Annotated in this window: 37 protein-coding genes (1 of these 37 only partly in view); 22 read left to right on the forward strand and 15 right to left on the reverse strand. The window is 69.6% G+C overall.

The features are described 5' to 3' along the window. Window positions 1–12: 12 nt before the first annotated feature. Entirely contained in the window at window positions 13–1,347 is a 1,335-nt protein-coding gene (locus tag HUA75_RS06900; protein ID WP_141642369.1) for a ferritin-like domain-containing protein, read from the forward strand. Window positions 1,348–1,456: 109 nt separating this feature from the next. Here HUA75_RS06900 and HUA75_RS06905 read toward each other — a convergent pair whose 3' ends face one another. From HUA75_RS06905 to HUA75_RS06920, 4 genes are all read right to left on the reverse strand, one after another. Beyond that, on the reverse strand, window positions 1,457–2,728 hold the full coding sequence (locus HUA75_RS06905) for an RNA polymerase sigma factor (protein ID WP_174485856.1): 1,272 nt from the start codon (window positions 2,726–2,728) through the stop codon (window positions 1,457–1,459). 51 nt (window positions 2,729–2,779) lie between these two features. Further along, window positions 2,780–3,142 (reverse strand): YciI family protein, encoded by a 363-nt coding sequence (locus tag HUA75_RS06910; protein WP_141642367.1) that lies wholly within the window; start codon window positions 3,140–3,142, stop codon window positions 2,780–2,782. A 102-nt stretch (window positions 3,143–3,244) separates the two neighbouring features. Next, window positions 3,245–4,069, reverse strand: a complete 825-nt coding sequence (thiD, locus tag HUA75_RS06915) for a bifunctional hydroxymethylpyrimidine kinase/phosphomethylpyrimidine kinase (protein WP_174485857.1) — start codon at window positions 4,067–4,069, stop codon at window positions 3,245–3,247. Window positions 4,070–4,156: 87 nt separating this feature from the next. Further along, window positions 4,157–8,596 (reverse strand): hypothetical protein, encoded by a 4,440-nt coding sequence (locus HUA75_RS06920; protein WP_174485858.1) that lies wholly within the window; start codon window positions 8,594–8,596, stop codon window positions 4,157–4,159. 108 nt (window positions 8,597–8,704) lie between these two features. On the opposite strand from HUA75_RS06920, the gene HUA75_RS06925 reads away from it, so the two are divergent. The 11 genes from HUA75_RS06925 to HUA75_RS06975 all read left to right on the forward strand — a co-directional run bounded on the left by HUA75_RS06925 (window position 8,705) and on the right by HUA75_RS06975 (window position 19,374). Beyond that, window positions 8,705–10,033 carry a glycoside hydrolase family 2 TIM barrel-domain containing protein gene (locus HUA75_RS06925; RefSeq protein WP_174485859.1) on the forward strand — a complete coding sequence of 443 codons (1,329 nt, stop codon included), beginning with the start codon at window positions 8,705–8,707 and terminating at the stop codon, window positions 10,031–10,033. A 135-nt stretch (window positions 10,034–10,168) separates the two neighbouring features. After that, the gene (locus HUA75_RS06930; protein ID WP_174485860.1) at window positions 10,169–11,386 is read left to right on the forward strand and encodes a hypothetical protein; all 1,218 of its coding nucleotides are present in this window, start codon (window positions 10,169–10,171) and stop codon (window positions 11,384–11,386) included. A 7-nt stretch (window positions 11,387–11,393) separates the two neighbouring features. Continuing rightward, a complete protein-coding gene (locus tag HUA75_RS06935) occupies window positions 11,394–12,392 on the forward strand; it encodes a HEAT repeat domain-containing protein (protein ID WP_174458829.1) in 999 nt (332 codons plus the stop codon). 47 nt (window positions 12,393–12,439) lie between these two features. After that, complete coding sequence (locus HUA75_RS06940) at window positions 12,440–12,958, forward strand: hypothetical protein (RefSeq protein ID WP_141642361.1); 519 nt, start codon at window positions 12,440–12,442, stop codon at window positions 12,956–12,958. Window positions 12,959–13,118: 160 nt separating this feature from the next. Continuing rightward, window positions 13,119–14,501 (forward strand): ATP-binding protein, encoded by a 1,383-nt coding sequence (locus HUA75_RS06945; protein ID WP_174465666.1) that lies wholly within the window; start codon window positions 13,119–13,121, stop codon window positions 14,499–14,501. Next, window positions 14,488–15,039: a response regulator transcription factor gene (locus HUA75_RS06950; protein WP_141642359.1), complete on the forward strand. Its 552-nt coding sequence runs from the start codon at window positions 14,488–14,490 to the stop codon at window positions 15,037–15,039. Before HUA75_RS06945 ends, HUA75_RS06950 begins: the two co-directional genes overlap by 14 nt. Before the next feature lie 170 nt (window positions 15,040–15,209). Continuing rightward, window positions 15,210–15,680, forward strand: a complete 471-nt coding sequence (locus HUA75_RS06955; protein WP_174485931.1) for a hypothetical protein — start codon at window positions 15,210–15,212, stop codon at window positions 15,678–15,680. 11 nt (window positions 15,681–15,691) lie between these two features. Beyond that, entirely contained in the window at window positions 15,692–15,886 is a 195-nt protein-coding gene (locus HUA75_RS06960) for a hypothetical protein (protein WP_174458827.1), read from the forward strand. A 98-nt stretch (window positions 15,887–15,984) separates the two neighbouring features. Beyond that, window positions 15,985–16,638: an Isoquinoline 1-oxidoreductase subunit gene (locus HUA75_RS06965; protein WP_141642357.1), complete on the forward strand. Its 654-nt coding sequence runs from the start codon at window positions 15,985–15,987 to the stop codon at window positions 16,636–16,638. Next, window positions 16,635–17,099, forward strand: a complete 465-nt coding sequence (locus tag HUA75_RS06970) for a (2Fe-2S)-binding protein (protein ID WP_141642356.1) — start codon at window positions 16,635–16,637, stop codon at window positions 17,097–17,099. Before HUA75_RS06965 ends, HUA75_RS06970 begins: the two co-directional genes overlap by 4 nt. Window positions 17,100–17,109: 10 nt before the next feature. Continuing rightward, the gene (locus HUA75_RS06975; RefSeq protein WP_174485861.1) at window positions 17,110–19,374 is read left to right on the forward strand and encodes a molybdopterin cofactor-binding domain-containing protein; all 2,265 of its coding nucleotides are present in this window, start codon (window positions 17,110–17,112) and stop codon (window positions 19,372–19,374) included. Window positions 19,375–19,434: 60 nt separating this feature from the next. Here the strand turns inward: HUA75_RS06975 and HUA75_RS06980 are convergent, their stop codons facing one another. The 4 genes from HUA75_RS06980 to HUA75_RS06995 all read right to left on the reverse strand — a co-directional run bounded on the left by HUA75_RS06980 (window position 19,435) and on the right by HUA75_RS06995 (window position 25,321). Further along, the gene (locus HUA75_RS06980; RefSeq protein WP_174485862.1) at window positions 19,435–20,145 is read right to left on the reverse strand and encodes a double-CXXCG motif protein; all 711 of its coding nucleotides are present in this window, start codon (window positions 20,143–20,145) and stop codon (window positions 19,435–19,437) included. A gap of 13 nt (window positions 20,146–20,158) precedes the next feature. Further along, on the reverse strand, window positions 20,159–20,830 hold the full coding sequence (locus HUA75_RS06985; protein ID WP_174485863.1) for a TIGR02269 family lipoprotein: 672 nt from the start codon (window positions 20,828–20,830) through the stop codon (window positions 20,159–20,161). A 75-nt stretch (window positions 20,831–20,905) separates the two neighbouring features. Further along, window positions 20,906–24,220 (reverse strand): PAS domain-containing protein, encoded by a 3,315-nt coding sequence (locus HUA75_RS06990; RefSeq protein ID WP_174485864.1) that lies wholly within the window; start codon window positions 24,218–24,220, stop codon window positions 20,906–20,908. A 105-nt stretch (window positions 24,221–24,325) separates the two neighbouring features. Continuing rightward, complete coding sequence (locus HUA75_RS06995; protein WP_174463774.1) at window positions 24,326–25,321, reverse strand: hypothetical protein; 996 nt, start codon at window positions 25,319–25,321, stop codon at window positions 24,326–24,328. Window positions 25,322–25,527: 206 nt separating this feature from the next. Here HUA75_RS06995 and HUA75_RS07000 point away from each other — a divergent pair, with 206 nt between their 5' ends. Beyond that, complete coding sequence (locus HUA75_RS07000) at window positions 25,528–27,066, forward strand: M28 family peptidase (RefSeq protein WP_254627375.1); 1,539 nt, start codon at window positions 25,528–25,530, stop codon at window positions 27,064–27,066. 15 nt (window positions 27,067–27,081) lie between these two features. Here the strand turns inward: HUA75_RS07000 and HUA75_RS47690 are convergent, their stop codons facing one another. Beyond that, window positions 27,082–30,087: a tetratricopeptide repeat protein gene (locus HUA75_RS47690; protein WP_174485866.1), complete on the reverse strand. Its 3,006-nt coding sequence runs from the start codon at window positions 30,085–30,087 to the stop codon at window positions 27,082–27,084. 405 nt (window positions 30,088–30,492) lie between these two features. Between HUA75_RS47690 and HUA75_RS07010 the strand changes: the two genes are divergently transcribed. After that, window positions 30,493–31,443, forward strand: coding sequence for a D-2-hydroxyacid dehydrogenase family protein (locus tag HUA75_RS07010; RefSeq protein WP_174485867.1), 951 nt, complete (start codon window positions 30,493–30,495; stop codon window positions 31,441–31,443). A 1-nt stretch (window position 31,444) separates the two neighbouring features. On the opposite strand, the gene HUA75_RS07015 is transcribed toward HUA75_RS07010, so the two are convergent. From HUA75_RS07015 to HUA75_RS07025, 3 genes are read right to left on the reverse strand one after another with little or no spacing between them, the layout of a single operon-like run. Continuing rightward, window positions 31,445–33,748: an AAA family ATPase gene (locus HUA75_RS07015; RefSeq protein ID WP_174485868.1), complete on the reverse strand. Its 2,304-nt coding sequence runs from the start codon at window positions 33,746–33,748 to the stop codon at window positions 31,445–31,447. A gap of 1 nt (window position 33,749) precedes the next feature. Then, on the reverse strand, window positions 33,750–37,139 hold the full coding sequence (locus tag HUA75_RS07020; protein WP_174485869.1) for an AAA family ATPase: 3,390 nt from the start codon (window positions 37,137–37,139) through the stop codon (window positions 33,750–33,752). Between the two features lie 2 nt (window positions 37,140–37,141). Continuing rightward, window positions 37,142–40,555, reverse strand: coding sequence for an AAA family ATPase (locus HUA75_RS07025; protein ID WP_174485870.1), 3,414 nt, complete (start codon window positions 40,553–40,555; stop codon window positions 37,142–37,144). A gap of 208 nt (window positions 40,556–40,763) precedes the next feature. On the opposite strand from HUA75_RS07025, the gene HUA75_RS07030 reads away from it, so the two are divergent. Next, window positions 40,764–42,461 (forward strand): aminotransferase class V-fold PLP-dependent enzyme, encoded by a 1,698-nt coding sequence (locus HUA75_RS07030; protein ID WP_371746066.1) that lies wholly within the window; start codon window positions 40,764–40,766, stop codon window positions 42,459–42,461. 6 nt (window positions 42,462–42,467) lie between these two features. Here the strand turns inward: HUA75_RS07030 and HUA75_RS07035 are convergent, their stop codons facing one another. Further along, window positions 42,468–45,059 carry a LamG domain-containing protein gene (locus HUA75_RS07035; RefSeq protein ID WP_174485872.1) on the reverse strand — a complete coding sequence of 864 codons (2,592 nt, stop codon included), beginning with the start codon at window positions 45,057–45,059 and terminating at the stop codon, window positions 42,468–42,470. A gap of 388 nt (window positions 45,060–45,447) precedes the next feature. Between HUA75_RS07035 and HUA75_RS07040 the strand changes: the two genes are divergently transcribed. From HUA75_RS07040 to HUA75_RS07060, 5 genes are read left to right on the forward strand one after another with little or no spacing between them, the layout of a single operon-like run. Beyond that, window positions 45,448–46,779: an OprO/OprP family phosphate-selective porin gene (locus tag HUA75_RS07040; RefSeq protein ID WP_174485873.1), complete on the forward strand. Its 1,332-nt coding sequence runs from the start codon at window positions 45,448–45,450 to the stop codon at window positions 46,777–46,779. 11 nt (window positions 46,780–46,790) lie between these two features. Then, window positions 46,791–47,819 (forward strand): sulfate ABC transporter substrate-binding protein, encoded by a 1,029-nt coding sequence (locus HUA75_RS07045; protein WP_174458813.1) that lies wholly within the window; start codon window positions 46,791–46,793, stop codon window positions 47,817–47,819. A 3-nt stretch (window positions 47,820–47,822) separates the two neighbouring features. Next, window positions 47,823–48,665, forward strand: coding sequence for a sulfate ABC transporter permease subunit CysT (cysT, locus tag HUA75_RS07050; RefSeq protein WP_174458812.1), 843 nt, complete (start codon window positions 47,823–47,825; stop codon window positions 48,663–48,665). Window positions 48,666–48,670: 5 nt separating this feature from the next. Next, complete coding sequence (gene cysW, locus HUA75_RS07055; protein WP_174485874.1) at window positions 48,671–49,522, forward strand: sulfate ABC transporter permease subunit CysW; 852 nt, start codon at window positions 48,671–48,673, stop codon at window positions 49,520–49,522. Beyond that, entirely contained in the window at window positions 49,519–50,592 is a 1,074-nt protein-coding gene (locus HUA75_RS07060; RefSeq protein ID WP_141646107.1) for a sulfate/molybdate ABC transporter ATP-binding protein, read from the forward strand. Before cysW ends, HUA75_RS07060 begins: the two co-directional genes overlap by 4 nt. A gap of 11 nt (window positions 50,593–50,603) precedes the next feature. On the opposite strand, the gene HUA75_RS07065 is transcribed toward HUA75_RS07060, so the two are convergent. Further along, window positions 50,604–51,392 (reverse strand): hypothetical protein, encoded by a 789-nt coding sequence (locus HUA75_RS07065; RefSeq protein WP_174478921.1) that lies wholly within the window; start codon window positions 51,390–51,392, stop codon window positions 50,604–50,606. Between the two features lie 189 nt (window positions 51,393–51,581). Between HUA75_RS07065 and HUA75_RS07070 the strand changes: the two genes are divergently transcribed. After that, on the forward strand, window positions 51,582–52,928 hold the full coding sequence (locus tag HUA75_RS07070; RefSeq protein WP_174485875.1) for a family 16 glycosylhydrolase: 1,347 nt from the start codon (window positions 51,582–51,584) through the stop codon (window positions 52,926–52,928). A 49-nt stretch (window positions 52,929–52,977) separates the two neighbouring features. Here HUA75_RS07070 and HUA75_RS07075 read toward each other — a convergent pair whose 3' ends face one another. Then, complete coding sequence (locus HUA75_RS07075) at window positions 52,978–54,576, reverse strand: hypothetical protein (protein WP_174485876.1); 1,599 nt, start codon at window positions 54,574–54,576, stop codon at window positions 52,978–52,980. A gap of 327 nt (window positions 54,577–54,903) precedes the next feature. Here HUA75_RS07075 and HUA75_RS07080 point away from each other — a divergent pair, with 327 nt between their 5' ends. Beyond that, window positions 54,904–57,671 carry the 5' portion of an RCC1 repeat-containing protein gene (locus tag HUA75_RS07080; protein WP_174485877.1) on the forward strand. The gene runs 544 nt beyond the window's last position, so the window shows 2,768 of its 3,312 coding nt (coding positions 1–2,768); it begins with the start codon at window positions 54,904–54,906; the stop codon falls past the right edge of the window.

Raw genomic sequence — 57,671 nt, forward strand, 5'->3', positions numbered from 1 at the left:
GAATAATGCTCCATGAATTCGAATCGATTGCGCGAAATCTTCACGCGGGCGCTGCGTGCCTCGCTGGCCTCGCCCCTGGTGCTGGCGGGCTGCGGCGGCCTGGACCTTGATGGGTATTCACCACCCGATTGCATTAGAACCAATCTCGTGTTCAGAGGCCTTTCACCCGTGGTGCCGACGGACTTCGTCGAGCTGCGCCGTGTCCGCGGGGTCAGGATGGAGCCGCCCTTCACCGAGTCCGTCCTCTCGTCCTCGGGCGTTCGCTGCGCGACGGCCACGGATCAACCGACCTGTCGCTCCAGGCTCGAGGCCCTGACTTCCACGACGGGTTTCCGCACGAGCTGTGGCGAGCTCTTCCCGGAATGCGCGGCGCACTATCTCGCGACCACGCAGGGGGACGTGGTGACAGCGCACAACTCGGTGGAGGCGCTCCTGACCTTCCTGGGCACCATCGACACGCCGCAGGAAGCGGTGCTGCGCGTCTTCGCTGAGAACGACCGTTCCTATCATGTGAGTTGCTCCAAGCTGGAGCACGGGGCCGTGAAGGCGAACGCCGACGGGACCTTCAACGTGGTTGCCACCACGGGTACCGGCTGCGGGGGAGGCGGGCGGTTGACGCAGCATGTGCTGTTGGTTTCGCCCGAGGGCGAGGTGCGCGAGACGCGCAGCGAGCGTCTGGAGACAGGCCCCAGCAACTGCGACGGACGCAGGCCCGCGGGGCTTCGCTCCAATGGCGTGGTCGACTGCTCGGATGCCCTGGGACACCACTTCGCCATCATCGCCCACATGGAGGCGGCCTCCATCCAGGCGTTCCTGCGGCTGCGCGAGGAGCTGGCGTTGCACGGCGCGGGCGTCGAACTCCAGGACGCGGCGCTGCGCAGCGCGATGGAGGAGGTGGCGCACGCGGAGGTCTGCGGACGGCTTGCCCGGAAGCACGGCGCGACGCCGAGCCCCGCCGTGGTGGCAGCGCTTCCTCCGAGGCCGCTCGCGGAGGTGGTGCTCGACAATGCGGTGGAGGGGTGCGTGCGCGAGACGTACGGCGCCCTCGTGGCCTACCACCAGGCCCTGCATGCGGAGGACGCCGAGGTGCGCGAGGCCATGGCGCGCATCGCCGAGGATGAGACGCGGCACGCCGACCTGTCGTGGGCCATTGACCGCTGGGCGAGCACGCGTCTCCCCGAAAGCGAGCGGACGGCCGTGCGCGAGGCTCAGGTGCGCGCCGTGGAGGCCCTGCGCGCGCAGGTGGCCGAGCCGAGCGATGCCGCGCTCATTCGCGAGCTCGGCCTGCCCTCGCCGGAGGTCGCCGTGGCGCTGGTGGACACGCTCGCGCGCGAGCTCTGGAACTGAGGCACGACGCTCGATGACGACAGGCCGACAAGGGGCTCCGCGCGGGCCCTTGTCGTGCGAGGGGCTCGCGCGGGCGAACCCCGACGCTCTCGCAAAGGCCCGCTTCACGTCAGGCGGATGACGGGGGGCTCGCGAGCACCTCTCGCAAGCGCTCCTCCAGGAAGCGCCGCTCGGGCTCGGTGCGCACCAGCGCGAGCGCCCGTCGGTAGGCAGCCTCGGCTTCCCGCCAGCGGCCCAGTCGGCGCAGCAGTTCCGCGCGGGCCGCCGGCAGCAGGTGGTACGCGGTGAGCCTGCCAGAGGACTCCAGGTCATCGACCAGCGCGAGCCCTTGCTCCGGACCGCGCGCCATCGCCACCGCCGCCGCGCGATTGAGCTCCACCACCGGGCCGGGGGTCAGTTCGGTGAGCCGTCCATAGAGGGCGGCGATCTGCTCCCAGTCGGTCTCTTCCGGACGCTTCGCCCGAGCATGGAGCGCCGCGATGGCCGCCTGGACGGTGTAGGGCCCGTGCGCGCCCAACGCCATCGCCGCATCGAGCTGCTTCAACCCCTCTCCAATCTCCTCGGCCTCCCACAAACTCCGGTCCTGCCGGTCCAACAGCACCAGCCCTCCATCCTCGGCCACGCGCGCGCGGCGACGCGAGTGATGAAGCAGCATCAACGCCAGCAGCGAGGCCACCTCGGGATGGAGCGGAAGCAGCGAGCGCGCCAGCCTCGCCAGCCGCAGTGCCTCCGCGCACAGGTCCGTGCGCAATAGCTCCGTGCCCTCCGTCGCGGCATGTCCCTCCGAGAAGAGCAGGTAGATGGCGTGCAACACGCCTCGGGTGCGCTCGGCCAGCGCATCCGCCTCCGGAATGACGTAGGGGATGCGCGCATCGCGAATCTTGCGCTGCGCCCGCACCAGTCGCTGCGCCATCGTCGCCGCGGGCACCAGGAACGCGCGGGCCACTTCCTCCGTTGTCAGGCCGCACAGCGTGCGCAGCGCCAGGGCCACCTGGATGTCCTCCGCCAGCGCGGGGTGGCAGCAGGTGAACAGCAGCCGGAGCGAGTCATCTGGATGGTCCTGCCAGTCCCTCCCATCCAGCGGCGAGGCGAGCTCCTGCTCCAGTCGCGCGATGACCTCCAGCGCGTCCACGCGCGCGCCGAGCCGGGCCCCCCTGCGCACCCGGTCCACCGCCTTGTTCTTCGCCGCGCGCAGGAGCCACGCCCGAGGCTCCTTCGGCACACCCTCGCGCGGCCACTGGAGGAGCGCCGCCTCGAAGGCCTCCTGCACCACCTCCTCGGCCGAGCCGAAGTCTCCGCCCATGACCCGGATGACCGTGGCCACGATGCGGCCATAGTCGGCGCGCCAGGTCTGTTCGAGCAGCGACGGCAGGTCCGTCATGAAGACTCCACCCAGGCCCCGAGGCACCGCCCGGGGCCCGAGCAGCGGGCCTCAGCCCGCGGACTCGGAGAGTTCCCACACCGGGCGGATCTCGATGCAGCCCAGCCGCGCACTGGGAATGCGCGAGGCGAGGGCGATGGCCTCGTCGAGGTCCTTGGCCTCCACCAGATAGAAGCCTCCGAGCTGCTCCCGCGTCTCCGCGAAAGGCCCGTCCGTCGTCAGCCGCTTGCCGTCGCGCACGCGCACCGTCGTCGCTGTCTGTGTCGGTTGCAGCGCCTCGCCCGCGATGAGGTTGCCGCTCTTCTGGACCGAGTCCGTGTAGGCGAAGTACTCACCCAGGAATTGCTCGGACTCCTCCTTGGACTTCGACTCCCAGGCCTTCTCGTTCTCGTAAATCATCAGCAGGTACTTCATGGGTCGGTCCTCACGGTGTTGGGGGAGCAGACGCTCCCGCCCAGGAATCGAACGGGAGGGAGGCGAATCGACAGCCTATTTCCGGAGGATTTCCGGACCGCGTCAGGAGGGTGTCCCCAAAGGGGAGAAGTGACTGAAGGGGCCATGGCCCCGCCCCAGGGCGAGGGGGTGCTCCAGGGCGGCGGTGACGTGGGCCTTCGCGCGCCGGGTGGCCTCACGGGCGTCCTGCCCCAGCGCGAGCCAGGCGGCGATGGCGGCGGACAGCGTGCAGCCGGTGCCGTGGGTGTTGTGCGTCTTCACCGCGCGCAGGAACAGCGTCTCCATCCGCTCGCCGTCGAACCAGACGTCCAGGCCGCGCAGCTCCCCGGACATGCCTCCGCCCTTGATGAGCACCGCGCGCGGCCCGAGCCCGTGGATTCGCCGCGCGGCCTCCTTCATGTCGTCCAGCGTGTTCAGCGCCATCCCCGCGAGCAGCTCCGCCTCATGGCGATTGGGGGTGACGACGTCGGCGAGGGGAAGCAGGTGCTCCTTCAAGGCGCCGACGGCCGAGTCGTCGATGAGGCGCGCTCCGGCGCGGGACACCATGACGGGGTCCACCACGAGCGGGCCGGGCTTCAGGGCCTTCAGTCGCCAGGCGACGACGGAGATGATTTCGGCGTTGACGAGCATGCCCGTCTTCACCGCGCCCACGCCCAGGTCGTCGACGACGGCGTCCATCTGCGCGGCCACGGCGGCGGCGGGCAGGACGTCCACGCGGGTGACGCCCCGGGTGTTCTGCGCGGTGATGGCCGTGAGCGCGGTGGTGCCGTGGACACGGTGGAATGAGAAGGTGTTCAGGTCCGCCTGGATGCCGGCGCCACCACCGCTGTCGGAGCCGGCGATGGTGAGAGCCGTCGGCACGGGCTTGGGAGTCTCCATGGGCCGCATGCTGCGGCACCCGGAGCGTGGGAGCCACCCCAAACTCCGGGCACGGGCCCGCCTGGTCGCGAGCCCGCACCCGGAGTCATCCCGGCATCAGATGACGCTGCCCAGCGTCAGGAAGACGACCTCCGCCGCGCGCACCTCACCCAGGTTGGTGAAGCTCGTCGTGTCGATGAGCAGGGTCCACTCACCCAGGAGGCTCCGGTCATAGAAGGAGTTGGTGGCCGGGGTGGAGCCGCCCAGGGCGATGCTGCACGAGTCCGTGAACGAGGCCGACTGGAAGGGCGTGGTGCACGTCGCGTTGGCGAGGTCGCACGCCGGCGGGCCGGAAGCGCAGGCGGAGAAGGGCACGTAGTGAAGCACCTGCCGGTTGCCTCCGGAGGTGTAGTCGTCCTTGCTCAGCAGCTCGAACTCGGCGAAGTGGTTGCCGAGCTTGAAGCCATCCATCGTGTCGCGCACCAGCACGGCCGACACGTTGGCCGTCGCGCCGCTGGTGGTCACCACGTTGACGCGCACGTTGCGCACGCGGTGGCCCTTGCGCAGCGCCAGGTCCGGCGAGGCCGCCAGGTCCGTCGCCGTCACCTGGAAGCGCGCGCCCCGGTACGTCGTGGTCCCGTTGACCAGCTCGCCCAGGGGCTTGAGCCGCTCCAACTCGTTGCCCGACAGCGCGTGGAAGGCGCCGGCGGGCAGGCGCCGGTAGTACTGCGCCGGACTCTGCACGGTGTGCGAGGCCAGGCTGTCCAGGCCCTCCACCAGCCGCGTCTTCATGTCCGGGTAGTTGCCCAGGTGGAAGTCGATGTTGTCGCGGAAGGAGACGGGAATGGCGCTGCCGCCGGTGCTCGGGTCGAAGGGCAGGTACTGGTACTCCGCCACGCGGATGAGCTCCCAGTAGCGCATCGTGAGCTGGTCCAACGTCCGCAGTGCCCGCGCGTACACCTGCTGGCCGATGAGCAACTGGTCGAACTTCCGCAGCTCCGTGCCGCTGCCGAAGTGGAGGATGTCGTTGAGCGCGTCGCGCGCCGCCACCGCGTTGCGCTGGCGCAGGAGCGTCGTGTCGCGCTCCATCAGCGCCAGCTTGTAGTCCGCCTGGGCCTTGATGAGCTGGGCCTGCAGGTCCAGCAGGTCCAGGGTTATCTCCACCTGGGACTGGGCCAGGATTTCCTTCTTCACCTCGTCCGAGATGACGCTGCGCGCCGGGTTCTTCTGGTTGCCGTTGATGATGTCCCAGAGCTGCGTGCCGCCCGTCTTCAGCGTGTCCTTGAAGGGCTTGCTCTTGGCCGCCTCGGCGCCGCTGGTCTTCAGGGCCTCCCACACCTGGGAGTGGAAGGACGTGCTCGCGCTGCTCGTCGACCCCGCGCCGGGCACGGGCGTGGCGCTGGCCTCCGACTTGAAGCTCTTCTTCATCTCACTCCACATGCTCTCCGCGCCATTCCCAACCAGGTCGGCGGCGAATTGTCCCCCGTACGAGGCGGCCACCTTGCCGATGACATCCAGGACGAAGTCCGCGAAGTCCTTGTTGTTGGCGTTGTAGTGGTTGGTGATGCGGGTGTCCGTCGCCTGGATGCTCTCGGTGAGCTGGGTGATGGCGGCCTTGCGGTTGTTCATGGACGTCTGCAGGGCGGTCAGCGCCGCGTTCGCCGCGGTGATGCGCTGGCTGTCCGCGGCCTCCTGGGCCTCCAGCGCGATGACTTCGGCGTTCATCGCGACCTGGTTCTGCGTCATCCAGGCGGACAACTGCATGCCATTGGAGAGCGCGAGCCACTGGTTCACGGAGCTGTCCAGCACGTCGTAGAGCGAGTCGAACTCCGCGCGGAGTTGCTCGTAGCGCAGGTGCGAGTTGAAGGGGGTCTCCCTGGCCAGACCGTAGAAGTTGCGCTGGCCCTGGAGGTAGCTCAGGCGGGTGACGTCGTGGGCCATCAGCGGGCACAGCGCGCCGTACAGGTACGCGGATGAGAAGGGCGCCTGCGCGTCGAGCGGCTCGTCACACACGAGGCCCGCCTGCGCGAGGATGCCCCCCATCTCCATGATGTTCTGCGTGTAGACGAAGGCGGCCCGCTCCAGCTCGCCGCGCTTGAAGAGGGTGTTGCCGTTCGCCTGGTTCACCCGCCACGCCTGGGGAGCGAGCAGCACGCGGAGCATGTCCACGTCCCGGCGCGCCGAGCGGAGGATGCGCTGCGTCCCGGCGATGCCCGCGGTGCCCGCGACGCCCGCGGTGGACTTGGTGCCCAGGAAGCAGGTGCGCTGCTCTTCCCGGGGAATGCACAGGTAGGTCTCCCAGTGCTCACAGGTTCCCGGAGGGGACTCGAGCACCGTCACCGACACCGTCTTGAAGGGGCGGTTGCCTCCCAGGCCCTTCTTGCCGCCGCCGGGCGCCACGGTGACGAGCTCCGCGCGCGTGTCCACGTAGCGCCCGTTGTAGGACTCCGACAGGGACACGTCGTGGAAGGTCTGCACCTTGTTCTTGCACGCCAGGTCGCCGATGAAGGGGCTGTTGCGGCAGGTTTCGTCGGCGCAATCCTTGAACCCGTCGTTGTCGTTGTCCAGCCCGTCCGTGCACTGCGCATAGGTGTTCTCCTGCGCGCCGCAGACGCTTCCCGTCAGGGGGCTGTTGCTGCACTGGAAGTCATAGCAGTCCGTCCAGTTGTCCCCGTCGTTGTCCACGCCGTCGGCGCACGTGGCCGCGGTGGCCTCCTGGAGGAAGGGGTAGTCGTCCGGCTCGCACACCTTCGCGTACGGATTGCTCGCGCAGTTCGAGTCCTGGCAGTCCGTCTTGCCGTCGCCGTCGTTGTCCAGTCCGTCCGAGCAGGCCTGCGGGGTGCGCTCGGTGCCGCAGGCGGAGAGCACGCGCGGGTTGAAGCGGCACTCGTAGTCAGCGCAGTCCTTGTGGCCGTCCAAATCGTTGTCGAGGCCGTCCGAGCACGCCGCGTCGCTCGCTTCTTCCAGGCCGCTGGTGAGGACCAGCGCGGGGCCCAGGCCGCAGTAGGGATTGCCGAGGCAGCCCGGATCCGAGCAGTCACCCAGCCCGTCGCCGTCATTGTCGAGCAGGTCGCGGCACTCCTCGTCGCCGCCCTCGCCCTGCGCTCCACACGTCGTCGAGTGGTTCAGACACGAGTAGTCCGCGCAGTCGACGTACCCGTCGCCGTCGTTGTCCAGCGTGTCGCCGCAGGCGTCTTCGGAGAACTCGCTGTTGGACGGACGCGACTGCTGACAGAAGCCGCGCAGGCGGCACTTGGTGTCCGCGCAGTCCACGGCGCCATCTCCGTCGTTGTCCTTGGCGTCGCTGCAGGCCTCGGCGGAGGACTCCTTCTGGATGGGACCCCAGGACGCGTCAGCGCACACCGTGACGTGGGGGTTCTTGGAGCAGGCGTAGTCCTGGCAGTCCGCGAAGCCGTTGTGGTCATTGTCGATGCCGTCGGCGCACTGGGCGTTGTCCGCCTCGGTCAGCAAATCACACAGGGCGATGGCGGGGTTCCACCGACAGCGCAGGCTCTGGCAGTGCAGCGCCTCGTCCATGAAGCACTGCTCGGGCGTCACCGGGGAGGCCTTGTTCGGCTCGTTGACCAGGCCGGGGCCGCGCAGGGACGTGTAGCGGATGACGACGTCGCCGGAGCGTCCGCCGTTGCCGCCGTTGCTGCCGTTCTGCGGCGGCTTGACGATGGTGCCGGTGCAGTTGAGCTTGGGGTCGGGACCGTTGTTGCCGGTGATGGTGTGGGAGATGGCGATCGGCGGGCCATCCGCGCCCAGCCAGCCGTCCTCGCCCCGCTCGCCCGTGGTGTTGACGCGCACGCCGTCGAGGACGTTGGTGTAGAGCACGAAGCTGCCGCTGTTCTGCCCGTTGCGTCCGGGGGGGACAATCGCGTCGGTCGGGTCCGGGTCGGCCTGCGCGGTGCGCACCACGGGAAGGGTCCGCAGAGGGAAGCCTCGGGACGTGTAGGCGCCAGAGGCGATGACGAGCGTCGCGCCGCCCGTGTCCACCGGACCCGCCAGCTCGACGACGGGGGCCACCACGACGACGGCCGCGTACTTGCGCTGGGTCGGGTCCTGCTCGGAGACCTCGAACAGGTTGGCGCACGCGTGACTGAATGAACAGGCGTTGCCGGGCAATGTCTGCCAGTTGACGACAGGGTTCTGCAGGGCGACGACACCGTCCGCGTGAGGCAGCAGGGCCTGATTGCCCTTGAGGAACACGGGATAGTCGCGGGCATAGGACGTCAGCACGCGCACCTTGTCGGTGGGCACGTGGCGCCCGGAGAGCACGCCGCGCAGGTCGTCGAAGCGGGGGCTGGGGAGCACCGCGAGCAGCTCGCCCACCGTGGTGTCCATCGTCGCGGGCGCCGCGGGAAGGCCGCGCAGCTCCGAGAACTCCATGGGCGAGGAGAAGGCCAGCGGCTGCGCGGTGGTGCCCGTCTCCAGCTCCGAGGATGTCCCATCGTCTCCTGGCGGCGTGCTGTCTCCACAGGCGCCCAGCACCAGCGCGCAGGCCATTCCCCAGACTCGCCGCCGGCTCCGGCGGATGCTTCCCAAGAAGTTCATCGTGGTTGCTCCTTTGCTGGCGAGCTGAACGGGGTCCCTGGGATTCCTTCTCCGAGAATTCGTGGCACGCCGGAAATGGGAGCTGAAAGGAGTTACCATCCACGCCCCATGGCCCCTCGCTTCCGCCCCACTCGCGGCGTCCTGCTGTTGTTGTGTGCGTTCGTGCTGTGTCCGGCCCTGGCCGCCGAGGCCCGGACCGCCCTGCTTCGAGTGGACGGGCAATGGCAGCTCCAGGTGGATGGGCGCCCCTATGTCGCCAAGGGCGTCACCTTCAGCGGCAGTGGCAGCTCCGCCGCGTATGAGCAGGACTGCGCGAAGCTGGCGGCCCTGGGCGTCAACACGCTGCGCACCTGGGGCGTGGGCGCGGAGACGCCGCTGCTCCTGGACGCCGCGCACAAACACGGCCTCAAGGTCCTCGTCGGGCTGTGGATGCGGCACGGCCAGCCCGGCGCGGAGGATGACGACTCCTTCGACTACCTCACCGACACGGCGGGCATGAAGAAGCAGCGCGCGGACACGCTGGAGAGCGTGCGGCGCTTCAAGGACCACCCGGCGGTGCTGGCCTGGGGCGTGGGCAACGAGGTCATCCTCAACAGCCCCAGCGACGCGGCGAAGGAGGCCTACGCGCGCTTCCTGGAGGGCGTGGTCCAGGACATCAAGAAGTCGGACGCGAACCACCCGGTCATCTCCGTGGACGCGTGGGTGCTCGCGGTGAAGTGGTGGGAGAAGTTCGTCCCGTCGCTCGACGCGTATGGGCTCAACGTCTACGGCCGGGGCATCCATGCGCTTCCGGACGCGCTGAAGAAGGAGGGCGGTACCAAACCCTGGCTCATCACCGAGTTCGGCGCGCAGGGCGAGTGGGAGGCTCCCAAGGACGTCCACGGCATTGCCCGCGAGCCGGACGACCAGGAGAAGTACGCCGTCATCGTCGATGCGTGGAACAACGCGCTGGCGCCTCACGTGAAGGCGGGCAACTGCCTGGGCCTGTTCGTCTTCAACTTCAGCTCGACGTTCGACCACACCAGCCTCTGGCTCGGCATGTTGTCGGGCAAGTCGACTCGGCCCGCATGGCACGCGGTGCGCGAGGCGTACTCCGGTCAGAAGCCGGCGACGCCCCTGCCCGAAATCAAGGGCCTCACCGTGGAGGGCGTGAAGAAGGAGCCCACGGGGACCTGGGCGGACGTGCGCCTCGAGGCGAAGCCGGCCGACGACAAGCCGCTGGAGATCTCCTTCGCCTACAACTTCCGGGGCGCGGCCACCCGGTTCGAGCGCGGCGAAGTCATCCGCCTGCGCTCCACGCCCGGCGCCACACCGGGCTCGTGGCGCGTGAAGGTCCCCTCGGTGAAGGGCCCCATCAAGCTGTACGCGCTCGCCAGGGACGCCTCCGGCAACCTGCTGATGGCGACCAGCTCCCTGGTGCCACCCTCGGCCCCGTGAGCCGGCTCACCTGTCTCAAACACACACTCCGGGCGTTGGCGACAGGACTGCCCGTTTGTTGGATTGGGACGGATTTTTCCGATTTTTAAGAAATTAAAAGGAAGGCGAGGAGTCCGGTAGTAGGGTCGGCGGGGCATGAGTCCCGAATCGTCTTCGCGTCCCACACCCCCGGACGGGCCTTCGCGTTTCACTCGTCGCCGAGCCATCGCCTTGCTGGGCGGTGGGCTCCTGTTGTTGGCCGTGGGGCTCGTGGCCCGACGTGGCGGCGACGGCGTCGTCCCGGTCGAGTCGGCGGAGCCAGGCTCCGCCTCCGGTGTCGCCCCTTCACGCCGTGGGCCGGTCAAGCCGGGCGCTGCTCCAGGCGCTGGAGCAGGGGAGGAGGCCGTCGCGGGAGCGCCCCGGTACGACGCCACCACCTGCTGGAAGGACCTGGAGCGCTTCAACGAGGGCGTGAGTCTCGACACGTTCCGCGAGTGGGCCGCGCCGCTGCTCTCCTCCAGGGACCCGCTGGTCCGCATGTACTTGAAGGAGCGCCTGACGGAGCTCATCGGCAACGACGCGGGTCGGGCGAATGAGGTGCTGGGGTGGACGCGTGAGGCCGGGCCGAAGGAGTTCAAGGTCTTCGCGATGGCGCTGAAGGACTCGGAGGCCGTCCATCTGCCGGAGGTCTCCCGGAAGATTGTCGAGCTGGGGCTGGACGCGACGCTGGAGCCGGAGCGGCGCGCCGGGGTGCTGTCCTCGCTGGACACGCAGAAGCAGCTGTCACCCGAGGTGCTCACGCGACTGACGGACTTCGCCAAGGACCCGGCGTCGGGCGAGGCGGGCTGGGCGGCGGCGCGGACCATCGCCCGGGTGATGAAGAACGACCATGAGCGGACCGCGAACGCGGCGCCATACCTGGACAAGCTGTTGAACATCGGCACGCAGTCGCTCGACGAGCACGTCCGGTACATGGCGCTGTCGACGCCCATGGAGACCGCGCCGGTGCTGGACGCGAGCGCCACCGACGGCTACGCGAAGGTCCTCACCACCGAGGGCAGTCCCGACGGACGCGGCGCGGCCGCGCACAACCTGTCGCTGTCCGAGGACCGGGCGAAGGTGTTGGAGACCTTCGCGAGCGCCTTCGAGCCGGAGAAGGACGTGTGCGTGCGCTGGGCGCTGTTCCGCTTCTCCGCGCGCGCCGCCGGAAAGGACGCGCTGCCCGTCATGGCGAACATGGCGCTCGTCGACCCGCGCTTCCAGGCGACGTACCAGGACTTCGAGCGCATCTACGCCAGTGGCGTCGTCGACTTCGAGCGCGTGTGGCTCGCGCTCGCGGACCAGGACCCCTACGGCTGCCTCCACCGCGACTGAGCTCTCCATGACGCGCACCTTCCTGCTGGCCCGGGCGCTCTGCCTGCTGACGTCGTTGTCCCTCCTGGCTCCCTCCCCGTCCCTCGCCCAGGCGACGGGGACTCCGCTCCCTCCACCCGCGCTCCAGCCGGAGACATGCTCCGTCGAGGGCTTGATGGACTCCATCCGGCGCGGGCTCCAGTCGAAGTCTCCGGCATACCGACGCTATCTGCGCGAGCTGCTGAAGGAGTCCGCCGTCACGCTGCCAGAGGAGCAGCTTCGCGCGGCCTTCGAGCGCGAGACGGAGCCCCTCATGGTGGAACACCTGGCGGCGGCGCTGGCCGCGAAGACGGACCGGGGCGAGAGCGTGGCCACCCTCCAGCTCGTGGGGAAGCGGGCCTCGCAAGACGCGGACCCCGCCGTGCGCGCCGCCGCCACGCGGGCCCTGCGCCGCACGAGCGCGGAAGAGCACACCGGGGATTTGTACTCGCGGCTGGTGCGCGATGCCTCGCCGGAGGTGCGGATGGAGGCCGCGACGAATCTCATCGAGGACAACCAGTTCGTCTACGCGGGGTTCCACGGGCCGGCATCGGACACGGCGGTGGCGGCGGCTGCGGCTTCGAGCGATTCGAAGGTGACGGCGCGAATCCTGGGCAACATCTCCACGGCGGCCATCAGCAAGGAGTCGGCCGAGCAGCTCCACACGCTCTTGCGCGGCGATGACGCGGAGGTGCGCGCGGCGGCGGCGAAGGCGCTGGGAGGCGTGCCCGCGCCGGAGATGTCCCGCGCGCGCCAGACGCTGGTGGCGCTGTACCGCGATGAGTCGGACGTGGGCGTGCGCACGTCCATCCTCCAGAGCCTCGCCCGGCTGGGCTTCGCCAGCGCGGTGCCGGAGCTGCGGGGCTTGCGCAACGTCGACCCGCGCCTCGTGCCGGAGGTCGACGCGTGGATTCGAGCATTGAGTACGGGTCTTCAGGAGTGGAGCCTGATCCTGAGGGAGAAGCAGCGGTTGCAGCAGGCTCGATGAGCAGCAGTCCTTCTGGGGGCCGCATGGGCGGCCCGAAAGGAACAACGATGCGTAGCCCCAAGTCGCGCCTCGCGGCGCTGACGGCCCTGGTAGCCCTCCCCACCGCCGCACTCGCCTACACCGCCGTCGCGCCGTACCCCAGCACGGTGACGGCCACCACGTACTACTCCAGCGGCACGTACCACGGTGCCGTGGACGTCGCGAACTCGCGCTGCAACTACTGGGGCGCCGAGACGGGCGTCTCCGCCACCGTCTATTGGAACGTGACGGTCCGCACCTCCGGCGTCGTCTGCAATGGCAATGGCAGCGGCAACCAGAACGAGGCGCTGCTCAACCTCGGCAGTGGTTGGTCCTTCCGCCAGTGGCATTGGATCAAGACCAGCGACTCCTATGACCGCACCTGCAACCGCTGCCAGGTCGGCAACCTGGGCGGCACCGGCAACGCCACCGGTGCGCACTCGCACTTCCAGAAGGACCAGTACGGCACGAAGAACACGTCCTGGTACTCGTCCTACACCTCGAAGGGCGAGGCCTTGGACCGTGGTGAGCTGATGGGCTACATCTGACAGCCCGTGGTTGTCTGACGACGCTCCACTGAGCGTCGTTGGACCCGCACCGGCCAGGGAAGCAGGGGCCCCGTGTCCCGCCTCCCTGGTCCGGTGTACGCGCGGCCCTGCGTCAACTTGACGCGCTCGCGAGGAGGGGACTCCCGGGGTAAGAAGAGGCGTGTTCCGCCCGCCCACCGACTCGCAGGCGGCCCCGCGCGGCCCCTTGTGGTCGAGACATCCGTCGCCGCGCTCCGCCTTTCATCGCTCCGCCCAGGACGTGGTGGACCTCCTGTCGTCCAGCGCGATTGCCCTGGGCTGGTTGGTGCGCCTGCGCTGGCACGCCGTCGGGGGCACCGCGCTGACGGTGTTCGTGGCCGTGCGAGTGCTGGGGCTGGACCTCCCCGTGGTGCCGTTGCTCGCGGTGGTGGCGACGACAGGCGTATCCAACCTGCTCCTCGCGCTGTGGCTTCGCCGCGCGCCGGTGGTGAAGTCCCATCACCTGGGAGGAGTGCTCGCGTTCGACATCATGCTGCTGACGGCGCTGCTCGCGCTGTCCGGTGGCCCCGACAACCCGTTCGCCATGCTGTACCTGGTGCACGTGGCCCTTGCGGCGCTGGTGCTGGGGCCTCGCTGGACCTTCGGCCTGTCGCTCCTGTCCATCCTGGGGCCCGCGCTCCTGGTCAACTTCCATGTCCCGCTGCGGGAGCTGGCGCACGTCTCCGGTTCGATGCCGGCGAACTCGCGACATGTGTTGGGGATGTGGGTCGCCTTCACGCTGACGGTGATGCTCATCGCGCTGATGGTGGCGCGGGTGTCCGCCGCGCTGCGAGACAGGCAGGAGGCCCTGGTCCGCGCCCAACTGCTCACGGTGCGCGCGGAGAAGCTGGCATCCCTGAGCACGTTGGCCGCGGGCGCGGCGCACGAGCTGGGGACGCCGCTGGGGACCATCGCCATCGCGGCCAACGAGCTGGAGGCCCTCATCCTGGAGGAGCCGCACGAGGCGCTCGAGGACGCGCGCCTCATCCGGGACCAGGTGGAGCGGTGTCGCGACATCCTGGAGCGGATGAGCGCGCGGGCGGGGCAGACCTATGGCGAGGTGCCGGAGCCGACGACGACCAGCGTGGTGCTGGAGCGCCTTCGCGAGCAGCTATCGGCGGGGGAGCTTGCGCGCCTGCGCTTCGCGGAGGGCCCGGACCTGTCGCTGTGTTTTCCCATGCGCGGACTGGTCCAGGTGCTGGCCAACCTCGTGCGCAATGGCCTGCACGCGAGCGACGCCTCCCAGTCACCTGTCACGGTGAGCGTGCGCGGCGACGCGGGGCGGACGACCTTCGTGGTGGAGGACCAGGGCACGGGCATTCCGCGTGACGTGCTGGCGCGCCTGGGCGAGCCGTTCTTCACCACCAAGCCCGCGGGGCAGGGCATGGGGTTGGGTTTGTTCCTGGGGCAGACCTTCGCGGAGCTGTGCGGCGGACGGTTGGAGCTGTCGTCGGAAGAGGGCAAGGGAACGCGCGCCACGCTCGACCTGCCGTGCCGGAGGGAGCCTGTCCATGCCGCGGCCTGAGGTGTCCCCCGTGGTGCTCGTCATCGACGACGACGAGCCCTATCGCGAGCGATTGGTGAAGGCCTTCGGTCGAAAGGGCTTCGCGGCGCATGGCGCGGGCAGCGCGAAGGAGGCGCTCGAGTGTGCGCCCGTGCTGCGCCCCGGCTACGCCGTCATCGACCTGCGTCTGCCGGACGGCTCCGGGTTGGACCTGGTCCGTGAGCTGAAGGCGCTGGATGCGCGCACGACGATGGTGGTCCTCACCGGCTACGGGAGCATCGCCACCGCGGTGGAGGCCGTGCGGCGGGGCGCCACGCACTACCTCTCCAAGCCCGTGGACGTGGACGACATCCTGCTCGCCTTCGCGGGGGCCACGCTGCCGGCGGGCGAGGCCGTGGCGTTGGAACATCAGGTGCCGTCCCTGGCGCGCGCGGAGTGGGAGCACATCCAGCGCGTGCTCGCGGATTGCGGTGGCAACATCTCCCAGGCGGCTCGGCTGCTGCGCATCCAACGCAGGAGCCTTCAGCGAAAGCTGTCCAAGCACCCCGTGCGGCAGTGATTGACGCGGGGTGCGTCACCAAGACGCACGAGGCGGCGCGCGCGGTCCGGTAGGGTGACAGGCGTCGGAGGCTCGATGTCCCTGCCGCGCGCCGTCTCGCTCCCGCGCTTCTTCATTCGGCGACGAGGCCACGAGCGCCGGTCCTCGTCGGAGGCGGAGCGGTGAGTGCGATGGCGTACCCGGTGGTGCTCTTCATCCATTCGTGGCTGCGCTGGGCGGTGGTGCTGCTCGTCCTGCTCGCGCTGGGCAAGGCCCTGCGGGGCTGGTTCGGCGGCGGGGCCTGGACTCCCGCGGACCGGCGGCTCCAGGTGCTCGCGGTCGCCGCCTTCGATACCCAGATGTTGCTGGGGATGATTCTCTACTTCGGCCTGAGTCCCTTCACGCCCCCCGCGCTGGAGGGCGGGCTGCGCGCGAGCCTGTCCGTTCCCTCGCTCCGGTTCTTCAGTGTCGAGCATCCGACGTTGATGCTGCTGGCGCTCGCCACCGTGCACGTGGCGTCCGCGCTGAGTCAGCGCGCGGAAGCCCCCGTGTCGCGTCACCGCCTGTGGGCCCTGGGCCTCCTGCTCGCGATGCTCCTGGTCGCATTCGCGATTCCCTGGGCTGGACTGTCCCACGGCCGTCCCCTGTTCCGAGGCTTCTGAGGTCCGCGTCCATGTATGACTTCCTCTGGCTGCTGATGATGGCTCCTCTCGCGCCGAGCAAGCCTCGCGTGGGGAGGACTCCCGTGTCCTATCTGTCCGAGGTGCCTCGGCAGAGCCCTCGCATCGCTCCGCCCGCGCCGCCCGTGCGTCGCTCCCGCCGCACGCGGGCGAACTCGCGGCGTCCGCGAGACCCGGCCTCGCGGTGAGGCGCGAAACAGGGGCGTGACTCCCACCTTCGTTGAGTGGAGCGCGCGCCGGAACATTCGGCTTGTGGTGACGGGCGACATGCCGGAACCTTGTCGCGATGATGCGTGCTCTTCCGGTCATGGCCTCGGTGGTCTTCCTCGCGAGTGCCGGAGGATGTCGGCGTCAGCCCGACTCCGAGGCGGCGCGATGGGAGTCGTTACCTCCGGTGGACGCGCGCGAGCTGCGTTCGCTGGACATGTTCCAGCGCATCGAGGACCCGGCGCAGCGCTCACGCGCGCTGTTCCTGGAGACCAGTCGTGTCTACCTCCATCCGCGCTGCTCGAACTGTCACCCCGACGGCGACAGCCCCTATCAAGACTCCGGTGAGATGCTCCACAACCCTCCGGTGACGCGAGGCCCCGAGGACAAGGGGGTCGTGGGCATGGAGTGCACGGGGTGTCACCAGGAGCGGAACCTGGAGCTCGCGAGGGTGCCGGGGGCGCCGAACTGGCACCTGGCTCCGCGCTCCATGTCCTGGGTGGGCAAGAGCCCCCGCCAGCTGTGTGAGCAGCTCAAGGACCCCGCGCGGAACGGAGGCAAGACGTTGGAGCAACTGGTCGAGCACAACGCTCATGACAAGCTGGTGGCGTGGGGATGGGCTCCGGGCTCGGGCAGGCAGCCCGCGCCGGGGACCCAGGCGAGGTTCGGGGAGCTGGTCGCGGCCTGGGTGGCCACGGGCGCGCAGTGCCCCAGCGAGGAGGTACGGCCATGAGCATCCGGGTGCGAGTCAACGGAGTCGAGCAGGAGCTGGACGTCGACCCGGAGATGCCGTTGCTGTGGGCCCTGCGCGACGTGCTCGGCCTCACCGGGACGAAGTACGGCTGCGGTCAGGCGTTGTGTGGCGCGTGCAGCGTGCACCTGGATGGACAGGTGGTGCGCGCGTGCGTGACGCCCATCCGTCGCGCGGACGGGCGCGAGGTCACCACCATCGAGGGGTTGTCTCCCGATGGGGGCCATCCGCTCCAGCGCGCGTGGGTGGAGCTGGGCGTGCCGCAGTGTGGGTTCTGCCAGTCCGGGCAGCTCATGTGCGCGGCGGCGCTGCTGGCGAAGAAGCCACAGCCCACGGACGCGGACATCGACCAGTCGCTCGCGGGCAACCTCTGCCGCTGTGGGACGTACACGCGCATCCGCGCGGCCGTGAAGAAGGCCGCGGGCGTGCCTGACTCGAAGTAGCGAGGATGCGATGAGCCAGCAGCCCGTGGAGTTCACCCGGCGTTCCTTTCTCGAAGGACTCAACCTCTCCGTCGGCGGGCTGGCCCTGGGCCTGGTGCCCACGGTGTCGGCCGAGGCGGCCGCTCCGGGCGTGGGCGCGAAGTCGGCGCCGGAGTTGCGGCCCAACGTCTTCGTGCACGTCGCGGCGGATGGTCTCGTCACCATCGTCTGTCACCGCTCGGAGATGGGGCAGGGCATCCGCAGCTCGATGCCGGTGGTCATCGCGGACGAGCTGGGCGCGGACATGGCCCGGGTGAAGGTCGTCCAGGCGGTGGGAGACGCCGTCTACGGGGACCAGAACACCGACGGCTCCAGCAGCATCCGTGGCGTCTTCCAGGCGCTGCGCCGCACGGGCGCCACGGCGCGCACCATGCTGGTGGCCGCGGCGGCGAAGCGTTGGAAGGTGAAGCCGGAGCAGTGCGAGGCGCGTGACCACGCCGTGTACCTTCGGGGGTCGGAACGCTCGCTGGGCTTTGGTGAGCTGGTGGCGGACGCGGTGAAGCTGCCCGTCCCCAAGCCGGAGGCCGTCCAGCTCCGGCCGCTCTCGGAGCTGCGCCGGGTGGGCACGGAGCTGCCGCTGCTCGACGGGCCCGCGTACGTCACGGGCAAGGCCGTGTTTGGCGCGGACGTGAAGTTGCCGGGGATGCTCATCGCGGTGGTGGCCCGTCCGCCCGTGGTGGGCGGAAAGGTGACCCGCTTCGACGCGACGCGGGCGCTCGCGATTCCAGGGGTGAAGCAGGTGCTGGAGCTGCCCACGCCTCAGCGTCCCTATCTGTTCCAGGGCTGGGGCGGCGTGGCGGTGCTGGCGGAGAACACCTGGGCGGCGATGCGCGGTCGCGAGGCGCTGGACATCACGTGGGAGAACGGTCCCAACGTGTCCTACGACTCGGAGAAGTACCGCGAGGCGCTGTTGGAGTCGGTCCGAGCGCCGGGCAAGCCGGCCCGGTCCGTGGGCGACGTGGACAAGGCGCTGGCCAGTGCGGCGCGTGTGGTGGAGGCCGAGTACTACGCGCCTCACCTGTCCCATGCGCCCATGGAGCCGCCGGTGGCGCTGGCGCGTGTGGAAGGGGGCGTGTGCGAGGTGTGGGCGCCCACGCAGCACCCGCAGGCGGCGCGCTCCGAGGCGGCGAAGATGGCGGGGCTGCCGGAGGACAAGGTGACGGTGAACGTCACGCTCCTCGGTGGTGGCTTCGGGCGCAAGTCGAAGGCGGACTTCGTCGCGGAGGCGGTGTTCCTCGCGAAGGCGGCCGGGGTGCCGGTGCGCGTGCAGTGGACGCGCGAGGACGACATCCGTCACGACTACTACCATTCGGCCAGTGCGCAGCGGTTGAGCGCCGGATTGGATGCGAAGGGCAAGCCGACGGCGTGGCTGCATCGCACGGCCTTTCCGGCCATCCGCTCGACGTTCTCCGAGGACGTGACGGGGCCGGTGGCCAGGGACTTGAACCAGGGTGTGTTGGACCTGGCGCTCGACATTCCCAATGTCCGGGCGGAGATGGGCGAGGCGCTGGCGAAGGTGCGCATTGGCTGGCTGCGGTCCGTGAACAACATCTTCCACGGGTTCGCGGTGGGCTCGTTCATGGACGAGCTGGCGCATGCGCGGGGCGTGGATCCGCGTGACAACCTGCTGGAAGTGATTGGTCCCGCGCGTCACGTGTCGGTGGCGGAGCTGGGCGTCACGGCGCTGCCGAACTACGGCGCGCCGGTGGAGAACCATCCAGTCGACGCGGGGCGTCTGCGAGGGGTCATCGAGCGCGTCACGGAGCTGTCGGGCTGGAGCGAGCGCGCGAAGAACGGGCGCACGCTGGGGCTCGCCGCGCACCGCAGCTTCCTGAGCTATGTGGGCGTGGTGGTGTCGGTGAAGAAGGACGCGGTGGGCAAGGCGCGGGTGGACGAGGCCTGGGTGGTGGTGGACGCGGGGCTCGTCGTCAATCCGGACCGGGTCCGCTCGCAGATGGAGGGCTCGGTCATCTTCGGGATGAGTCTGGCGATGTACGGCTCCATCACCATGAAGGACGGAGCGACGGAGCAGTCGAACTTCCGGGACTACCGGCTGGTGCGCATCGTCGATGCGCCTCGGGCCATCCACGTCGACATCGTGCGCAGCGAAGCGGCGCCCGGTGGAGTGGGGGAGCCCGGCGTGCCGCCCGTGGCTCCCGCCATCGTCAATGCCATCTTCGCGCTCACGGGGACTCGTGTCCGTGAGCTGCCCATCATCCGGACGGTGCCTGTGTAGAATTGGGGTGGCGCTGGCCGTGCTGTGTGAGCTGGATGGCTTCAGTCGCCCCCCACAGGATTAGCGCACAGGCAGTTCGTGGAAGGTCATTCCTTCCAGGCCCAGGCGGTGTACGGCTTCCATGAACCGCTCGGTACCCACAATCACCGTGGAGTAGTCGCCCACCCTGAATAGGTCCAATTCGGGAGGCAGGGATGCCGAATCCAGGATGGGTTCATCCGGCAGTCGGAAATACACCCAGCCGCAGGTTTCGCACGGTGGGGGCAGGTCCGGCGGAAGGCAGTCCCGGTGCAGTCGGCCATGCGGTTCAATCTGGAGCTCCAGCAGTTCCGGCGGATCCTTCTGACGGAATCGCAGCTCCGTTCGGCAGCCCAACAGTCCTCGCACACCCTCCGCCTGGAGTCGTTCCAGCGAGTCCCGGCGAATCACCCAGAGCACATCACCGAGGGACGTGAAGGGGCCGAATCTCCCGGAGGCAGGGCCCACCAAGGGACCGAACTGAGTGCCAGGTGGTAGCGCCGCATTGGCCGGCATCAGGGGGCGCACGAGCTCTCGCAGGCGCGCGAATTCAGGGAATGGCTCGGGTCGGGCCTTCTCGAATTCGCTGTGCTCCGGCAGCTGAGACAGGTCCACAGCGGGATACTGATTCCCCGCACTCGCCCATGTGGCGCCGCAGGTGTGGCACCGCACGCCGGGCAAACGCCATGCATGGGTGGCGTCGAAACTGGCTGTTACCTTCTTGTCCTCGTGCAACCAGTAGAACCGGCTCATCTGTCGGACGACCTCACGCTCCAGGGCGGGCATAGTAGGGCTGAATCGGGCCGCCAACGAGGTCGAAGCGGTGAATCAGCTCCCCCGCGAACTTGTAGATCTCCGCGGGTGGGGCGTTCTGGTTCTTCGCCTTGAACTCGCGCCATGCATCATTCCAGACGCCCCCACGTCCGTTGCCATTGTGAATTCGTCTGTGAACGTGAAGCGGGATGGGCATGGTGTAGTCATGGATTTTGACGCCCCGTGCCTCGAACCACTCTGCCAGGTCCTGCGACTGCGGGAAGATGTGGTGCTTCTCCCAACGTCCAGGCGTGAGCTGACGTGAGGGCGGGATGACCTTCGACGGAGCGCCGTTCCAGTTGGGGAACGTCATGAGGGAGCCAGGAGGGAGCTTCTGTGCTCCGCCCCAATTCCGCCGAGGGCCACTGCCCGGTGCCGCAGCAGCCACGGGCGGGCGCCCGGGCGGGAAGCGCGCCAACTCAACGTCCCCGGGTATGTCCTCGCATCGATAGAAGCCGCACTCGGCTGCCAGGCAGAGAAGGGCGACGCACTGGTCTTCCTGGGATGCGTCGCACTCTATCTCCGCCGCAGCCCATGCCTCTTGCACGGTGTGCGTGGTCCCGGTGGCGCAGCCCAGCCAGGACATGGCTAACAATGAAAGCCAGATGAAATGAAGCGTTCGCATAGGCCGCAAAGCCTATCACCATGGCCTCTCGCGATAGGGCGTGCGGATACCCTCTCGGCGCCGGAGCGCCACCCATCAATGAATGGACGGCGGCGAGGACGGCTCCGGCCCCGTGAGCGGCAATTCGACGACGAACGTGGCGCCATGCCCGCGCTGGCTCTCCGCGCGGATGGTGCCCTGGTGGGCCTCGACGATGCGACGACTGATGAAGAGCCCCAGTCCCAGCCCGCCATAGTTTCGCGCCGACACGGCGCGTCCGAATTTCTCGAAGATGCGGCTCAGGTCCTCGGGAGCGATGCCGATGCCTTCGTCCCCCACGGTGAGTCGCCCGCGTCCCTCGCGCTCCTCCACCCGGATTCGCACGGGCCTGCCGGACCCATACTTGATGGCATTGGACACGAGCCCCCGCACCACCTGCTCCAGCCTGCGCGCGTCCCACCGGCCCATCACCGGCACGGGCGCCTGGACGTCGAGCGCGCAGTCCGCCTGTGCCGCCTGCGCCCGAAGCTGCTCCGCCACTTCTCGAGCGACGGCCGACAGGTCCACGCGGCCCAGCTCCAGGGGCAGCGGCGCGCCCGTGAGCTGGGTGACGTCCAGCAAGTCGTTGATGAGCGCGGCGAGCTTGCGCACCTGGAGCGAGGTGCTCTCCGAGGCCCGCAGCACGCTCTCTCGTAGGTGCTCCTCGGACGTGGACGTCGCGGCCTCGCGCGCGAGCCCCTGGAGCTTGATTTGAAGCGGCGTGAGCGGCGTCTTGAGCTCGTGGGAGGCCACGGTGAGGAACTCGTCGCGCAGCCGCACCGCTTCTTGGAGTCGCACCTCGATATCCTTCAGCTGCGTCACGTCCTGGAGCGCCAGGACAATCGTCGCCGGATGCCCGTACATGGAGGGCAACTGCTCTGAATCCACCAGGAACTCCCGCGGAATCCCCGGGCCCAGCTGCCACGTCAGCGGTGTCCGTCGCAGGGTCTCCCCCCGCGCGGCCCGCGCACCCGGAGTCTGTTCATTGGGGATGACCCCGCCCTTGGGGTCGAGGACGCGGTAGACGGTGTCGTAGCGCTGCACGGGGACACCCAACGGGAACTGGCCTCCGGTGAGGTTGCGGGCCGCCTGATTGGCGAAGAGCACCTTGCCGGTGTGGGGCTCCATCAACAGCAGGGCGATGGGGCTGAGGTCCAGCACCGACTCCATCCACTTCTGCTGACTGTCCAGGTGCGCGGCCAGCTCCTCGGCCTGATGCCGGGCACGGACCTGCTCCGTCACGTCCAGCGCGAAGGACATCACCGAGTCCACCTGCCCGCTCGTGTCCCGCAGGGGCTGGTAGGTGATGTTGAAGTAGCGCTGCTCCAGGCCCGTGCCGCGGAAGTTCAGCAGCAGCGGCGTCTCCGTGAGCCGCAACTGCAGGCCTGTCTCGTAGACCTTCTCCAGCGTCTGGGAATACTCCCGGCCCTTCTCGCTCCTCTCCGCGAGCTCACGCAGCGACTGCCCCACCAGCTCCGCGTCATTCGACATCCCCTTGAAGATGGGATTGACGAGGGTGAAGACCTGCTCGTGTCCGGAGATGATGGCGATGGAGGCCGGCGCGCTCATCAGGATGTCGTAGAGCCGCGCGCGCTGGTTCTCCACCTCGGCCTCCGTGCGCTTGCGGTCGGTGATGTCGTTGACCAGGACGACACATCCCTGGATGCGACCCTGGGCGTCCGCGCTCGGCACATAGGTCGACTGGACGTGGAGTGTCCGGCCGTCGCGCAGCGCGAGCGCCGTCTCGTACGTGACATGCTCGCCCGCCAGGGCCTTGCGCACCCAGTCCTTGAAGAGGGGATAGAGCGTCTCTCCTCCCACCTCTCGAATCGTCCGTCCCACCACGTCACTGGGGCGCAGGCCGAACCAGGTCTCGAAGGCGCGGTTGCAGAAGAGGTAGCGCTCGCCCTGGTCCAGGTAGGCCACCAGGGCGGGGAGCGCGTCGGTGATGGTGCGCAGTTGGTGCTCCCGTTGCCTCGCCTGCTCCCGGCTCTGCTCCAGCGCCTCCTTCGCCAGGGCCTGCTCCGTCATGTCCCGCTGCGTCCCCCACACCCGCACGAGCCATCCGTCCACGACGACGCCGAAGAGATTGGCCAGGCGCACCCGCATGACGCCGTCCCGGTCCGGCAGCCGCGTCTCCAGGTCCTGCACGCGGAAGCCGCCGCGGACGAAGCCGCGGATGGAGGCACCCTGGGTGTCCCCGACGCGGGTGACGAGCTGACGCAGGGTGCAGCCCACCATGGCGCGAGCCGATTCGAAGCCGCTCATGCGCGCCATGACCTCGTTGGTCTCCGCGATGCGCCCCGTGCTGGCCATGGCCTCGACGAGCGCGTCCTCCGTCATGCGCGTGTCGAGCGGCGGCTCCATCTCCAGGCGCCAGATGCCCTCCGTGCTCTGGGCGACGAAGGTCCGGTAGCGCTCGTCGCTCGCCGCGAGCGCCAGGGTTGTCTGGCGCAGCTCCTGCTCCGCCTGCTTTCGCTCGCTGACGTCCTCCGCGGTGGACATCCACTCGCGCACCAGGCCGTCCTCGTCGAACACCGGCACGCCCCGGACGATGACGTCGCGCCAGGTGCCGTCGTGGAACTGAAGCCGCAGCTCACCCCGGTAGGGCTCCCGGGTCTCCAGCGCGCGGACCCACTCCTTCATGAAGCGGCCACGGTCCCCGGGGTGGATGGCGTCGAGCCAGCCGAGTCCCAGGTGCGCGCCCAGGGCCTGGCCGGTGAAGGCCATCCAACGGGGCGCGGGCTCGTTCAGCGCGCCCCGGCCATCGGTGGTCCAGACCGTCTGCGCGGTGGCCTCCACGAGCGAGCGATAGCGCTGCTCGTTCATCCGGATGGCCTGATTCGCCCGCTTCTGCTCGGTCGTCTCCACCACGGTGATGCCCACGCCTTGCAGCGCGCCGCCCGCGTCCCGCACCGGGAAGTAGTTGATGACGAAGTTGCGGGGGACTCCGGCCTCCTTGGCCGTGCTCCCGACAATCTCCAGATTTCGCACCGGCAGCCCGTGCTCGATGACCTGCCGGTAGTGTGGCTCGATGGTGGGCCACAGGTCGGGGACGACGTCGCGAACCTTGCGGCCCAGATGGGCCTCGCGTGGCAGGCCGTTCATCTCCGCCAGCGCGTCGTTGATGTGGATGAAGCGCAGCTCCAGGTCCACGAAGGCCAGGCCCACGGGGGCGCCGGCGACCATCGTCTCGAGGAAGAAGCGCGACTGCTCCGGGGAGACGCCCTCGATGCTCTCCTTCTCCGTCTCGCTGGCGCCTGGTCCCCGCACGGTGCCCCCGGCCGTTTCACCCTGGACGAGCTGGCAGGGTGACGGTGCCTGCTCGCTGTCCCGGGAGCACGACACCTCCACCGGAAGCTGTGCATCCACGGCGGCTCGGGGGAGCTACAAGCTCACCAGGAAGCGAGCTGGCCGCCGCCTGGAGACGCGCGGGAGGCGGAGGGCTGGCGCTCGACGGGCCGCCAGCCCGGGCCCTCAGATTTCGTGGGCCGTCTGCTCGTACACGAGGACCTTGTACGACTGGGGGAAGAGGATGACGTAGAGGCTGCGCCAGTTGTCCCCGTTGGGGCCCGTGGAGAACGTGCGGTAGTAGCGCTTCACCTGCACCGTCTCCACGCCGTTGCCGTACGTCTCCAGCATGACGGGCAGCAACGGCCGGAACTGCGAGTACATGGCGTCGTTCAACTCCGGCAGGCTCAGCACGAGCGGCGCCGGGTCGCTCCGATAGCCGATGTAGCGGCCCTGGGCGAGCACGGCCGCGGCGGCCTGCGTGAGCGTGGCCTCGCCCGAGTACGGCCACTGGTAGTCGAGCCGACGCAGGTACGACGTCGCGTCCTCGCGCACCTGATTGGCGGTGTCGAGCGTGTACTGGAGGCGCTCGGTGAGCGGATTCTCCACGTACGTGAGCACGGCTCCCGCGGGCGCCGGCTGCGGGTTGGGCAGGCACGTGCCGCCCACACACGCCGCCTGGAGGCGGAACTGCTTGTCCACTCCGTTCACGAAGCCCACCACCACCAGGTACTCGCCCGTCTTCGGCACCGTCACCAGCCCCACCTTGCTCAACGTGCCGTAGCCGGAGTCGTCATCCTGCGCGTGCAGCGTGGCGCCATGGCTGCCGCTCGCGTCCTTGGGGCCATAGAGGAACAGGCCGGTGTCCAGGTACATGGAGCTGCCCAGGTGTGTCACCTCCAACGCGAGCTGCGCGCCCGCGTTCGCCTGGAGCGTGTAGCCGAAGTACCCCGGCAAGGTGCTCGGGTAGCCCGCCACCGCGCCGCCGATGGACAGGGGACCCTTGAGGGTGGTGCTGTCCGCGATGTTTCCGCTGGCGGGAAGCGTCGGCGCGGAGATGAGCGCCTGCGTTCCTTCCTCCAGCGTCCCGTCTTCCAGCGCGGCCTCGGGCGCGCCACCACAGGCGCCCAGGAAGGCCACCGGCAACATCCACAGCCAGGCTTGCTTCAGGTTTCCACGCATCGTCTCGGCCCCGTGTCAGTGAGGACGGAGGCGCGGGTTTCGCTCTCCGGCGACCGCCCTGGGTGTTCGGGCCCGTCTGCCATTCCTCAACCTGAAACTCAAGCAACCGAATTGAAACTTCATCTGCGCTTGTAGTCCGATGTGCCGAGAAGACCTTGGCACCTCGCGCCTTGAATGAAACCCATGAGGCTGGGAATGCTGGCGCCATGTTCCCATCCCGCATGTCCTGGCGCTGGAGCGCCGCGCTGTTGTCGCTGGTCCTCGTTTCATCCGCGCGAGGGGAGGCCCAGGAGGCCGCCGCGCCCGGGGGGCGGGAGCGCGAGGTGATGTTGCTGACGGGGGCCCTCTTGGGCCCGACGCCGATGGTGGAGGACCTGCGCTCGCTGGTGGACGAGGTAGGGGGGCGGGCCACGGGCTCGGAGTCCAACCGTCGCTCGGTGGCGTGGGCGCTGGAGCGCTTCCGCGCGGCGGGCGTCCCCGCGACGAGTGAGCCCTTCCGCATGCCGGCGCTGTGGCTGGAGCAGTCGGCGAGCGCGACGGTGCAAGGGCAGGGCGTGCGCTTCGCGCCCCGGGTGGCCGCGATGCCCTTCTCCACGGCGACGCCGAAGGGAGGCCTCGCCGCGCCGCTGCTGGACGTCGGACGCGGCGCGGAGGCGGACTTCACGCGCGTGGGTACGAAGGTGAAGGGTGCGTTCGTGCTGGTGGAGACGGAGGAGCTGCGGGACGTGGAGGGCCTCTTCCGCGAGTACGAGGAGGCGGTGGGAATCGAGGCGCGCGCGGTGGGCGCTGGCGCGGCGGGCGTCGTCTACATGGGCAGCCGTCCGGGCAATCAGCTCTACCGGCACAACGTGTCGACGGGCGCGAAGAACACCCGACCGATGATGGTGATGGAGCGCGACGGAGCCCGGCGCGCGCAGCGGCTGCTGCGGGCTGGCATCGCGCTCACGATGAAGGCCGCGCTGGAGCTGAAGACGGGCGGGCCCTACGATGCGCACAACGTCATCGGTGAGATTCGAGGCGCCACGCGGCCGGAGGAGGTCGTCGTGCTGGGCGCGCACCTGGACAGCTGGGACCTGGGCGGAGGCGCGCTCGACAACGGCGCCAACGTGGCGATGCTCATCGACCTGGCGCGGCAGCTGCGGCGGCTGGGACTGAAGCCCGCGCGCACCATCCGCTTCGCCCTGTGGAACGGCGAGGAGCAGGGCATGCACGGCTCGGCCGGGTACGTGCGCTCGCACGCGGCGGAGCTGGATGGACATGCCATGGCGCTGTCGGTGGACATCGGCTGTGGCCGCATCAACGGCTTCTTCACCAATGGCCGCCCTCCGCTGGTGCCGCTGGTGGACAAGGCGCTCCTCCCGGTGGCGGGCCTGGGTCCCTTCACTCAGGTGGATGTGCCGGTGGTGGGCACCGACAACCTGGACTTCATGCTGAGCGGCGTGGCCAACCTCATCGCCAACCAGGAGTCCGCCACGTATGGGCCGAACTACCATGCGCGCTCGGACGAGTTCGAGCAGTGCGACGCACGCACGCTGCGCGCCAATGCCGCGGTGGTGGGCGCGCTGGCGTGGGGCTTCGCCACCATGGAGGAGCGGCTCCCCCGGCAGGGACGCGCGGAGGTGGAGGCGCTCATGAAGGCCACCGACCTGACCGAGCAGATGAAGTCCTTCAACCTCTGGGATGAGTGGGAGGCGGGGAGCCGAGGCCGTCCCGCCGAGCGTCAGGTGTCACCCACGCCGCGCTGAGCGGGGCCTCAGGCTTCAGCGGACCTTGTGCGCCGCGAGCCACGCGTCGATGAGAGGGAGCGTCTTCTCCGAGGGGTCGTCCGTCATGGCCATGATTCGCGCCTCGGCAACGAGGCGCAGGGCCCGTGGGCGGTCCTTGCCGGACTCCCACAGGGCCTGGGCGAGCAGGAACTTCACCTCGGTGCGCTGGCCGACCTCCGGCCGCGCCTTGTCCCAGCCGGCGACGGCCCGCTCCAGGGGCACGAGCGCCTCCGTGGGCCGTTTCAGCTTGAGGAAGGCGGTGCCCAAATCTCTCAGGCTGAGGGTCCACTGTCCGGAGCTGTCATCCGGTTGCAGGAGCATGATGTCCGCGGCCCGCTGGCAGTAGTGCGCCATGTCCGCGTAGCGCTCCTTGAGGGACATGATCTTCCCGACCAGGCGCAGCGGGCTCACCAGCGACGGGTCCATCAGTCCGCGCGACTTGTCGCGCAGGGCGATGGTCCGCAGGAAGTGCTCCAGGGAGAGGTCGAAGTGGCCCTTCTGGAAGAAGAGGACGCCCAGATTGGCGTGGATGACGGAGGCGCCGTAGCTCTCCGGCCCGTCCGTCTTCGCGACGATGGTGAGGGCGCGCTCGTAGAAAGGGAGGGCCTCGTCCATGCGCGATTGGACGACGAGCGTCGAGGCCAGGTCGTTGAGCGCGTCGTAGACGCGAGGGTGGTCCGGGCCGAGCGTCCGCTCGAAGACGCCGAGCGCCTCGCGGGCGACCACCTCCGCCAGCTTCAGCTCCTCCTGGTCCCTGAGCACGGGGACCACGGCCAGTCGCACCCGGGCGACCTCCGGGTGCTCGGGGCCCAGGGCCTGCCGGGTGATGGTGGCGGCGCGCTCCAGGTGGGCCCGGGCCTCGGCGAGGCGGGGGTGGACCCACTGCGTGGAGCCCAGCTCCAGGAGCACGTCCGCCACTTCCAGGCTGTCCGGCCCGAAGGTGCTCTCCGCGAACAGCAGGGCCTGCTCCTGCAACGCCACGGCCTCCTCGAAGCGCCGCTGCTTGCGCAGGACGGTGCCGGAGTAGGTGAGGAGGTGGACGCGGGTCAGCTCGTTTCCACCGCCCAGCCGTTCGATGGCGGCCGCGGCGCGGTCCTTCCAGCGCGAGGCCAGCTCGTACTCGTCCAGGCCGATGCAGGACACGCGCACCAGCAGCGTCCACGCGCGCGCGGCCACGGCGTCCTGACGCGTGGCCTCCGCCGCGTTCAGTGCCTCGAAGAGCGCGGCCTCCGCGCCACGCCAGTCTCCGGCGCCCTCGCGCAGCTCGCCGAGCAGCAGGGAGATTTCGGCGCCGTCGTGACGGTTCGCCGCCCGCTTCGCCGCCACGGCCGTCGGCTCCACCAGCGTGACGCCTTCCGCGTAGCGACCGGTGGCCAGGAGCGCTCGGCCTCGTGCGAGCGTCGCGCGCAGCGCCTCGTGGCGCTCGCGTGCTTCAGGTCCCTCGGGCAGGGTGGCCCCGCCGGGTGCCAGCGCCTCCGAGCATCCCGACAGGGGGGGCAGGCCCTTCACCGCGCGGTGCGATTCGTCCACCGTCCTGGCGTCCGCCTGGGACAACAGTCGCGTGAGCGCGGAGACATCCGCCAGCCGATTGTCGAGGCAGCGCATGCGCCACGCCATCACCTCTTCGGGCTGCTCGCCCCGGACGCGTGTGGCCTCGCACGCGGTGGTGCGCGTCGTCGTCCAGGCGGCGGTGTACGCGTCCAGCTCCCGGCGCACGCGCTCCCAGGCGGCGGAGGCATAGGGCCGGCCGGTGGCGGTGAACGCGGCCTGGATGGCGGCGGCCTGCTCCGGGCCCCAGATGGTGGTCATCTCCTGCGGGGCGCTCGCGCAGGCCCGCGCTCCACGGGTGTGCACCGCGTGTGTGAGGCCCACCGCGGTGGCGAGGATTGCCACCGCGCTGGCGAACTGGAGGCCTCGCTTCCACCTCGTGGCCGGGTCGTTCTGGAGTGCGTCGAGCAGGGCCTCCAGGTTCGGGAAGCGGTCCTCCGCGCGACGGGCGAGCCCCCGCAGCAACACGCGACGCAGCCACGGAGGAACGCGCGTGCCGTGGGGCGGAGGCCGCACCTGTCCCGAGGACACCTGGGAGGCCAGCTCGGCCAGGGTGGCGCCTTCGAAGGGGCGTGCGCCGTACAGGGCTTCGTGGAGCGCCACGCAGAAGGAGAACTGGTCTCCGGCCGCGCCCGCGCGCGTCTCGCCCAGCAGTTGCTCCGGGGCCATGTAGGCCGGCGTGCCGCCCGTCAGCGAGCGCTCCACGGTCTTGTCACGCAGAGGGTCCGCGCGCGCGGGCAGCGCGCTCTCGCGTGTGGTGGGAGCGCCCAGGCGCGCGAGGCCGAAGTCGGTGACGTGGACATTGTCGTCGCCGCCGACGAGGAGGTTGGCGGGCTTGAAGTCGCCGTGCACCACGCCCGCGGCATGCGCCGCCGCGAGTCCCCGGCCCGCGTCGAGGAAGAGGTCCAGCACCTCTCGCCAGGGGCGGGGCGCGGCCTTCAGCCACTCGCCCAGCGTCTGGGCCTCCACCCGCTCCATGGCCAGGAACACGTGCTGGCCGAAGGTGCCCACGTCATAGACGGCCACCACGTTCGGGTGGGAGACGCGGGCCATGGCCTGCGCCTCGCGCAGCAGGTGGGCGCGCTCCTTCTCCATGTCGAGCCCCAGGGCGCCGGTGCGCAGCAGCTTGAGGGCGACGCGGCGGTCCAGCTCCGGGTCATAGGCGCCGTACACGACGCCCATGGCTCCCGCGCCCAGCAGCTCCAGGACGAGGTAGCGGCCCACCGCCGTGCCTTTCTCCAGCGGCGAGTCCTCGCGGCGGGGAGACAGGGGCATGGGCTCGGTGGGCGTCGCGCTGGTGATGAGGTCCGGAGACTGCGCGCGCAGTCCCTCGGCCACGAGCGTCCGACACGAGGCGCACGTGTCGAGGTGGGCATCCACCTCGGCGCTCTCCGTGGGCGACAGCTCACCCAGGAGCAACTTCATGAAGACGGTCTCATCGACGCAGCGCATGAAGGGTGTCCCCTCCCACGGGAGGGTTCCTGTACCGGGGTGGGAAGTGGGCGCGAGCGACGATAGCAGAGAGTCCCCGCGCGACAGGGGCGAGGGTGCCACGTGGCGGCTTCGTCACGGTGGCGCGAGGCTTCGCGCGGGACTCGTGCGGTGCGGCGTCGAGGGGGGCAGGCGGGCGCGGGCCGCAAGGCGCGGGCGCTGGGCGGAGCCTGAGCGCCGCAGGGGACGAGCCACGTTCGAGGCCTCGGTCTTCATGCCGACGGAGGGAGGCGTCGCATGCGCGTGCGGCCCCGTCTGGAAGCCGTGGTTGCGCGGTATGCCACGGTCTCCGCTCCGACAATGGGGGGAGGTCTCGCGTGAGTCCTCCGTCGTGTCATGGCAGTGTGATGGCGAGGAGGGATGCACGTGAAAGTCGCGGTCCTCGATGACTATCTGGAGGTCGCACGCTCTTCGACGGACTGGTCCCGACTTCCCGCTGGGGCCGAGCCGCGCTTCTTCCGCGAGCCCCTCGCGGGAGAGGACGCCGTGGCGGAGGCGCTCCAGGAGTTCGACGTCATCGTCGCGATGCGCGAGCGCACGACGTTCCCCTCGTCGCTCATCACACGGCTCCCCCGGCTTCGCCTGCTGGTGACGACGGGAATGCGCAACGCGGCCATCGACGTCGAGGCCTGCCGACGTCAGGGCATCACCGTGTGTGGCACGGGCGCGGTGGGCGCACCCGCCGCCGAGCTGACGTGGGCGCTGATTCTCGCGCTGCTCAAGCGTATCCCGGACGAAGCCTCATCGCTGCGTGCGGGGGGATGGCAGACGGGGCTGACGGAGACGGTGTCCGGCAAGCGCCTGGGCGTCGTGGGGCTCGGCAAGTTGGGGACACAGGTGGCGCGCGTGGGGCTCGCCTTCGGGATGGAGGTCGTGGCGTGGAGTCCCGGCCTGACGGCCGAGCGCGCGGAGGCGGCTGGAGCGCGCCTCGTCGACAAGGCCACGCTCTTCGCCTCGTCGGATGTCGTCACGCTGCACCTGGTGCTGGGCGAGCGGACGCAGGGCGTGGTGGGCCCGACGGAACTGGGGGCGATGAAGCGCTCGGCCTACCTCGTCAACACCTCTCGCGCGGGGCTCGTGGACGAGCAGTCCCTGGTGTCGGCCCTGCGCGAAGGGCGCATCGCCGGTGCGGGGCTGGATGTCTTCTCCGTCGAGCCGCTGCCGCGCGAGCACCCGTTGAGGTCCCTTCCCAACACGGTGCTCACGCCGCATCTCGGCTACGTCACGCGGGAGAATTACGCTGTCTATTACCGCGACGCCGTGGAGGACATCCTGGCCTGGAGCCAGGGCAGTCCCATGAGGCTGCTCGGCGCGTGAGTCATGCCCGAGCCGCCAGCTCCAACTGGCCCTGGGCGCCCACGCGCAGAGTCACCTGTCGGTGCGGAGTGCCCGCATGCGTCGCGAGCCACTGCGCCAGCGGGACGATGGCGTGCTGCTCCACCGCGCGCTTCAGCGGACGCGCACCGTAGCGCGCGTCGAAGCCGGCCTTCGCGAGGAAGTCCACCACGTCCTCGCCAAAGCTCACCTTCACCCCACGCCGCGCGAGTCCCTCGCGGCCCAGCGCCGCTTCCAGGGTACGCCGCGCGAGCGTCCGGATGACGTCCGGCGCGAGGGCGCGGTAGGGGACCACCTGGTCCAACCGGTTGAGCAGCTCCGGACGGAAGAAGGCCGTGGCCGCGCCCAGGTAGTGCGCCTCCATGTCCCGAGGCGTGTCACCACCAAAGCCCAGTGAGCGCGCCGCCGACTCCGCGCCCAGGTTGCTGGTGAGCAGCACCACCGTGTTCCGGAAGCTGACGGTGCGCCCCGTGCCGTCCGTCAGCCGTCCCTCGCCGAGGACCTGGAGCAGCAGGTCATGCACACCCGCGTCCGCCTTCTCCACCTCGTCCAGCAGCACCACGCCGAAGGGCTGCTCGCGCACGCGCCGCGCGAGGCCTCCCTGCTGGCCTCCCACTTCACCCACCAGCCGTCCCGCGCTGCCGGGCGCGGCGTACTCCGCCATGTCGAAGCGGGCCAGCCGGGCGATGTCACCGAAGAGGTACTCCGCCAGCGCCAGCGCCGACTCCGTCTTGCCCACGCCCGTGGGACCCAGGAGCAGGAACGCCCCCAGGGGACGCGAGGGGTCCGCCAGTCCCGTCTTCAGCGTGACGACGAGGTTGCGCAAGAGCAGCGTGGCCTCATCCTGGCCGACGATGCGCTCGCGGAACCGGCGCAGCAACGCATCCGGGTCCAGGCGAATCGAGGAGTCCACCAGCTCCCGCGGGTAGCCCGTACGCGTGCAGAACGCGGAGGTCACCGCGCCCGCGTCCACTTCCGTTCCCGTGGCGGCCTGAGCCGTCGCGGCGCGAAGCAGCGACACCGCGCCACCCGGAGGCGGTCCCTCTCCGAAGCGCTCCGTCAGCTCCGCCGCGCGCTCCAACGACGCGGGCGTGAAGCGCACCTTGCGCGCCTTCGCGACGCGCTGGGATGCCTGCTGCACGGCGGCCCGAGCCTTCTCGGGAGCCAGCGGCTCCACGACGACGTGTCGCAGCGCCTGGAGGAAGGCGCCATGGGTGCGCTCCGCTCGCGCGACGTCCTCCGGCGTGGCCTCCAGCACCAGCGCCACCTCGCCCCCTTCCAGCGCCGGCAGCAGGTGCCGCGCGACGTCCAGGCCCGTGTCACCGCCGCCCAGGGAGAGCAGCTCGGAGAGGCTGTCCAGGTGGAGCACCGCGCGCCGCACCCGCAGCTCGTTGACCATGAGCTGCACGCGCTTCTGCCACTGCCCCAGATAGCGCATGCCGGCCATGATGCGACCGCCCGAGGTACTGAAGACCTCCAGTCCCTGGAGCGCATTCCCGGCCGACGCGGACTCCGCCCGGTGCACCAGCTCATGCACCAGCGACGTCTTGCCCACGGAGGGGGGCCCCACGAGCAGCACGCTGGCGCGCGCTCTCGAGGTGACGGCTTCGGCCAGCAGGCCGACCTCCGTGTCGCGCTCCCAGGCGCGCTCCAGCAGTCCCGCACGGGCCTCCTCGTTGAGGCAGCGACTCGCCTCGGCGAGCCCAGGAGGTGGGGGAGGGCGGCGCACCGGCCCTCGGGGCTCCTCGATGATGCGCGCGCGGGTCGCCTCACGAGACTTCACCGTCACGGAGATGGTTTCGACGGTCTCATCGCCCAGGTAGGCCAGCGAGTGCAGGCGCTCCAGCGGCGCCATGTAGAGCTCGTGGCGGACCAGCTCCTCCACATAGGCCTCCAGGTCCCCGAGGTCCTGCAGCGAGCCCTCCACGTCCACGCGAGGAACCCAGACGTGCACGGCCCCCTTCGCCGCGCCCTTCCGGCCACCGCGCTCCGCCTTCCCTCGTCCACCGCGCGTCACCACCGTGAGCTTGAGCGGCACGGGCAGCAGTCGCCCGTGCTGCACGGCGCGCACGGTGAGGTTCATCTTCTTCGTTCGCAGGTCCGGCCAGTGGGTCTGCGCGTCGCGCAAGTCCCCCCGCTTGAGCAGTCGGCCCAGCACCTCGGCCACATCCAGTCGCGCGGTCGCCAGGTCCGGCGCGAACGAGGCCAGATGCGGGTGCGTCAACACGTGCGCGGCCACCCCCACGCCGGGGTAGTTCCGCACGAACAGATGGAAGTTCTTGTCCATGTCAGTGCCCTCCTCGCGAGGGGTCGCGCAGCACTCGCGCCGCCCAGCCCACGGACTCGGAGGGAGTTCTCCCGCTCCCCAGATGAACGACGTTCTCGGGCTCGCCCTCCATGACGACGCGGCCCTGCGGCGACTCGGGCACAAGGCCCGCGCGACGGGCTTCCCGCTCCGCCAGCTTCACCGCGTCGCGAGTCGCCACCGCCCGGGACACGCTCTTCATCAAGTCTGGCGCGTCCGCCAGCAGCTCCACGCGGACCAGCGCGGGCCGCACGCCCAGATGCACCAGCGCATAGCCCTCCAGCGTCGCGAGCACCTCCGACAGACCGAACGCCGCCATGCTCACCACCTGCCGCCGCACACGCACCCCCGCGGGACGCGCCGAGCCCGGTGCCGCCCAGCTGATGGTGCCGTCCGGCTCCACGTGCTCCTCGTGGACCACCACGCGTCCCAGGCCCTGGGGAAGCCCCTTCACCACGGCGTCCAGCGCGGAGGTCGGCGAGTCCGCGAGCCCTTCCACCAGCAATGCGTGCACCTCCATTCCGCGCGCTCGCGTCGCCAGCTGATGCGCGAGCCACTCCACCTCATCGCGCAGGTTCACCACCTTGGGGCGGCAGCGACGCAGCCGCTCCTCGGGGGACACCGGCATCGGCTCCGGGACGTAGGAGGGCCGAGGCCGCAGCCCGCCCCGTCCCTTGTTGTGCCTCCAGCTGTCCTGGTACCCGTCGCGCTCCAGCTTGCCCACGCGCTCCTCTGTCTCCAGGAAGTCGCGGTCCGCCAGTTCATTCTCCCGGATGTCCAGGGCCTCCGCCGACAGGCGCTCCAGCCGCTCTCCCAGCTCCACGGCCTCGACACCACCGGGCGGTGCCTCTCCGTCCGAGCGCCTCGCCTCCGCCGCCTGGAGTGACTCCAGGCGCGTCGTCACTTCCTCCAGGACGCGCGACACGCCAGGGAGTGTCCAGGTGGTGGGGTCCTGCTCACGGGCCCACGCGGGCTCCCTCATGAGCAGCTCCACAGACAGCCCCATGTCCTCGCCCCGGCGGAACAGCTCCACGCGGGCCAGGTCCTCGCCGCCGCGCCGCACCAGGTGGTGGGCCAGGGGCACGGTGAGGCGTCGCTCCAGCGCGCGCTTCAAGGGACGCGCGCCGTAGCGCGGGTCATATGCCTGCTCCACCAGCAGGTCGAGCAGCGCGGACTCCACCTCCACCAGCACGTTGCCCCGGCGGATGCCTCGCCGCGACAGCAGCGACTCCAGGGCGTGCTCCACGACGACGCGCAGCGCGGCGGGCGTGAGGGAGCGGAAGGGCACCACGCGGTCCAGGCGGTTGAAGAACTCCGGGCGGAAGAAGGCGCGCACCGAGGAGAGGTAGTGCGCCTCCGCGCCTTCCGGAGCGCGGTGGAAGCCCGTGCGGGCGGCGGCCTCGCGCACGCCCAGGTTGGACGTGAGCACCACCACCGCCTGTCGCGCGTCCACGGTGCGCCCCGCGCCGTCCGTCAGCCGGCCTTCCCCGAGGAACTGGAGGAGCGCGTCGAAGATGCGCGGGTGCGCCTTCTCCACCTCGTCGAACAGCACCACGCAGAACGGCTGGGTGCGCAGCGCCGTCGTCAGCTCGCCGTCCGGTGCGCCGGGCAGGCCCAGGAGCCGGGTGATGCTGGAGGCGGAGACGAACTCCGACATGTCGAAGCGGACCATCCGCTCCTCGCTGCCGAAGAGGGTGCGCGCCAGCGCCTTGGCCGTCTCCGTCTTGCCCACGCCGGTGGGGCCCACGAAAAGATAGGTGGCCAGCGGCTTGTCCGGCGGCTGCAGCGAGCGCTGGAGCGTGAGGATGGCATCCACCACGGCGGCGACGGCCTCCGGCTGTCCGGCCACCTGCGCGGCCAGCTCGCGCTCCAGCACATCCCGGGACTTCGGAGGCGCGCTCCCCAGCACGAAGTCCGGCAGGCCCGTCTGCGCGCGCATCGCGGCGGTGACGTCCTCCTCCGTGAAGCGGCGCACGTTCTGGTCCACCGTGCCGGGCCTCGCGAGCACCCGACGCAAGAGCCGCACCGCCTTGCCCGGGAAGGCCTCGTGCGCGACGAAGCGCTGCTGGAGGTCCAGCAGGGTCTCCAGCGCGAGTGGGGACAGCCGCACCGCGGGCCCGCCTTCGCCCGAGCCCTCCAACTCCCGCAGTGTCCCCAGCAGGGCTGGCAACGTCGTGCGGGGCTCCAACGCGGGCACGTGCACCACGCGGAACAGCGAGGCGAGCGTGGGGGCCTCCTCGCGCACCCGCTCGAAGCGCTCGGGCGTGGACTCCGCGAGCACGGTCAATTCGCCGCGCGCCATGTGGGGTTCCAGGAACTGCGCGACGTTGGTGCGCTCGCTGGAGGTGCGCCCCGCGTAGACGAGCGAGGCCAGGTCGTCCACGTAGAGCAGGTCACCCACCTCCACCAGCTCCTTCACCACGCCGCGCGCGCGGGCCTCCCACTGGCCCACGTACATCATCCCCGCGATGAACTGATTGCCATCCACGCGCCACACGTCGCGGCGCTGTCCCGCGGCGTCCTGGCGCGCGGTGAGCCGGCGCACCACCTCGTGCACCAGCGCCGTCTTGCCGGAGCCCGGCGGTCCTACCAGGACGATGGCCGCGCCCTCCCGGCCCTCCAGCGCGTCCACCACTTCGCGCACCAGCGCCTCGCGGCCGTAGCAGTGCTCCAGCCCGTCATCTCTCGCGGAGTGGCTCAGGTTTCGCGCCACCTCCCGCAGCTCGGTGAGCGTGAGGCGGCGGCGGTTGCGGCGCGCCTCGCGCTGCTCGGGCGTCTCCGGCGGAGTGGCCGTCCCCTTCGAGTCCTTTCCAGTCGTCCGGCGGCGCCGGGGCGGCTTGGGCGGCTTGGGCGGCGTCCGGGGGAGGATGGTGGGGGCATAGGCATCCACCTCCAGCAACTCCAGCCGCTCGCGGCCCTGCGCCCAGAAGCCCTCCAGATTCGTCAGCCCATGCTCCAGACACCACGCGCCCAGCCTGCGTCCGAGCGCGAGGGGCAGGGACTCCGCGTTGGGAATCGCGAAGCGGGCCTCCGCGAGCCGCGTGGGTGTCACCACCCAGAAGTCATCGCGAGGCCACTTCTCCAGCAGCACGGCCATGCGTCCCTTGAGCACGACGCGCAGGCCCTTCTCGCGATCTCTCGCCTCGGTGTCGACCTTCACGTGCTTGAGCGACAGGTGGGGTGGCAACTGATAGCTGGCCACCCGCGAGGGGTGGTCCTTCTCGAAGCGCTCCATGACGGCGAGCGCCAGGTCATCCTTCAGCGACGACAGGCTGGGGCCCACGCGGTGAATCCTGGGCCAGAAGGCGGGGACCCACGCCTCGACGAGACGGCCGCCCAGGGGCGCGACGACCAGGGGGAGCTTGAGTTCCATGGTCAGTCCTCCTCTGCTTCGCCGAACACGCGCCAGTTCATCCAGGGCTCCAACAAGGCATCCAACTCCAGGCCGCCGCCGCCGTAGCGCAAGCGGGTTCCGGTGCGCATGTCCTCCACCGAGCCGCCCGAGGTGTCCGTCGAGCCCGGCCGGATTCGCCGGGCCTCGGTCTTCGGCAGCAGCGTCTCGAGCTTCGACCAGTCCGGCAGCACGTCCCGGCTGCGAGGGTGGGGGGTGAAGAGCACGCGCACCAGCGACGCCTGACTGCCCTCCACGAAGCGGTGTACGCCGTGCTCGGCGGAGAGCAGCAACGGGCGCGTCTCGCCGGAGATCTGCAGGGCGTACGCGAGGGGCGTGGGCTTGAGCTCCAGCAGCTCATCCACCTTGGGGTAGCCCCAGTCCGGCGGAGGCGGATGGCGTGGTGGCTTCTCCCCGTCCGGTGGCTTGGGCGTCCAGAGCAGCGCGCGCTGGAAGCCCAGGGAGTAGCGGTTGCACCAGCGCTCATAGGCCTTCGCCAGGAAGCACAGCTGCGGCCATGCACCACGGCCGGGCACCAGTATCAGGGTGGAGCCCCGCGAGTACTGGTAGAGGCTGGCGTACAGCCGCTCCCGCAGGGGATGGAACGTCGAGCGCAGCGTGGAGACGTCGCGCGCGAGCGACTCCGCCTGCCCCACCGCGCGCGACAGGTGCGCCTCGAAGAGCAGGTCCTCGATGGCCTCCGTCTGCTGCGAGCATTCGCGGAAGGCCTTGTCCAACTCGCGCGCGTCTCCGGACTTCCTCGCGGACTCCTCCGCCAGCGCGCGCTCCTCCCAGTACGAGGCCTGTCGGGACACCTTGTCGAAGACCGCCAGCTCCCGCCGCAGCGCGAGCATGGGCGGCGAGCGGCTCCAGCGCTGCACCTCCGCGCGCAGCGTGGCGGCGTCCTCCAGCACCTGCTCGATGGCCTGCCGTCCCACGCCCTCCGCCGCGCCACCCACGGCCTCCGCGCGCAGCGTGAGCCCGTCGCCGCCGGCCTCCGCGTGCAGGCGCACCGGCCCCGTCTTCGGATGCGCCGCGAGCCACGCCGCCACCGGCACCACCAGCTCCCGCTCCAGCGCGCGCTTCAGGGGCCGTGCGCCATAACGCGGGTCGAAGCCGCGCGCCGACAACCAGTCCAGCGCCGACTCGGAGACGACGAGGCTGGCGTCATGGCGCGACAGGCCGGAGCGCTGGCGGATGGCGTCCACCTCGCGCACCACCAGCCGGCGCAGCAGCTCCTCGGAGAGCGGCGAGAAGACGACGGTGTCGTCCAGGCGGTTGAACAGCTCCGGGCGGAAGAAGCGCTGCACCTCCGCCAGGTAGTGCGTGCGCAGCGCGGCGACGTCGGGCGCGCCGCCCAGCGAGTCGAAGCCCACGCGCGCGCGCCACGTGTCCGCGCCCAGGTTGCTGGTGAGCACGAGGACGGCGTTGCGGAAGTCGGTGAAGCGGCCCGACGCGTCGGTGAGGCGCCCCTCGCCCAGCACGCCCAGGAGCGCGTCGTGGACGGCGGGGTGGGCCTTCTCGATTTCATCCAGCAGCACCACGCAGAAGGGCTGGCGGCGCACGGCGGCGGAGAGGTAGCCCGGCGTCGCGCCGTCGCCCAGCAGGCGCAGCAGCGCGTCCGGCCCCGCGTACTCGCCCATGTCCAGGCGCACCATGCGCTCGCGCGAGCCGAAGAGCAGCTCCGCCAGGGCCTTGGACAGCTCCGTCTTGCCCACGCCGGTGGGGCCCACGAAGAGCAGCACGCCCAGGGGCCTGCGCGTGTCCGCGAGCCCCGCCTTGAGCACGGACACCACGGAGGAGACGCGCTCCACCGCCGCCTGCTGCCCCAACACTCGCGTGGTGAGGAACTCGCGGACCTGGGCGGGCTCCAGCGGCATGTCGTCGCGCAAGAGCGCCTCGGGGATGCCGGACTCGGAGGCGAACTGGCGCACGGCGTCCAGCCGGATGACCCGAGGCTGGGCCGCGTGGGCGCACGTGGCGATCAACCGGCGGAGGAAGGCCACCGCGTTGCCCACCTGCGCGCCATACGGCAGGAAGCGCCGACACAGGAAGCGACTCTCCTCCAGCGCCTCGGGCAGCACCTCCAGGGGCGTGGCGCTCGGAGTGTCCTGGGCCACGCGCGCCAGGATGTTGGCGAGTGCCTCCGGTGTCGGCTCCTCCACCCGGACGACGGAGAAGAGGCGGGCGAAGCTGGCGTTGCGCCGCTCCACCTGGGCCCAGGCCTCGGGGGTGGCCTCGGCCACCACGGATACCTCGCGGGTGACGAGCAGCGGCAACAGGAGCTGGGCCACGTTCTGGTCGCTGTGCGCGCTCTTGCCCGCGTCGAGCAGGTCGATGGCGTGTCCCAGCGAGAGGATGGCGCGGGAATCGTTCGCCTCGCGGAAGGACTTGAGCACCTGCTGCTGCCAGTCACCCCACATGCCCTCGCCCGCGATGAGGCGACTGCCGTCGACGAAGAAGAAGGGCCGGGCCTTCTCGGCGGGAGTGGCGGTGGAGGACTGGAGCGCCTCGGCGACCGCATGGAGGACCGCGGACTTGCCCACGCCCGAGGGGCCCACCAGCACCACGGCCTCCGCGTCCTTCGCCGCCAGCCGGGCTCGCAGCAGCGTCACCAGGGCGTCCTGCTCATAGGCGGGGTCGAGCTGCCCCTCCGTCGCCAGCCGATGCCAGGGCACCGCGATGCGGTCCAGCGTGGGCGTGGGCGGTGGCTTCTCTGGCTTCGCCCCCGGCTCCCGACGACGGGAGCGCTTGCGGGGTTCCCACGTGTCCTCGTCGAGCGCGTCCTCGTCGTCCCCATCGATGCTCACCGACAGGCCCGACTCCCGGGGCTCCTCGGGCTCCGCGTCCGGTGGCCGGGGCGGCGGGCGGATATCCAGGTGGAGCTGACGAGGCGTGAGGGCCGACAGGCGCGTCGGCGTGGCCTCCACCTCTACGTCCAGCAGGGCCTCTCCACCATCCGCGCGCAGGGCCAGGAGTCGCGCGTCGGGGAGTCCTTCCAACTGTTCACGCAATCGCTCGGCGGCATCCTCGGGCACCTTCTTGCCCTGGAACCACAGGTGCGTCTCCAGCCGCGGCGCGTGCAGCCCGAGATAGGATTGATGCGTGGGCGCGACAGCGGCGGCGAAGGTGAGGGGCGCGAGGGTGTTCTCCTCGTTTCCCCAGACAGGAATCGCGTCCAGCTCCAGCGTGTGCAGCGTGCCCCCGGTCGCGGCGATGAACTCCGGCACGCGACGCGGATGGATGCGGGTGAGCTGGTCATCCAGCGCGAGCGCCAGCTCCTCGGTGGCCTTCTCCACGGTGTCCGCGTGCACCGCGAGATGAGGCAGGGACAGGGGGGTGAGCGTCACTCGACCGCTGGCGTGACGCTGCACCCAGCATTGGAAGCGAAAGTTCATGGAGTGTGCTCAGGCTAACATGGGGCGGCGCAGGGACGATGTGACCTCTGGGGGACTGACGCGGCCGGTCGCGCATGATGGCCTCCGCGTGCTGGACAGGCCGTGAGGTTCGGCGGGAGTCTGTCGTCATCGAGAGGTGCGAGTGATGGAAGACGCGTGTCCTCTGTTGGTCGAGTCCATTCGAAGCGCCGTTGTCGGTGAAGACCGGGTGCTCGATGGACCCTACGGTCCCCGCCGGCTCACGTATGCGGACCATGCCGCGTCCGGGCGCTCGCTCGCCTTCATCGAGGACTTCATCCGGGAGCACGTCCTCCCGCTCTACGCCAACACGCATTCGGAGACGTCGGGGACGGGCGCTCAGACGACGCGCTATCGCGAGGACGCGCGCGACCTCATCCACCGCGCCGTGGGAGGAGGGCCCGACGACATCGTCCTCTTCTGCGGCTCCGGCGCGACGGCCGCCATCTGCAAGCTCATCGACATCCTCAACCTGCGCCTCCCCGCGGACCTGGATGCGCGCTTCGATTTGGGCTCGCGCATTCCCCGCGCGGAGCGCCCCGTCGTCTTCGTGGGCCCCTACGAGCACCACAGCAACGACCTGCCGTGGCGCGAGTCCATCGCGGAGGTCGTCACCATCGACGAAGACGCCGACGGGCGCATCGACCTGGCTCACCTGGAGCGCGAGCTGGCGCGCCACCACGACCGGCCGCTGCGCATCGGCAGCTTCTCCGCGGCGAGCAACGTCACCGGCATCCTCAGCGACCAGGAGGGAATCGGCGCGCTCCTGCGCCGTCACGGAGCGCTGTGCTTCTGGGACTTCGCCGCAGCGGGGCCCTATGTCCGCGTCGAGATGAACGGGCGGGGCGATGGCACCGCCGGCCCGCGCGTGCGGAAGGACGCCGCGTTCCTGTCGCCGCACAAGTTCATCGGTGGGCCGGGGACGACGGGAGTGCTGGTCGTGAAGCGCCAACTGCTCAGCAATCGCATCCCCACCGTGCCCGGGGGCGGCACTGTTTCGTACGTGAGCGGCAGCGAGCACGTCTATCAGCGAGACCTCGTGCACCGCGAGGAAGGGGGCACTCCCGCCATCGTCGACTCCATTCGCGCGGGGCTGGTGTTCCAGCTCCGGGAGGAGGTGGGCGTGGAGACCATCGACGCGCTCGAACAGGACTTCGTCCGGCGGGCCCTCGCGCGCTGGGGGGCGAATCCCGCCCTGCGCATCCTCGGCAACCCGGCGCTCCGGCGGCTGCCCATCGTGAGCTTCCTGGTTCGACACGGGGACGCCTACCTGCACCACAACTTCGTGGTGGCCCTGCTCAATGACTTGTTCGGCATCCAGGCGCGGGGCGGTTGCTCCTGCGCGGGGCCCTACGGTCACCGGCTGCTGGCCATCGACCCCGTCACCAGCCACCGCTTCCAGGACGTCATCCTGCAAGGCACCGACGGCGTGAAGCCTGGCTGGGTGCGGCTGGGCTTCAACTACTTCCTCTCCGAGACGACGTTCGGCTTCCTGCTGGACGCCGTGGACTTCATCGCCCAAGAGGGCTGGAAGCTCCTGCCGCACTACGCGCTCGAGCCTTCCACCGGACAGTGGCGCCACCGCGCGCACCAGCGGCGGCTGGGGCGACTGGGTGACGTCTCCTATGCGAGCGGCCGGTGCGTCTTCCCGCCCCCCGGGCCAACCGTGCCGGAGGCGGAGCTGGGGGACTACGTCGCGCGGGCCCAGGCCATCGTCGAGCAGGCGCTCCAGGACTTCGGGAGCCGGACACAGGCGGATGCTTCGCTCGCGCCCGACGCGGAGCGCCTGCGCTGGTTCCCGCTGCCCGGTGAGGTGCTGGAGATGCTCAAGCGCGAGCGCGCCGGCACGACCTCGGAGGCCCCCTTCCGACTCCAGGGGGCCCCTTGAGTCACCTCAGGGATTGAGCTTCCAGGGCACCGTCACGGCGGGCTGGAAGCAGTGCACATTGGCGTAGAGGCCCGCGCCCAGCTCCTGCACCACGCCCGCGCCATAGCCCTTCGTCTGGCACCACCTGCTGACCTCCAACTTGGAGTCGGTGGAGCTGAAGCTGCCCGCGTTGGAGGCGGGCCCGAGCTGGTCCTTCGCGACGTCCTGGATGAGCCCGGCGTTGAAGCAGCCGACCCACGGGCGCGAGGTCATCTCGAAAATCTGACCCGTGCTCCATCCCAGGCTGTTGCACCAGCGGTGCACGGCGGCCGAGCAGTCGAAGCTCTGCGCGACGCGCTCGTCCACGCAGCCTGCGTGCTTGCGCGCCAGCTCCTCGAAGGTGACGCCCAGGCTCTCGTGCTGGATGGGCGCGCACGCCACCGTCACGTCCGTCGTCGTGGCTCCCGCCAGCGCGCCCAGCAGCGAGATGGGCGGACGGTTTCCGATGAGCTGCTGAATCGTCTCGAGGACGTTGGTGCTGGTGGCCAGGGCGTCATGGGCGCCGCGCTGAGCGCAGACCCGATGCATGGACGAGGCACAGGCCAGCGTGCCCAGGGCCGCGTAGCTGTTGCAGGCCGGCTGCTGCTGGCTCATGCCGAACTGTCCCGCCGTGGGAGTCTCCTGGATGGCCTCGTCGCGGCAGTTCGCGCCATATGACGTCATGCAGATGGAGCGGGCCGAGCGCGCATGGGTGAAGAAGCGCACCTCATCGATGGCGCCCCGGAACGAGCCCTCGCCATTGGCGGGACAGGTCTGTGTGTCCAGCGTGTTGCCCGCGCCGATGGACAGCGCGCCGGTGCCCAGGCGGAACGTCCCCGTGGCCACGGGCAGTGCGCGCCCCGTGGGCACGCCATTGAGGTACTCGCCAAAAGCGCCGGTGACGCCGTCCCAGGTGTAGGCCAGGTGGGTCCACGCGCCCACGGGCAGCGCGGGGCTGCGGCCCAGGCGCACGCGCGCGCCGTTGATGACGAAGGACATCTGCACCGTGTTGTCGGACTCGTAGATGAGGTCCAGTGCGCCGCCCTTCTGGAAGAGGTAGCGGTAGGGGTTCCCCGTGGTGCAGCCCTGGTGGATGTTCGCGTCCGGGCGCACGGCGAGCTGCACGGTGAAGCCCCGCACGAAGCCGCCCACGCCGGGCACGGTGGACGTCGCGTCCGTCAGGTTCATCGCAAGCGCTCCGCCACCCGGGACGACCAGCGCCTTGCCCTTGCCGTGCGGTTCCCACAGGGAGCCGGACGTCGGCTGTGTCACCGCGTTGCCGGCGGAGATGGACGCCGTGCCCACGAGAGTGCCCGTGAAGAAGCGCCCGGACAGGTCCGGCGTGCGCGTCAGGTCATACGCGCCCGCGCGCGTCACCAGCTCGTTCATGGGCAGGTAGAGCACGTGGAAGGGGTCCACCAGCTCACCGATGTCCACCTCGTTGTAGTCCGCCGTGTTGCTGCCGAAGAGGGCGAGCACGTCGTGGGTCTTGGTGACGGGCAGGTAGTGGCTCTCGTTGCTGGAGCCCGGTGGGAAGTTCTGTTCTGGCGCGCGCTCCTGCTCCAGGTTCCACATGGGCCCGGAATAGAAGAGGTGCGCGATGTCACTGCGGTCCGTGTTGATGGCACCGTCGATGTGGTACGCCGTCCAGCCCGTGTCCGCGCCAATGAGGCTCACGGCTTCGCGGCGCGCGCCATCCGTGTAGACGACGCCCGTGTACGTGACGTTGCGCCCCTCGTGGTCCACCCAGGCGTAGGCGGCCCGGATGAGCGGGCCAGAGGTCGTCTCACCAAAGAGTTCCCCGGTGGAGGCCTTCAGCTTCTGCCATGCCAGCGGGTAGCGCTTCACGCCCGAGGTGGGGTCGCTGTACATCATCGACAGCGGGCGCGGATTGCTCCAGCCCGTGGCCGCGCAGGGCGTGGGGTTGTACGCATACATCAGGTGGTCGATGCCACCGTCGTTGGCGGGACCGCCCTGATAGATGAGCAGGCGTCCGTCGGAGGTCATCGTCGGTTCGATGCCGCGGATGCTCGCGCCGGTGACGGTGGTCAGATAGTCCAGGTTGCCGGTGGTGAAGGAGGAGATGTCCGCCTGCGGCGTGAAGGGCTGGGACACCCGGAGGTCCACCGGACGGCGACGGAAGCGGTTGGGCCCGTTGAACATCTGCGAGTCGAACAGGAACGGCTGGTACACCGCCAGTCCTCCCGACAGGACATAGGGCTGGGCGGGGTTGGTGAAGCAGAACGCCAGCGCGTTCTCTCCGTTCCTCACCTGCGTGCTGAGCCCTGGAGAGAAGGCCGTGGAGAAGCCCGGCTTGCCCTGGGCGTCATACGTCACCGCTTCAGGCCGGAACACTCGCGCCAGCCACGTCGTCGTCGTCGTCGCGTGGTCCTCGCGGATGTTGCCCACGAAGACTCGCCCGTCGATGGTGGATGAATGTCCGTTCGCTCCGAACGGCGTCCCGATGCGTGTGTTCACCAGGGAGGGGCGCTCCGCGGCAAGGGCTCCTGGAGCGGCCATCAGCACCGCGAGCAGTGACGCGAGTCGTGGAACCCACAGCGGACAGCGACGAGTGCGCATGAATGCCTCCAGACTTGGAGTTCAGATTATGCTTGAATTGCGGGCTGAGATACTCATTGCGCCAGGTAGGCCGGGTGCGTGGCGTTTCCGTGGACGGAGGACGTCGCTCACGACGCTGGAAAGGGAAGGAGTCGGTGGGTTCGTCATGAGGGGGGCGCGTTGACAAGCCCGGAGGTGCCGGGCATCGTGGTGGCACTTCATGACCCGCCTGACGACCCACGCTTGTTGCTGCTGTCACGCACCAGCGGTGGGCGCCTGTCGACCCGTGGCCTGAAAAGCCTGGGTTGAGCTGGTTCGAAGAGCCCACCATCCGCGAGGAGGTGGGCTTTCGGCTTTCTGGCTCCGGAGTCCACCGTCCATCGCGCTCCTCTCGCTTTCGAGGTCCCGCATGGCAGGTCCCACACCTCATCGGTTCTCCTTCCTCGCTGGTGCGTTGACGTGGCTGCTCACCCCGCTGGCGGCGGCACAGACACCTGTGCCGGAAGCACCTCCCGCCGCGCCGTCGCCGCCCCCCGCAACGCCGTCACCGACGCCCGGTGGAGTCGCCGTCAAGGCGACGTCCGAGGGCATCTCCGTCTCGTCCCCCGACAAGGCGGTCATGTTGAAGCTGCGCGGCTACATCCAGCTCGATGGCCGCTTCTTCGAGAGCAAGGCGGACCGGCCGGGTTCCACCACGTTGCTCATCCGTCGCGCGCGACCGTTGCTGGAGGGGACGCTCTTCAACCTGTTCGACTTCCGGCTGCTGACGGACTTCGCGGCCAACGCGCCGCCACTCTGGGATGCCTATCTGGAGTACCGACCTCGCAAGGAGGTGCGCGTGCGGGTGGGCAAATTCCGCCCCCCGGTGGGACTGGAGCGCAACCAGTCCGGCATCAACACCCTCTTCGTCGAGCGCGCGCTGCCCACGGACCTGGTGCCCAACCGGGACGTGGGGGTGATGGTGCACGGTGACTTGTATGACGGCACGCTGAACTACGCGGTGGGGGCCTTCAACGGCACGGCGGACGGCGCCAGCGCGGACACCAACCTGGACGACAGCTTCGACCTGGCGGCGCGCCTGTTCGCGCATCCGTTCCGGGCCACGAAGCTCAAGCAACTCTCCGGCCTGGGGCTGGGCATCGCCGCGTCGCGCGGCCTCCAGTTCGGCTCCGCCTCCACCACGGGCGAGGCGCCCCTGCGCACCATGGGGCAGCAGACGTTCTTCATCTTCCGGACGGGCACGGGTGCGGGCGAGACGGTGATTGCCCATGGCGAGCACCTGCGGCTGTCGCCCCAGGGCTACCTCTACGTGGGGCCCGTGGGCGCGCTGGCCGAATACGTGTCGTCCACGCAGGAGGTCAACCTGGGACAGCAGCACGCGCGCCTGCGCTTCGAGTCGTGGCAGGCCAGCGCGTCGTACGTCGTCTTCGGCGGCAAGGCGGCCTACGACGGCGTCAAGCCCACGGACCCGGTGGGCGCGGAGGCCGGCGGCTGGGGCGCGGTGGAGCTGGGCGCGCGCTACGCGGCGCTCGACGTGGACCCCGACGCCTTCCCCATCTACGCGGACCCCACACGTTCGGCGCGCAAGGCGCGAGGGTGGGGCGCCGTCGCCAACTGGTACCTCAGCGGCAACGTCCGCGTGGCCACCTCGTATGACCACACGAGCTTCGAAGGGGGCGCCGTGGACGGCGACCGCATCCCCGAAGACGTCGTCATGTCCCGCTTCCAGGTGAGCTGGTGAAAGGTCCCTCCATGCGCTTCTCTCTCCGGCTGTCCCTGCTCGTCGTGCTCGCCCTCACCGGGTGCTCGAAGTCCGGGGGCGAGTCCTCCGCTCCGAGCTCCGTCACGCTGCTCAACGTCTCGTATGACCCCACGCGGGAGCTGTACGCGGACGTCAACGCCGCCTTCGCGAAGCATTGGGAGGCGACGCACGGGCAGAAGGTCTCCATCAAGCAATCGCATGGCGGCTCCGGCAAGCAGGCGCGGGCCGTCATCGATGGGCTCGACGCGGACGTCGTCACGCTGGCGCTCGCGTACGACGTGGACATGCTCCACGACAAGGCGTCGCTCATCCCCGACGGTTGGCAGGCGCGACTCGCGCACAACAGCGCGCCATACACGTCCACCATCGTCTTCGTGGTGCGCAAGGGCAACCCCAAGGGCATCCGCGACTGGGACGACCTGATTCGCGAGGGGGTCTCCGTCATCACCCCCAATCCGAAGACCTCCGGGGGCGCGCGGTGGAACTACCTGGCGGCCTGGGGCCATGCCCTGCGAAAGCCCGGAGGCACGGAGGAGTCCGCGCGCGCCTTCGTGGGCGCGCTGTTCCGCAACGTGCCGGTGCTGGACTCGGGAGCCCGGGGCGCCACCACGACGTTCGCCGAGCGAGGCCTGGGCGACGTGCTCATCGCCTGGGAGAACGAGGCCTTCCTCTTGACGGACGAAGTGGGCAAGGAGCGCTTCGAAATCATCGTCCCGTCGGTGAGCATCCTCGCCGAGCCTCCCGTCGCCCTGGTGGACCGCAACGTGGACAAGCGCGGCACCCGCGTGGTGGCGGAGGCGTATCTCCAGTTCCTGTATTCGGAGGAGGGACAGCGACTGGCGGCGAAGCACCACTACCGTCCTCGCTCGGAGGCGGTGGCGCTGAAGCACGGCGCCCGGTTCCCCAAGGTGACGCTGTTCACCATCGACGAGGTGTTCGGGGGCTGGCGCAAGGCGCAGGCCGCGCACTTCGACGACGGTGGCGTCTTCGACCGCATCTATGTCCCCCAGGCGCGCTGAGCCATGGCACCGCGCTCTCGCCGCCACGTCCTGCCCGGCTTCAGGCTGTCGCTGGGGTTGACCTGGGCCTATGTCGGGTTGCTCGTCCTCATTCCGCTGTCCAGCCTCTTCCTCAAGACGTTCTCCCTGACGTGGCCGCAGTTCTGGGAGACGGTGACGGCGCCTCGGGCGCTGGCGGCGTACAAGCTCAGCTTCAGCGCGTCGCTGGCGGCGGCGCTGGCCAACGTCGTCTTCGGACTCCTGGTGGCCTGGGTGCTCGTGCGCTATCGCTTCCCGGGCCGCTCGCTGGTGGAGTCGCTGGTGGACCTGCCCTTCGCGCTTCCCACCGCGGTGGCGGGGCTGACGCTCACCACGCTGTTCTCCTCGAAGGGCTGGTACGGGCAGTACCTGGAGGCGTGGGGCCTCAAGGTGGCCTACACCTCCGTGGGCGTGGCCGTGGCGCTGACCTTCATTGGCCTGCCCTTCGTGGTGCGCACGGTGCAGCCCGTGCTGGAGGACATCGACGTGGACGTGGAGGAGGCCGCGGCCACGCTGGGGGCCACGCCGTGGCAGACCTTCACGCGCGTGTTGTTCCCGGCCATCGTCCCCGCGCTCCTCAGCGGCTTCACCCTGGCCTTCGCGCGGGCGCTGGGGGAGTACGGCTCCGTCGTCTTCATCTCCGGCAACATGCCGCTGCGCACGGAGATTGTTCCGCTGCTCATCGTCACCAAACTGGAGCAGTACGACTACGCGGGGGCCACGGCCATCGCCGTCGTCATGCTGCTGGCGTCGTTCCTCCTGCTGCTCGCCGTCAACCTGCTCCAGCGCTGGAGCCATCGCCGGCTGGAAGCCCGGTCCGGAGCGTGACGGACATGTTCGCTCCCTCGATACACCTGCCTCGTCGCAAGACGCGGACCCTGGAAGGGTCCCCATGGGTCCGGTGGACGCTCGTCACCGTGGCGCTGGGATTCCTGGCCGTCTTCCTGGTCGTCCCGCTGGTCGCCGTCTTCTCCTTCGCGTTCCAGAAGGGCTGGGAGGCCTACCTCGCGGCAATCACGGAGCCGGAGGCTCGCTCCGCCATCCTCCTGACGCTGACGGCGGCGGTCATCGCGGTGCCGCTCAACCTCGTCTTCGGCCTGGCGGCGGCGTGGCTCCTGGCGCGCTTCCGCTTCCGGGGACGCGCGCTGCTGCTGACACTCATCGACCTGCCCTTCAGCGTGTCGCCCGTCATCGCCGGACTCATCTTCGTGCTGCTCTTCGGGCGGCAGGGCTGGCTGGGGCCGCTGCTGCTCGAGCACGACATCCACGTCATCTTCGCCGTGCCGGGAATCGTCCTCGCCACGGTGTTCATCACCTTGCCCTTCGTCGTGCGGGAGGTGCTGCCGGTGATGCAGACGCAGGGCAGCGACGAGGAGGAGGCGGCGCTGACGCTGGGCGCGAGCGGCTGGCGCACCTTCCTGCGCGTCACGCTGCCGAAGGTGAAGTGGGGCGTGCTCTACGGCGTCATCCTCTGCAACGCGCGGGCGATGGGCGAGTTCGGGGCCGTCTCGGTGGTGTCCGGGCACGTGCGCGGTGTCACCACGACGCTGCCGCTGCACGCGGAGATTCTCTACAACGAATACGATTTCGCGGGGGCCTTCGCCGTGGCGTCGTTGCTCACGCTGCTCGCGCTCGTGACGCTGGTGCTGAAGAAGTACGTGGAGTGGAGGAGTGAGGCGTCATGAGCATCATCGTCAAGCAGCTCACCCGGCGTTTCTCTCCGGGCGGAAGTCCCGCCGTCTCGGACGTCTCGTTCCAGGCGCCCGCGGGCGCCATCACCTCCCTGCTGGGGCCTTCGGGCGCGGGAAAGTCCACGCTCCTTCGCCTCATCTGTGGGCTGGAGGTCCCCGACGTCGGTCGCGTCCTCATCGACGGGCTGGACTGTACGGCGCTGCCCGTGCAGAAGCGCAATGTGGGCGTCGTCTTCCAGAGCTACGCCCTGTTCCGGCACATGACGGTGCGGGAGAACATCGCCTTCGGACTCAACGTGCGGCGGCTTCCCCGAGACGAGGTGGAGGCGCGCGTGGACGAGATGCTGCGCCTGGTCCAGCTCGAGGCGCTGGGCTCGCGCCATCCGGGGCAGCTCTCCGGGGGACAGCGCCAGCGAGTGGCCTTCGCTCGAGCGCTGGCCATCCGTCCCCGGGTGTTGCTGCTGGACGAGCCCTTCGGCGCGCTCGACACGCGCGTGCGCGAGGAGCTGCGCGAGTGGCTCCATGAGTTGCACGAGCGCACGGGGCTGACGACGCTGCTGGTGACGCATGACCAGCAGGAGGCGCTGGAAATCTCGCAGCACGTGGTGGTGATGAGCGAGGGGCGAGTGGCGCAGGCGGGCTCACCGGAGGACATCTACGACCGGCCCGCGTCGCCCTTCGTCGCGTCGTTCATTGGCGGGGCGAGTGTCCTTCGTGGCCACGTCCTGGAGGGCAGGGCGGCGCTGGGTTCGCTCGCGCTGTCCGTACCCGCCGCCGCGCGGGAGGGCGAGGCGGTGCACGCCTTCGTGCGGCCTCACGACATCAAGCTGGCCCGTTCCGTTTCGGCGGCGGGAGCAGGGGAGCGCACGCCCTTCATGGGCCGGGTGGAGCGCTTCAAGCCCGTGGGCGGCTTCGTCAAGGTGCTGTTGCGCATGCCCTCCGGGGACGAGGTCACCGTCCAGGTGCCTCGCTCGGAGTTCGAGGCGCTCGGCGTCGTCGAGGGGGACGCGGTGCGCGCCGATGTGCTCACCGCGTCCGTCTTCGTGGGGGACTACGCCATCTGACGGACGCGCCTTCAGTGCGCTTCGATGACGGACGGCGCATGAGGGCTGTGCGCCGCCAGCGCTTCGGGAATCACCACCGGCTCGTGGGGCGCGACCTTCCAGGGAGGCAGCGCCTCACCCCGGCGCTGGGCGCGGATGCAGCGCCACAGCTCGTTCGCGTACGGCAGCACGATGGTGGCGCCGATGCCGAGCAGGATGTTGCGCAGGTAGCCCGCGGGGAGCCGCTGCTTCTTCAGCGCGAAGCGCCACCGTCCCTTGCGACCACCGATGCCCCAGATGGCCAGGAACTGGTCCCAGTGCAGGCAGACGATGGAGGACACGGCCATGAAGGGCAGCACCTCCAGGAAGCTGTGCGTGTGCTGCTCGCGCGGCTCCACGTCCCGCTGATGATTGATGGCATAGGCCACGTCCGCGAAGGCCGTCGCCTCGTGCGCCAGCGAGTGTCCCAGCATGACGGAGAGGGTGAGCGGGTTGATCTCCATCAACAGCCCCATCATCACTGGCACGCCCACCTCGGTCATCATCAGGCAGTGGATGAGTGACTCGCCCGCGCCGCTGGTGTGTTCGATATCCGTGCGCTTGTGCCACACCCAGTCCACCACGCCCGGCACCAGCCACGCCGGTAGCATGAAGTAGAGCAGCACCCGCCGCGTCGCCGACTCCACGTCCGTGGCTCCGGAGGGGATGCGCAGCCGGGGCCTGTGGAGGTAGCCGCGCGCGGCGCGGGCCAGCTTGAACCGCCAGCTCCGATGCCCCCAGGGCGTGGTGACTTCACGGAACATTGCCGCCGCGCTGCTCATGACTTCCCCCACTCCCGCATCTCTCGGGTGCCACTGGATGGATGTGTCAGAAGCTAGGCATTGCCCCCACTCACACCACCGAGCGTCGGCCGGACAGGAGGGCGCCAGCAGGCCACGACGAACCTGCAAGGAAATTAGAAATGCTGGTATTTCTCGAAATGGAGGTCTCACCCATTCCGGGAGGAACGCATGGCAGGACGGACCGAGACGTGGCTGGTGGCGGCGGGGCTGGTGCTGGGCGGCTGTGGCAGTGAGGTGGCGGTGGAGCCCGAGGCGGTGCCACTGGCGAGCCAGGCGCAGAAGGAGCAGGCGTACGACCCGGGGGCGGGTTGGAACCTGGTGTGGCAGGACGACTTCGGCGGCACGGGTTTGAACGCGGCGAACTGGAACGTGCTGACGAGCAACCACGACCCCGTCACCAACAACTGCAACTTCGGCACGGGGGAGCTGGAGTTCCCCCGCGCGCAGAACGTCACGGTGAGCGGGGGCAAGCTCATCCTCACCGCCGAGCGGACGACGGATGGGCCGTACGACTCGCGCTGCGCGGGGTATGGGCCGCGCTCGTTCTATTCAGGGCGCATCCACACCAAGGGGAAGGTGGAGCGGCGCTACGGCAAGCTCGTCGCCAGCATCAAGGTGCCGTCCGGGTACGGCATGTGGCCGGCGTTCTGGACGCTGGGGGCGAACATCTCCAACGTCGGCTGGCCGGCGAGCGGCGAAATCGACATCCTGGAGTGGCACTCCAACGAGCCGTCGTGGATGAAGGTCGCCACGCACTCGTCCAACGGTGTGCAGCACTGGGGCTCGGGAGCCAACCGGGGCTACAGCCTGGCGGATGCCTTCCACATCTACGAGGTGGAGTGGGCCGCGGACCGCATGGTGTTCAAGCTGGACAACCAGGTCCGGGCGAACGCGGACTTCTTCCACAATGACCCGGCGTTCCAGCAGAGCCACTACATCCTGCTGAACCTGGCCCTGGGTGGGAACTGGTACAACAACACCTCGCCCGCCGCCGTCGACCTGCCGCTGGGGCAGCGCAAGACGATGGAGGTGGAGTGGGTGCGCTGGTACCAGGCGGGCAGCTCCAGTGGCGTCTCGTTGGCCAATCCGGGCTTCGAGGCGGACATGAGTGGCTGGTCGACCTGGAGTCCCAACGGCACCGAGGCGGCGGACTTCAGCGAGACGTACAACGGCGGCCACTCGGGCAGTTACCACCTGTCGCACTGGACCAACGCGACGCCCTTCGAGGTGTGGACCTTTCAGGCCGTGTCGGGGCTGGCGTCGGGCAACTACAAGGTCCGTGCGTGGGTTCGCAAGGGGGGCTCGTTCGAGCTGGCGCGCATCCAGGCGAAGACGTGCGGCTCCTGCGCACCGGCCTTCACGGAGCTGGGGACGTATGGCGCGTGGACGCTGGTGGAGTCTCCCGCCATCTCCGTCACCGGCGGCTACCTGGAGCTGGGGTTCCACACCCGGGCGACCACGGGCAACGGCGCCAACTTCATCCACATGGATGATGTGGAGCTGGTGCGCCTGTAGCCAATGACTGAGGGGTGGAGCGCGAGTCCGGCTCCACCCCCAGCTGCTGCTACCAGCCGAAGCCGGCGACGCCGAACAGCTTGCCGCGCTTGGGCGTGTCGAAGACGCGGACGGGCATCGCGGTGCGGTCACGGAAGGAGATGATCTCCGCGTAGCGTCCCTTCTTCAGCGCGGATGCGAAGCGCTCTTCCACCGTCACCGGGTTCACCTCGATGACCACCGTCTGCCACGCCTTGAACTTGCAGTCCTGTCGGTAGACCAGGTTGCCCTGGGCATCGATGCGGTCAATCTTGTTCGTCTCCTTGCAGTCCCAGACGGGCTCCTTCAGCTTCTCCTTCTTGAAGGTCACCTTCACCATGCCGCCCGACTCCTTCTTCACCGAGGCGATGGTGCCCTTCTCCTGCTCGGCGGGGCCGGAGCGGAAGTCGAAGTTCAGGCGGGGGCGAGGCATGCGCATGTCCTCGGCGCCATCAATCTCCTTCGAGTGCTCGACGATGTAGTGCAGGGCCGCCCAGCGCGCCGCCTCGAGTGGGCCGGTGGCCGCCACGGTGCCCTGGACCTCCTTGGCGATGACGAAGGCGTTGGGGTCCTTCTCGTCGATGGACTCACACACGGCCAGGCTGTTGGCGAAGAGGAAGGGAGTCATCTCGTTCAGCAGGTCCTTCACCGCGTCCTCAGTGCTCGGCTTGCGCTCGGCGAAGAGCTTCGCCAGCTCCGCCCGGAAACCTTCCGAGCAGCCCGTCGCCTTCGCTTGAATCTTCTTGTTCTTCAGGTTGAGCAGCAGCTCCGCCGACTTGTCGAGCAGGGCGCTGTTCTTCGCGTGCTGGGCCGTGAACTCCGCGATGGCCTTCGCCGGCTCATCGAACACCACGGCCTTGAGCGTCGGGTCATCAGCGGTGAGCTTCTCCAGGCGCTTGTGCAGCTCCGCCCGCTTCGCCACCGTGTCGTTCCAGTGAATCTTCCCCCAGATGGCCAGGTAGCGCGGCAGCTCCGGCTCGGCGGCCAGCTCCTTGAAGTACCGCTCCTCGTTCAACCGTTGGCCCACCGCCTCGCAATGCGCGAAGTCGATCAGCGTGTACGCGGTGCGTGACTTGTCGGACCAGTCGCGCAGCAGGCTGGTCGCGCAGCTCTTCGCCGCGAGCACGTCCTCCACCGCGGTGGTGTCCATCCAGTCGTAGCCGCTCCCCGAGCCTCGCTCGCAGAGCAGTGTCTGCAGGGCCGAGCGGGCCCCATACGTCTTGGCTGACTGCTTCTGGGGGTCCACCTCCAGCTCGTTGCAGAATTTCCGGGGGAGCTTGTCCTGGCCGTTCGAGTCCGCCTCGAAGGCGAACAGCTCCTCCACCTCGGCGTCCGTCAGGCCGGAGGCGGCGACGAACGCGGCGCGGTGCTGTGCGGCCTCCTCCTTGTACTTCGCGTCGGAGGCATCCAGGCACTGCGCATGGGCAATCGAGCTGACGACGACGGGCGCCAGGTAGCTGCCGCCCGAGTCCTTCACATCGGTCTTGATGGACATCGTCGCGGTGATGGGGCTCCGGTTGGGCGCGCACCACGGCTTTGGGGCCGCCAGCGTCGCTCCGCCGCAGAGCATGGACAGTGCGGCGCCCAGGGGCGCCACGCGCTTCAGCCACGAATAGGAGGATGAGGTCATGTTGACGGCGCCTCCTAGTCGAGGCGGCAGTGGAAGTACAATTGTTACTGAATAACTAAAGTTCCCTGCGTGTGAAGAGGTCCCCGTTGGCCTGCTGTGGGGCCGGGGTGCGGCGTCCATGGCCAGTGACACGACGGTCGGGCCAAACGCCGTAGGGGGTCATGGGCCACTTCATCCCAGTGCCGGGCGATGTTCCGAAAGACCCGCCTCTGTTTCCTGGGTGGGTTTCCCTCTTCAGACTTAGTCATGCTTAATTTGAATAATTTTATTTCCGCGTGAGGCGCCCGCCTCACTGGAGTGTTCGCACCGTGTTGGGGAGGGGAACCAATGAGACGTGAAGAGAAGATGTCGCGTGGCCCGGCGGTCTGGGCGTGTCTGTTGTTGCTGTGCGGGCCGTGGGCCCTGGGCTGTACGGAGCCTGTTTCACGGGAGCCTTCATTGCCCGAAGTAGGGACGGTGAAGGCCGCCGAGGGGCTTCCGAGAAATCAAACCGTCTCGGCGGGCCGGCTCCACTCGCTGGTGCTGCGGCCGGATGGAACAGCGTGGAGCTGGGGCGCGAATACGTTCGGACAACTGGGAGATGGCACCACGCGGACCCATGGAACGCCCGTGCGGGTCTGGGGGCTGTCGTCGGTGAGCATCGTCTCGGCGGGAGACCTGCACTCGCTGGCGCTGAAGGCGGACGGCACGGTGTGGGCGTGGGGGAACAACGAGCGGGGACAGTTGGGGCTTGGTGACACCGTGATGCGCCTGTCGCCCGTGCGCGTCCCCGGGCTCACGGACGTGGTGCGGCTTGTCGCGGGCTTCTCGCACTCGCTCGCACTGAAGGCGGACGGCACGGTGTGGGCCTGGGGCAACAACGCGACCGGCCAGCTCGGTGACGGCACCACCACGCAGCGGCTTCTTCCCGTAGCTGTTCCCGGCCTGCTGGGCGTGTCCGAAATTGGCGCGGGCAACTCACACTCGCTGGCGCTCAAGGCGGACGGCACGGCGTGGACGTGGGGTGCGAACGCGGATGGGCAACTCGGTGACGGTGGCGTCACGCAGCGAATCGTCCCGGGCCTGGTGCCGGGCCTGACGGCGGTGGTGGCCATCGTGGGCGGTGGCTCGCACTCGATGGCGTTGAAGGTCGATGGAACGGTGTGGGCTTGGGGGCAGAACGCCTTCGGCCAGCTCGGAGATGGGACGACGACGGGGCGCTCCGCTCCCGTGCAGGCGCTGGGGATGGCGAACGTGACGGCGGTGGCGGGTGGGGGACAGCACTCGCTGGTGCTGAAGTCGGACGGTACGGTGTGGGGCTGGGGCGGCAATGCGCGCGGTCAGCTGGGCGATGGCACGACGACGCAGCGTCCCTCTCCCGTGCCCGTGCAGGTCACCACGGGCGTGCTGGGCGTCGCGGCGGGTGGAGGACAGCACTCGGTCGCGATGAGGGCCGGGGGCGAGGTCTGGTCCTGGGGAAACAACGCGGACGGGCAGGTGGGGGATGGCACCCGGCTGCTCAGGACGGAGCCCACGCGAGCGGCAGCCATGTCCGTGCGAGTGGAGACCGCGGCAGGAACGAATCACTCGTTGTCGATGAAGCCAGACGGCTCGGTGTGGGCCTGGGGCTCCAACGGCTTCGGACAGTTGGGTGACGGTTCGACGACGCATCGGGCCGCCCCGGTGCAGGTGGTGGGGCTTGGCGTTGACGTCCTCGCGCTCGCGGCGGGGCGCGGTTTCTCCCTGGCCTTGAAGACCGACGGCACCGTCTGGACATGGGGCGAGAACGCCATGGGTCAGCTTGGGAATGGGACGACCACCGCGCGAAGTGTCCCCGAGCAGGTCGCGGGGGTGAACGATGTCGTGAGCGTGTCCGCGGGTGACAACCATGCGCTTGCCGTGAAGGCGGATGGGACGGTGTGGTCCTGGGGCTCCAATCAATCAGGGCAGTTGGGAGACGGGAGCACCACCTCTCGCGCAGTGCCCGCCCAGGTCCCCGGACTCACCTCCATGGTGGCGGTGGTGGGCGGCAACTCCCACTCCCTGGCGCTGAAGCGGGATGGAACGGTGTGGGCATGGGGTAACAACGGGTTTGCACAGTTGGGGGATGGCACGACGACCCAGCGGCTGCTTCCCGTGGCCGTGCCGGGCTTGACGGGCGTGGTGTCCCTCTCCTCGAAGTACCTCCACTCCATGGCCTTGCGAATGGATGGCACCGTCTGGGCATGGGGCTACAACTCCTCGGGGCAGCTCGGAGATGGTTCCACCACCCAGCGCCTGGTGCCCACGCGGGTCCTCAATCTCACGGATGTCGCCGCCATCAGCGCGGGAGGCTCCCAGTCCGCGGCGCTGAGGTCGGATGGCACCGTGTGGACCTGGGGTTCCAATTCTTCGGGGCAACTGGGGGATGGCTCGACGACTCAACGCGTGGTGGCGGGGCGTGTCGTGGGACTGGTGAACGTGACGTCGCTCGTCGCGGGGGATGCTCACCTCCTCGCGGTCCGCGACGACAACACCTTGTGGGCCTGGGGTTCGGGCACGTCGGGGCAGGTGGGCGACGGAGTCTCCGCCATGGTGCCGTCGCCGACGAAGACGTTGTTCTCCGGGGCGCGAGCCACCAGCGCGAGCCTGCAATACTCGCTGGCGTTGCGCGGCGACGGCACGGTGTGGAGCTGGGGGACCAATACGTCGAACGGAGTGCTGGGGGATGGCAGCACGGTGGTGCGGCGAGCGCCCGTCTCCGCCAGCGGACTTTCGAATGTGCTGAGCCTGGATGCCGGGCCCTACCATGCGTTGGCGCTCCGCGCGGGCGGCGTCGTCTGGGCATGGGGCTACAACACGTCGGGACAACTGGGGCAGGGGCAGAACAGCGCGCCCGTGTTCCTGTCGCCCGTCTGGGTGCCGGGGATGTCCAACGCGGTGGCTGTCGCCGCGGGAGACTGGCACTCGTTCGCGCTGAGGGCGGACGGCACCGTCTGGGCCTGGGGCGAGAACTGGCATGGCCACCTCGGTGACGGCACCGTCACGAACACGCGGTACACCCCCGTGCTGGTGGCCAACCTCTCCGGCGTCGTGGCCATCTCCGCCCGGCGGTATCACGCCCTCGCGCTCAAGGC

This window comes from Myxococcus sp. CA040A, from assembly GCF_013336725.1.
Lineage (GTDB): Bacteria > Myxococcota > Myxococcia > Myxococcales > Myxococcaceae > Myxococcus > Myxococcus llanfairpwllgwyngyllgogerychwyrndrobwllllantysiliogogogochensis.

Bases quoted from the DNA above. Each gene is read 5' to 3' on its own strand.
- HUA75_RS06960 (WP_174458827.1), top strand. From the start codon at position 15,692: ATGTATGACTTCCTCTGGCTGCTGATGATGGCTCCTCTCGCGCCGAGC.
- HUA75_RS07035 (WP_174485872.1), bottom strand. From the start codon at position 45,059: ATGCGCACTCGTCGCTGTCCGCTGTGGGTTCCACGACTCGCGTCACTG.
- HUA75_RS07060 (WP_141646107.1), top strand. From the start codon at position 49,519: ATGAGCATCATCGTCAAGCAGCTCACCCGGCGTTTCTCTCCGGGCGGA.
- HUA75_RS07025 (WP_174485870.1), bottom strand. From the start codon at position 40,555: ATGAACTTTCGCTTCCAATGCTGGGTGCAGCGTCACGCCAGCGGTCGA.
- HUA75_RS07075 (WP_174485876.1), bottom strand. From the start codon at position 54,576: ATGACCTCATCCTCCTATTCGTGGCTGAAGCGCGTGGCGCCCCTGGGC.
- HUA75_RS07020 (WP_174485869.1), bottom strand. From the start codon at position 37,139: ATGGAACTCAAGCTCCCCCTGGTCGTCGCGCCCCTGGGCGGCCGTCTC.
- cysT (WP_174458812.1), top strand. From the start codon at position 47,823: ATGGCACCGCGCTCTCGCCGCCACGTCCTGCCCGGCTTCAGGCTGTCG.
- thiD (WP_174485857.1), bottom strand. From the start codon at position 4,069: ATGCGGCCCATGGAGACTCCCAAGCCCGTGCCGACGGCTCTCACCATC.
- HUA75_RS07070 (WP_174485875.1), top strand. From the start codon at position 51,582: ATGGCAGGACGGACCGAGACGTGGCTGGTGGCGGCGGGGCTGGTGCTG.
- HUA75_RS06930 (WP_174485860.1), top strand. From the start codon at position 10,169: ATGAGTCCCGAATCGTCTTCGCGTCCCACACCCCCGGACGGGCCTTCG.
- HUA75_RS07040 (WP_174485873.1), top strand. From the start codon at position 45,448: ATGGCAGGTCCCACACCTCATCGGTTCTCCTTCCTCGCTGGTGCGTTG.
- HUA75_RS06905 (WP_174485856.1), bottom strand. From the start codon at position 2,728: ATGACGGACCTGCCGTCGCTGCTCGAACAGACCTGGCGCGCCGACTAT.
- HUA75_RS06910 (WP_141642367.1), bottom strand. From the start codon at position 3,142: ATGAAGTACCTGCTGATGATTTACGAGAACGAGAAGGCCTGGGAGTCG.
- cysW (WP_174485874.1), top strand. From the start codon at position 48,671: ATGTTCGCTCCCTCGATACACCTGCCTCGTCGCAAGACGCGGACCCTG.
- HUA75_RS06980 (WP_174485862.1), bottom strand. From the start codon at position 20,145: ATGAGCCGGTTCTACTGGTTGCACGAGGACAAGAAGGTAACAGCCAGT.
- HUA75_RS06965 (WP_141642357.1), top strand. From the start codon at position 15,985: ATGATGCGTGCTCTTCCGGTCATGGCCTCGGTGGTCTTCCTCGCGAGT.
- HUA75_RS06950 (WP_141642359.1), top strand. From the start codon at position 14,488: ATGCCGCGGCCTGAGGTGTCCCCCGTGGTGCTCGTCATCGACGACGAC.
- HUA75_RS06900 (WP_141642369.1), top strand. From the start codon at position 13: ATGAATTCGAATCGATTGCGCGAAATCTTCACGCGGGCGCTGCGTGCC.
- HUA75_RS07045 (WP_174458813.1), top strand. From the start codon at position 46,791: ATGCGCTTCTCTCTCCGGCTGTCCCTGCTCGTCGTGCTCGCCCTCACC.
- HUA75_RS07065 (WP_174478921.1), bottom strand. From the start codon at position 51,392: ATGAGCAGCGCGGCGGCAATGTTCCGTGAAGTCACCACGCCCTGGGGG.
- HUA75_RS06925 (WP_174485859.1), top strand. From the start codon at position 8,705: ATGGCCCCTCGCTTCCGCCCCACTCGCGGCGTCCTGCTGTTGTTGTGT.
- HUA75_RS07000 (WP_254627375.1), top strand. From the start codon at position 25,528: ATGTTCCCATCCCGCATGTCCTGGCGCTGGAGCGCCGCGCTGTTGTCG.
- HUA75_RS07015 (WP_174485868.1), bottom strand. From the start codon at position 33,748: ATGGACAAGAACTTCCATCTGTTCGTGCGGAACTACCCCGGCGTGGGG.
- HUA75_RS06940 (WP_141642361.1), top strand. From the start codon at position 12,440: ATGCGTAGCCCCAAGTCGCGCCTCGCGGCGCTGACGGCCCTGGTAGCC.
- HUA75_RS06935 (WP_174458829.1), top strand. From the start codon at position 11,394: ATGACGCGCACCTTCCTGCTGGCCCGGGCGCTCTGCCTGCTGACGTCG.
- HUA75_RS06995 (WP_174463774.1), bottom strand. From the start codon at position 25,321: ATGCGTGGAAACCTGAAGCAAGCCTGGCTGTGGATGTTGCCGGTGGCC.
- HUA75_RS06955 (WP_174485931.1), top strand. From the start codon at position 15,210: ATGGCGTACCCGGTGGTGCTCTTCATCCATTCGTGGCTGCGCTGGGCG.
- HUA75_RS06985 (WP_174485863.1), bottom strand. From the start codon at position 20,830: ATGCGAACGCTTCATTTCATCTGGCTTTCATTGTTAGCCATGTCCTGG.
- HUA75_RS47690 (WP_174485866.1), bottom strand. From the start codon at position 30,087: ATGCGCTGCGTCGATGAGACCGTCTTCATGAAGTTGCTCCTGGGTGAG.
- HUA75_RS06920 (WP_174485858.1), bottom strand. From the start codon at position 8,596: ATGAACTTCTTGGGAAGCATCCGCCGGAGCCGGCGGCGAGTCTGGGGA.
- HUA75_RS06970 (WP_141642356.1), top strand. From the start codon at position 16,635: ATGAGCATCCGGGTGCGAGTCAACGGAGTCGAGCAGGAGCTGGACGTC.
- HUA75_RS06975 (WP_174485861.1), top strand. From the start codon at position 17,110: ATGAGCCAGCAGCCCGTGGAGTTCACCCGGCGTTCCTTTCTCGAAGGA.